Source organism: Azospirillum sp. VT-I1 (genome assembly GCF_055698305.1).
Map to the genome: position 1 here is coordinate 115343 of NZ_CP168804.1, position 57671 is coordinate 173013.

Below are 57671 nucleotides of genomic sequence, written 5' to 3' on the forward strand. Positions count from 1 at the left end.
TTTCCCCATGAAACCCCGCGCTCCTACCGGGGCGTGATACATCCCGGTGCGGCGCAATATTTATAAGAAAAACAATGAAGATACTAATAATTGAAGATGAATACCTGATTGCCGAGGGCGTGTCCCTGACGCTCCAGTCAGCCGGGCACGAGGTGACGGGGATCGCCGAGGATCTGGCCTCTGCCGTGACCTTGGCCCGCCGGCAGCCGCCCGACATGGCCTTCGTCGACATCAAGCTCGCCAACGGATCGAACGGGCTCGACGTCGCCCGCGAACTGAAGGCGCTGGGCATCGCCTGCGTCTTCGCCACCGGCAATCCGCCCAACAAGGCGCAGGCGGGCGGGGTCGGCCTCGGCTATATCGCCAAGCCCTTCTCCCCGCGCGTCCTGGTCCAGACCGCGGCCTTCGTCGCCGGCCTGCTCGGCGGCGGCGCCGCCGTGACGGCCGCTTCCGCTCCCAACGGCTTCATCGCCTTATGAGGCTCAGAAGCCGGTGAAGCGGGTGAAGCCCTCCGCCGGCTCGCGGTCCGTCGGGAAGTTGTTTTCCGGTGCCGACCAGTCGGCGTAGCCCAACGCCATGCCGCTGGCGATGATCTCGGTGTCGGGCAGCCCCAGATGGCGGGCGGTGATGGCGTGGCGGTAGCAGAAGGCCGCCTGCGGGCAGCTCTCCAGCCCGAAGCCGCGGGCGACGATCATCACGTTCTGCATGAACATGCCGAGGTCGAGCCAGCCGCCCTTGCCCATGTCGCGGTCGATGGCGAAGAACAGCCCGACCGGCGCCCCGAAGAACAGCCAGTTGCGGCCATGCTGGCGCGCCATCCGCTCGCGGTCGCCCTTGCCGATGCCGATCGAGCCGTAGAGCGCCCAGCCCACCGCCCGCCGCCGGCCCAGATAGGGCTCCCGCCAGTTTTCCGGGTAATAGGGATATTCCGGCACCTCCGGCTCGCCGGCCTCATGGGCGGCCAGCAGCTCGGCCGACAGGGCGGCGCGCGCCTCCCCGGCGATGGCGTGGACCTTCCAGGGCTGGATGTTGGACCCGCTCGGCGCCCGCGCGGCGAGGTCGAGGATGCGCAGCACCGTCTCGCGCTCCACCGGCGTCGGCAGAAAGGCGCGGACGCTGCGCCGGCCGGCGACGGCGTCCAGGACGGAAAGGGGAGGGGCGCCGCTCAACCCGCCACCTCCGCCGCCACATCCACCGCCACGTCCACTGCCGGCTCGTGGCGGACCGGGAAATTGACCGAGCGGGCGATGAAGCATTTCTCCGCCGCCTCGTGATGCAGGGCCAGCGCCTTCGCGGCGTCAGAACCCGGCGCCAGCGTCACCCGCGGCCGCAGCACCACGCCGGTGAACTGCCCGCCGCCGTCCGGCCCCTCCTCCATCACCCCTTCGGCCTCGTCGGCATAGGCGGTGACGGCGATCCCGGCGCTGGCGCAGAGATGCAGGTACCAGAGCTGGTGGCAGGCCGACAGCGAGGCGACCAGCATGTCCTCCGGGTTCCAGCGCGCCGGATCGCCGCGGAAGGCCGGGTCGGAGGAACCGGGGATCGCCGGCTTGGTCCCTGCGCCGATCGTATGGTCGCGGCTGTAGGCCCGGTAGCCCGAGGTGCCGGTGCCGAGATTGCCGGTCCACTCGACCCGCACGCCATAACGGTGTTCCCTGTGCGCCATCCTTCCCTCCCTCTCTATTGCATCACCACCATCAGAAGCGCCGGCAGCGCGACGAAGGCCATGGCGGTGGAGCCCAGCACCATGCCCGCCACATCCTCCGGCGCATTGCCGTAACGCAGGGCCCAAAGATAGTTGAAGACCGCCACCGGCATGGAGCTTTGCACCAGCACCACGCCGCGCGCCGTCCCGGTCAGCCCCATCGCCCACGCCACCAGCATCCCCATGGCGAAGCCGACGGCCAGCCGGAAGGCCGACATCGACAGCGCCCGCACCGCGCCGGACAGCCGCAGCTTCGACAGTGCCACCCCCAGCGAGAACAGCATCAGCGGCACCGCGCAGTTGCCCAGCAGCGTGGTGGTGTTGGCGATCCAGGCGGGCAGGGGCAGCCCGGCGAGCTGGACCGCCACGGCGAGCGCCACCGCGTAGATGGTGGGCGTGCGCACCATCTGCCCCAGGTCGAAGCGCCCCGCCGCCAGCGCCGGCCCCAGCGTGAACTGCCCCACCGACATCACCGCATAGAACAGCACGGCAAGGCTGAGCCCGGCCTCCCCGAAGGCGAACAGGCAGAGCGGCAGCCCCAGGTTGCCGGCATTGGGAAAGGCCATCGCCGGCACATAGACCCGGAGCGGCAGCCGCGCCGCCAGCAGCACCGGCACCGCCGCCAGCGCGGTCAGCGCCATGCAGGCGGTCGCCGCGGCCGCCATCTCCGCCATCGCGTCGGCAGACAGGTGCAGCCGGGTCAGCGCCGAGAAGACGAGGCAGGGCGACGACACGTTGATCGCGAAGGTGGTGATGAAGGCGCTGTCGTAGGGAAGCTGCGCGCGCGTCCAGCCATAGCCCAGTGCGGCCACCAGGAACACCGGGGCCAGCACGGCGAAGGCGTCGGACAGAAGGGCGAGGGTGGGCATGCAACTGCTGGCTACGTGAACGGTCCGCCACGATGACGGCATTCCGATCCTGCGTCATCCCCCCAGGCCCAAGCTTCGGCGCAGACCAGCCGCGCGCCGGTGGCAATCGCTTATGTCTCCCTCTCCCGCCCCGGGAGAGGGAAGGGGCCCATGGCATCGCCATGGGAAGGGTGAGGGGCGGTGCGAGAATCCCGGACCGCATGGTTCCTTGGATAACCCCTCACCCTCCCCACCGCTTCGCGGCGGGTCCCCTCCCTCTCCCGGGGCAGGAGAGGGAACCCGTCGCCCACCCGATTCGCGGTGCCCGCCCGGCGGCGCACCGCGCGGCCCCACCGTCCTACGCCTGTAGCGTGACTGCAACGCCCTTGTATGAACTGCATTTTCGCAATGTTTATCAAGAGTCAGTAACGATTTGTAACGAAGCTTGAGCGATAAGGGGGCACCCACTAAGGTGGAATGGCACCAATCCGCGGACCAGTATGACGAATTTGTCCGGCGCCAAGACCGTTGTTCGTCCTCTGAACAATAAGGCGCAGCAATCCAAACGACAGCCGAACCTGAACAGCCGCCGCTTTTCCCTGCGCTCGGTCCTGCTTTGGATTCTTTTGTTGCTGTCGGCGGGTTTGTTTCTTGCGCTCGCGGCCCTGCCCGTCGGAAGATTTGCCAGCGCCGCGATTTCGGTGGGCGTCGTGGCGGCGGCCTTCGTGCTGGGGCGCTTCGCCCAGCGCTTCTGGCATGCCCGCACGCTGACCGTCCTGCTGCTGGCCTTCGTCACCTTCCGCTATTTCTTCTGGCGGCTGACCGGCACCCTGCCGCCGGTGGACGATCTGGTGAACTTCATTCCCGGCGTCACGCTGTTTGCGGCCGAAGCGCTGTCCTTCGTGCTGTTCCTGACCTCGCTGTTCGTCATCATCGACCCCGTCGCCCGCGAGCCGTCGGAGCCGACGGGCGATCCCGCCTTCTGGCCCAGCGTCGACGTCTACATCCCCTCCTACAACGAGGAGCCGGAGCTGCTGGAGACGACGCTGGCCGCCGCGGTCTGCATCGACTACCCGCGCGACAAGCTGCGCGTCTATCTGCTGGACGACGGCGGCACCGACCAGAAGCTGGCCCACAGCAACCCGGAGCAGGCCGCCGCCGCCAAGCAGCGGCGCGAGACGCTGACCGCGCTCTGCGAACGGCTGCAGGTCACCTACATGACCCGGCCGCGCAACGAGCATGCGAAGGCCGGCAACATCAACCACGCCTTCCAGAAGACCTCGGGCGACCTCGTGCTGATCCTGGACGCCGACCATGTGCCCACGGTCGGAATCCTCAAGGCGACGGTGGGATTCTTCCAGCAGGACCCCGGCCTGTTCCTGGTCCAGACCCCGCATTTCTTCGTCAATCCCGACCCGGTGGAATACAACCTCGGCACCTTCGAGCGGATGCCGAGCGAGAACGAGATGTTCTACTACTCGATCCAGCCCGGGCTGGACCGCTGGAACGGCTCCTTCTTCTGCGGGTCCGCCGCCATCCTGCGCCGCGCGGCGCTGGAGGAGGTCGGCGGCTTCAGCGGCGACACGGTGACGGAGGATTGCGAGACCGCGCTGGAGCTGCATTCTCGCGGCTGGCGCAGCGTCTATCTGCCGCGCCCGCTGATCGCCGGGCTGCAGCCGGAGACCTTCGACAGCTTCATCGCCCAGCGGTCGCGCTGGACCCAGGGCATGATCCAGCTGTTCCTGCTGAAGAATCCGCTGTTCAAGCGCGGCCTGACCATCGCGCAGCGGCTCTGCTACACCAGCACCATGCTGTACTGGTTCTTCTGGTTCTGGCGGCCGATCTTCCTGCTGTCGCCGCTGTGCTACGCCCTGTTCGGGCTGGAGATCTACCGCATCAACCTGCCGGACTTCGCCTGCTTCGTCATCCCGCACGTCTTCGCCGCCGCCTTCCTGTCGCAGTTCCTGCACGGGCGGATGCGCTGGCCGCTATTCTCGGAGCTGTACGAGTATCTGCAGTCCTTCCACGTCTCCCGCGCGGCACTCGCCACCCTGATCCGGCCGCGCGACCCGGTGTTCAAGGTCACCGCCAAGGGCCAGTCGGTGGACGAGGACGGCTTCTCGCCGCTGGCAACGCCCTTCATCGTCACCACGCTGCTGCTGGCGGCCGGGCTGGCGGCCTGCGCGTGGCGCTACTCCATCTTCCCCGAACACCGGGCCGCCATCGTCCCGGTGGCGGTGTGGTGTTCGCTGAGCCTGCTGCTGGCGCTCGGCGGCCTCGCCGTCGTCTATGAGCGCAAGCGCGTCCGCCGGCAGGAGCGCTTCACCGTCGACCGCCCCGCGGTGCTGAAGCTCGACGACGGGACCAGCATCGACTTGACCGTCGCCGACGTCTCGGCCGGCGGCGTCGGCCTGCTGGTCGATCCGAAATGGCGGGAGGACCTCTCCCGGCCGGACCAGACGCCGGTCCTCACCATCACCGCGACGGAGACGGAGGCGGCGACCACCACCGGCGTGCGCATTTCCCGCATCGAGATGCGCAACGGCGAACTGGCGGTCGGTGCCGGCTTCGCCCCGCGCGACCGCCAGGACATCGTGGAGATGGCGCGCTTCGTCTTCGGCAACAGCGTCGGCTGGGACGACTTCCTCGACCGCAAGCGCGTGGCCGCCCCGACCTTCTTCGGCGGGCTGCTGTTCTTCGCCACGCGGGTGGTGCCGCGGCTGGGTCATGTCCTGCTGGCATTGCCGCGCGCCCTGCGGCGCATCCTGAGCTTCCAGGCTCCCTGACGCCATGGCGCACGCACGCACCCATACCGGCGGCCGGCGGACGGCCCGCAACCGTGTCGGCGGCGGGCTTCTGGCCCTGCTGTCCTTGTGCCTCGCCCTGTGGACCGGCTGGGCGGCGCCCGCCCAGGCCGCGGACCGGCGGGTCATCCCGCTGTCGAACCTGCGCGACGGCCAGCCGGAGGTCACCCTGCATGGCGAGACGGAGACGGTGGCCCTGCGCGCCGTCCTGCCGCCGGTGGTGGGCCTGACCTCCGTCGTGCTGGCGCTGACCTACGAGAACGGCATCGACATCCTGCCCGAAAAGGGGTCGATGTCGGTCTACATCAACGGGTCCCCGGTGGCCGACCTGCCGCTGTCCGCCTTCAAGGGGCCGGTCAACGCCTCGATCACCCTGCCGGCCAGCCTGATGCGGCCGGGCGAGAACCAGATCGTCTTCCAGACCAACGCCCAGCACCGCGCCATCTGCACCGTCCGGGGCACCTACGATTTGTGGGCGCGGGTGAACCTCGCCGCCTCGTCGCTGACCCTGGTGTCGGAGGGCGGCGTTCCTGCGCCCGACCTCGCCATGCTGCGCCAGCTTCTGGTCGCCGCCGACCGGGCGCGCGAGCCGCTGGCCATCATCCATCCCGGCAGTGAGATCGACGCCGACCATCTCGGCTGGGGCGCCATGGTGGCGCAGTCCTATGGCCTGCTGCTGGGCGACCAGACCCCGCGGGTGGCGGCGGTGCCGGTTCAATCCGCGGCCCAATCGGCAGCCCAGCCCAGCGTCCCGACCGGCACCCCGACCAGTTCCCAGCCTCCGAAACCCGCCGGCACCAGTGCGCCGTCGCTGGAGACCCTTGCCCTGCCGGGCGGCAAGAACGTGCTGATCGGCACCCGCGACCGCATCGCCCCGCTGCTGGGGGAGGCGCGGGCCGCCGCCATCGCCGGTCCCTTCCTGGCCGTCTATCCGCTCCCGAGCCCCGGCGGTGGCGCCTTCGTCGCCGTCGCGTCCGGCCGCACGCAGCAGGAGGTGGACCAGGCGGTGATGCGGCTGGCCGATGTCTCCCGGCCGCTGCCGACCCAGAGCGCGATGATCGTGACCGACGCGGCCCCGCCGGCACCCCTGCCGCACCCGCCGGTGCAGGCCGAAGGGCGCTACCGCCTGTCGGAGCTGGGCTTCCAGACCGTCCAGCACAGCGGCTACCGCTATGCCGGCCGCTTCACCCTGATCCTGCCCACCGGCTTCGCCCCGGTCAGCGACCGTTCGATCCTGTTCCACGTCAATGCCGCGTTCGAGGGCAATCTCGGCCCCGGCGCCGTGCTGAACGTCCGGGTGAACGGCAAGTCGGCCGGCGCCATCGAGATCGACAAGCGGTCCAGCGGCGTGATCGACAACGGCGAGATGCCGCTGCCGATGGCGATGTTCCGCCCCGGCCCCAACGTGATCGAGGTGGAGGCGGAGCTGCCGCCGGCCGGCGGCACCGACTGCGTCTTCGCGGTGCGGCGCCCGACCTTCACCCTGCACGACAGTTCCAGCATCGAAATCCCCGGCTTCGCCCGCCTCGTCACGCTGCCCAGCCTGGGCGGCTTCGCCAACACCGCCTATCCCTATGGCGGCATCGCCGGCGGGGAGCCGGCGGCCCCCTTCGATCTCGTGGTCGTCGGGCGCGAACCCGCCTGGTTCGGCGCGGCCTGGAGCCTGACGGCCCGGCTGGCGCAGCGGGCGGGCGACCTGATGGCGGTGGTGCCCTACACCGGCTGGGACGGCGCGCCGGACGACAATGCCCTGATCGTCGGTCCGGTCGCGGCCCTGCCGCAAGCCGTCTTCGCCTCCTCCCCCTCCCGGCCGACCGACTCGCCGGCCTGCTGGAAGCCGGCGCCCTGATCGCCCAGGCCAGCGCGCGGGGAGAGCCGATGGCGGCGGCCGACCGCCGTGCCCTGGTGGACCGGCTGCGGCTGGGCTGGTCGGGCAGTGCCGCCCGTCCGGGCGTGGCGCGGCCCGGTGCCGTGCCCTCGCCGTTCGGCATCGCCGGGACGGCCCAGGCGGCCGAGGGCGGCGCCCAGAACCGCTGGCAGCGGATGGCCGGAGACGCCAAGGACGCTTCATCCACTGGCGGCTGGGTTCCCGACTGGGCGCGGCGCGTCATGGCCGCGGCCGCCCGCTACGTCAACCATTGGACGGTGGAGGATGCGCCGGTCGATGTCGTCGCGCTGACCGAGAACGCCGACCAGTTGCCGGAGGCGGCCCTGCTGCAATACCGGGCGCCCGGCAACGATCCGCTGACCTGGACGCTGCTGACCGCGTCGGATCCCCGCTCCATCGACCGGGCCATGCGCAGCCTGGGCGAGGCCGGCCTGTGGGACAAGCTGCGTGGCGGCGGAGCGCTGTGGAGCAGTGCGGCGCCGGCAGTCACCACGCTGGAGGCGTCGCACCCCTACCAGATCATTCTCAATCCCTTTGACATCGGTAACCTGATCCTGATCCTGGCTCGCAACCTGTCGCAGCGGATCGAGCTTCTGTTCGGCCTGCTGCTGGGAACGGCCGTGGTGCTGACGGTCAGCATGCGCCTTCTGCTGAAGCATGGACATCGGGAACGGAGCGGGCCATGACCACCCCATCGCGGCGTGACGTGCTGATCGGAACGGCAACCCTGGGCCTGACGGCGGGTCTGGCGGTCGGCCTGTCGACGGCCTTCCCGGCCGGTGCCCTCGCCGCCCCCTTCGACGCGGCGGCGTGGCGGCGCTATGCCGACCGCTTCCTGCAGCCGGACGGGCGGATCGTCGACACCGGCAACAAGGGTGTCAGCCATTCCGAAGGGCAGGGCTACGGCATGCTGCTGGCCGTTGCCGGGGGCGACCGCGCCGCCTTCGACCGGATGTGGGGCTGGACCCAGCGTACGCTGATGGTGCGCGGCGACGGGCTGGTGGCGTGGCGCTGGACGCCCGAGGGCGGCGTCACCGACCGCAACAACGCATCCGACGGCGACATGCTGATCGCCTGGGCGCTGCTGCGCGCCGCCGAGCTTTGGAAGACCGAGGCCTACCGCACCGCCGCCGTCGCCATCGTCAAGGCGCTGGAAGCCGGGCTGCTGGTGGAGCATGCCGGGCTGACCGTCCTGCTGCCGGGGCGCGACGGCTTCCGCAAGGGCGACACGCTGGTCCTCAACCCCAGCTATTGGATTTTCCCGGCCATCCGCGCCTTCGCCGCCCTGCCCGGGGGAGCGCTGGGGCCGGCTGACCGACGCCGGTCTGGTCCTGCTGTCGAAGGCGCGCTTCGGCACCTTCCAGTTGCCGCCGGACTGGATGGCGCTGGACGCCGCCGGCACCGTCACCGTCGCCGAGGGCTTCAGGAAGCAATATGGCTACGATGCCGTGCGCGTGCCGCTCTATATGGCCTGGGACGGCTACCGCGATCCCTATTATTTCCGTCCCTATGCCGATCTGGTGGCGAAGTTCGGCGGATCGACGGTCCCCGCCACCGTCTCGCTACCGGGGGGCACCACCACGCAGGTGGCGGCCTCCGTCGGCATGCTGGCGGTCTACCGGCTGGCCTGCCGCCTTGCCGGAGCCGCGGGCGACATGGTGACCGTGCCGCCGTTGGCGCCCGACGAGGATTACTACTCCACCACCCTGTTCCACCTCTCCGCGCTGGCGGCCCAGAGCCTGGGGATCGAGCCGTGACCCGTCCCGTCCTTCTTCCGACCCTTCTTCTTGCCGGCATCGCCGCGCTCGGCGGCGGGAGCGATGCCTGGGCGCAGTCGCACGGCGGCGGCCGCGCGCTCGCCCCCGGCGTGAAGGTGGAGGTGGCGCCGGCCCCCGGCAGCGGCTCCGCCCCCGCCGCCGGCAAAGTGGACGAGACGGCGCTGCGCTATTACGCCCGCATCGGCGACGGCGAACGGCTGGAGGCGGAGATCGCCCGCCTGCGCGCCCTCGATCCGACCTGGGAACCGCCCAAGGACCTGTTCGCGCCGCAGCCGACCACCCCCGGCGTCGACGAAACCCCGTTCTGGAACCTGCTGTCCGCCGGCAAGGTGGCGGAGGCGCGCGCCGCCATCGCCGAGCAGCGGCGCAAGTCGCCCTCCTGGCAGCCGTCGGACAAGCTGCTGCAGGAACTCGACCTTGCCGAGAGCGCCGGGCGCATCCGCTCGGCCAGCGACACCAAGCGCTGGCAGGAGGTGGTCGATGCCGCAGCCGCCAACCCGGAGGCGGTGGCCTGCAACCGGCTGGACAATGCCTGGCGCCTTGCCGAGGCTTATGCCGAGCTGAAGCAGACCGACCGCGCCTTCGACACCTACAAGACCATCGTCACCAGCTGCCCCAAGGCCAAGGAGCGGCGCGACACCATCTTCAAGGCGTCGCGGTACCTCAGCCCCGACCGGCTGCGCGAGCTGACGGCGCTGGGCGCCACCGCCAACCCGGCGACGGGGGAGGATTACTCCACCGTCCGCGCCGCCGAAGCGGAGCTTGAGACCGGCCGCCTGCTGGAACGTCTCGGCAATGCGAAGGCCGGCGCCCTGTCGGCCGCCGACCTGTCGCGCGTCCAGGGCATCGTGCGCGACAAGCAGGACGCCGACGGCGCCATCGCGCTCGGCTGGTACTTCCAGAAGCAGAAGAACTTCGCGGAGGCGCAGAGCTGGTTCTCCCAGGCCAACGGCTGGGCGCCGTCCGACCGCGCGGCGGAAGGTCTGGTGCTGGCCTACAACGGCCTGGGCGAGAAGGCGCAGGCCCGCGCCGCAGCATCCCCCTGGAAGGGCAAGTCGAACCGCGTCGATCAGGCGCTGAAGGCGGTGGACCCGCCGCGCGGGCCTTCCGGCGGTGGGCGGAGCGGTCCGCAGGGGCCGAGCGAGCTGGACCGGGCGCTGGCCCGCCAGGACTATGCCGCCTGCATCGCCATCATCCGCGCCTCCATCGCCAGGAGCGGCCCGACCGCCGCCCTGCTGCAGCAGCGCGGCTGGTGCCTGCTGGAGCTGAAGCGCCCGTCGGAGGCCGAGGCCGCCTTCGCCGAGGCGCAGGTGCTGGCCGCGCGCGAGCCCGCCAAGGGCGGCGCGTCCGCCGGTGGCGCATCGGCCGGGGCCGCGGCACCGCGCACCCCGTCTGCCGGCGGCCTGCCGCAGACGGCGACCCTGGCGCAGGAGAACGCCTATGGGCAGGCCATCGCCCGTCTGGCGACCGGCGACGTGGCCGGGCTGACCCGCGACCTGCCGCGCGCCAACATGACGGCGGCGCAGAAGGCGGAAATCCGCGCCTCGCTGATGGCGACGGAGGCGAACCGGGCGCTGGAGGACAAGCGCTACAACGACGTGCTGCGCCTGCTCGACGCCCGCAAGGAGCTGGAGCCGGAACCGCGCAACCTCGGCATCCTGCGCGGCTGGGCGCTCTACAACCTGATGCGCTACGACGAGGCGTACGCCCAGTTCAAGGCCATCGACGACCGGCTGAGCACCGAGGAATCGCGCGAAGGCGTCACCATCACCTGGAAGACGATCTATCATGACTGGTAAGGCCATGACTGGTAAGGGAGCCCCGATGCGCGAGACTCCGATGCCCGGGACCGGCCTGCGGCGCACCGTTGCGCTGGTGGCGCTGGCCGCGGCCACCCTGCTGACCTCGGGCTGCGCCGGCTGGGTGCGCGACAACCTAACCCAGGCGCCCACCCCCTGGCGCCGCATCCAGCCGACGGCGCTGCCGGTGACGCTGCCGGACAGCCGCGACTTCCCCATCGTCGCCGCCCGCATGCGCGACACCGGCGCCGTCTACAAGAGCTACGTCGTGGCGCTGGGCAACCCCACGGTGCTGCCGGGCGAGAACCGCCTGACGGTGGACGTGCAGACCCTGCCCGACAGCCTGTTCGGCGCCCTGGTCCAGCCGCCGCGCGTCTTCCCGGTCCCGCTCTACACCATGGAGACGCTGACCGAGACGACGAGGCGCGAGTTCCCGGACATGCGCATCAAGGTCGCCGACGGCGCCCGCCGCAACCGCTACGGCGACTACGACTACGTCACCGCCCAGGACGGCGAGAACAGCTGCGTCCTGGCCTGGCAGCTGATCAGCGACCGCAAGCGCATTCTGCCGGAGCGGATCGAGGCGGTGCGGCTGGAATACCGGGTCTGCGGTGTCGGCTCCAACATCCGCGCCCTGCTGGCCCCGTTCGAGGCGATGACGCTGACCCTGCCGGAAACGGTGCTGGAAGCCCACGACCTCGGCGGCCTGTAGCAGAGGATCACGCCGCCCGCGCCTGGTCCCGCCGCAGCCGCTCCTCCAGCGCCCGCCAGCGCGGCTCCACGGCCTCCCACGCCCGGTGCTTGACCGGCCCGAAGCCGCGGATCTCCTGCGGCAAGGCGGCCAACTCCACCGCGGTGGACAGCCGGTCTGCCGACAGCCGCTCCGCGATCTCCGCCACCGTCGCCTCATAGCGGGCGATCAGCGCGCGCTCCATCTTCCGCTCCGCCGTGTAGCCGAACGGGTCGAGCGCCGTGCCGCGCAGCCGTTTCATCGCCGCCAGCCCGCGGAACACCGGCAGGATCCAGGCGCCGAGCGCCATCTTGCGTGGCTCCCCGTACCCGTTGGTCTCGCGCGACAGCAGGGAGGGGCGAGGTGGAAGACCGGCTTCCAATCGCCCTCGAACCGCTCGTCCAGGCTTTTGCGGAAAGCCGGATCGCTGTGCAGCCGGGCGACCTCATACTCGTCCTTGAAGGCCATCAGCTTGAAGGCGCTGCGCGCCACCGCCTCGGCCAGAGCGGTGGACCCCGGCGCCACGCGGTCCTCCGCCTGCCGCGCCCGCTCCACCAGCGCGTGGTAGCGCCCGGCATAGGCGCGGTCCTGATACTCCGCCAGGAACGCCGCCCGCCGCTCCACGATGGTGGCAAGGTCGGTTGCCGGCGCCTGTTCCTCCGCTCCCAGACCCGCCAGAACCTCCGGCCGGTGCGCGGCGAGGCGGCCGAAGGCGAAGGCGCGCAGGTTGGCGGCGACGCCGGTGCCATTCAGCTCGATGGCGCGGGTCAGCGCCTCCAGCCCGACCGGCAGCAACCCCTTCTGGAAGGCGACGCCCATCAGGAAGACGTTGGCGAGGATGCTGTCGCCGAACAGCGCGGTGACCACCCGGTTGGCGTCCACCACCTCGACCTGCTCGGCCCCCGCCGCCCGGCGCAGGCTCCGCAGCAGCGCCCCCGCATCCGGCAGCTTGGCGCCGTCGCGGGTGAAGGCCCCGGTCGGCGCCACATGGGCGTTGGCCACCACCCGCGTCCGCCCCAGCCGCACCGTCTTCAGCGCATCGGGCGAGGCCGCGACCACCGTGTCGCAGGCCAGCACCAGCTGCGCCCGCTTCGGGTCGATCCGCGCCTGATGGAGCAGCCCCGCATCCCCCGCCACCCGCAGATAGCTGTAGACGGCACCGCCCTTCTGCGCGAAGCCCATGAAGTCCAGCACCGAGGACGCCTTGCCCTCCAGATGCGCCGCCATCGCCAGCACCGCGCCGATGGTGATGACACCGGTGCCGCCGACCCCGACGATCAGGATCTCCGCCAAATCCCCTGCCACGCCATAGCGCGGCAGCGGCAGCGCCGCCAGATCGTCGGCGAAGCGCGCGGCGACCCTGTCCGGCTCCGGCTTGCGCAAATTGCCGCCCACCACCGAGACGAAGCTGGGGCAGAAGCCGTCGGCGCAGGAGTAATCCTTGTTGCAGCTGGACTGGTCGATCTGCCGCTTCACTCCGAATTCGGTCTGTTTCGGCTGCACCGACAGGCAGTTCGACTTCTTGCCGCAATCGCCGCAGCCTTCGCAGACCAGATCGTTGATGACCATCCGCCGCGCCGGGTCGGCCATGGTGCCGCGCTTGCGCCGCCGCCGCTTCTCCGCCGCGCAGGTCTGCTCATAGACGATTGCCGTGACGCCGGGAATCTCGCGCATCTCGCGCTGCACGGCGTCCAACTCCTCGCGGTGATGCACCGTGGTGAAGGGGGCGAGACCGCTGCGGCTGTCGTATTTCTCCGGCGCGTCGCTGACCACGGCGATGCGGGTGATGCCCTCCGCCGCCAGCTGGCGGGTGATGGCGTCGACGGAGATCGGGCCGTCCACCGGCTGGCCGCCGGTCATGGCGACGGCGTCGTTGAACAGGATCTTGTAGGTGATGTTGATCTTGGCGGCCACCGCCTGCCGGATCGCCAGCAGGCCGGAATGGAAATAGGTGCCCTCGCCCAGATTCTGGAAGATGTGCGGCCGCTTGCTGAACGGTGCCTGCCCGATCCAGCTGACGCCCTCGCCGCCCATCTGGCTCAGCCCCACCGTGTCGCGGTCCATCCACGACGCCATGAAGTGGCAGCCGATGCCGGCCATCGCCTTGCTGCCGTCGGGCACCTTGGTCGAGCTGTTGTGCGGACAGCCGGAGCAGAAATAGGGCGTCCGAGGCAGGGCAGGGGCGGCCGGCGCCTCCCCCGGCAGCAGCTCCGCCAGCCGCGCCGAAAAGTCCCGCTCCGGAAAGCGGTGGCGGATGCGCTCCACCAGCGCCTTGGCGACGATCCACGGCCGCAGCTCCCCGGTGGCGGGCAGCAGCGGGGCGCCGAACTCGTCGGTCTTGCCGACCACGGCGCGCGGCCGCTCCCCGGCCGGCAGGTGGAACAGCAGATCCTTCAGCTGCCCCTCGACGACCGGCGCCTTTTCCTCCACCACCAGCACCTCGTCGGCCCCGCGGGCGGCGGCGAGCGCGAAGTCCGGCTCCAGCGGCCAGGACAGCCCGATCTTGTGGACCGACAGCCCGATCCGCTCCGCCTCCGCCGGCCCGATGCCGAGCAGCCGCAGCGCCTCCATCAGGTCGAGATGCGCCTTGCCGGTGGTGACGATGCGCAGCCAGCCGCCCCTTCCCAGCACCGTCCGGTCGATGCGGTTGACGCGGGCGAAGGCCTTCACCGCCGCGACCTTGGCGGCCAACCTTTCCTCGATGGCGAGGCTGGGCAGGTCGGGCCAGCGGTAATGCAGCCCCCCGGCGGCGGATCGAACTCCACCGTCAGGAAGCCGCCCTCCAGCGCCGGAATCCGCACGGTGCCCGAGCTTTCCACCGATTCCGAGATCGCCTTGAACCCGACCCAGGCGCCGGAGAAGCGCGACAGGGCATAGCCGTACAGCCCGAAGTCCAGATAGTCGCGGATGCCCGCCGGGTTCAGCACCGGCATCGACCATGCGATCATGGCGAGGTCGCTCTGGTGCGGCATGCTGGACGACACGCAGCCATGGTCGTCGCCGGCCACCGCCAGCACCCCGCCGCGCGGCGAGCTGCCATAGGCGTTGGCATGTTTCAGCACGTCGCCGGAGCGGTCCACCCCCGGCCCCTTGCCGTACCACATGCCGAACACGCCATCGACGGTGCCCTCGCCCGAGGATTCGACCTGCTGGGTCCCCATGACGGCGGTGGCGCCCAGATCCTCGTTCACGCCGGGGACGAAGCGGATGGCATGGGCGTCCAGATGCGTGCGCGCCTGCCACAGCGCCTGATCCAGCCCGCCCAGCGGCGACCCGCGATAGCCGCTGACGAAGCCCGCCGTGTTCAGCCCGGCCCCCCGGTCGCTCTCCGCCTGGAGCAGCAGCAGCCGGACCAGCGCCTGCGTCCCCGACAGATAGACCTGCCCCCCGGCGCGGCTGTAGCGGTCGTCCAGGCGATAGCTGCGGTCGATCCGGCCAGGGGTTTGGCCGGGATCGCGCTCCGCCCGCAGGCCCGTCGGCATGCCGTCCATGTCTCGTTCCCTCGATTATCCTTCGTTGGAACGAGTGTGCGCCCTTTGCAGGCAAATGATTTTGCGGGTTGGGCGCGGAACGGGGGTGTTCGGAAAATCCTGTTGCGGATTGTCGGGGTGTGGAGCGAAATTTTTGCGGTGGTGGGGTGGGGTGGGGTTGGCTGGTCGGCAAGAAGGCGCTTTTATTGGTACCAACCGGCACTCTTATCATTTTATCATTCAATCGAAAGCATTTTGTCTGAAGAAAATCACTCTTGATGACCATGCGATGCTAGGACCAGATCTCAGCAATCAGTTTTTAGAATTCGAGATAGACTTGCATTTTCAGACCCTACGCATCCACCCACATTCTCGACCAGATGTTAACTGCTCCTTGCCATTGACCGCGCTCTCACATCTTGGGATACTCCAATAGTTAGCGATAGCGCTGCATCGGGGTTCCTAAAGGAAGTCCAATAACTTAGATAAGATAAGTTAAAGACATGACAGAAAAGAGAAATAAGTCCCACTTTGGAATCGATGGCGCTGCAACAAAGAAATTCGATTGGGAGTTGTCCCAGAAGCGCATTATAAATGATATGAAATCAGACTTCATATTTGCGCCGCACCTTCGTCGGGTGTTTGACGGAGCATTCGACATACTAAAGAAAGAGGTTGCTGGTGAGTTGAAGAATGGGCTCTATTCTCCTTCCCTTCCTCTAACTATCGACGTGCCAAAAAGCATGCGTATGCGAACGGTGCAGGTTAAGAGGCACGGGGGCCCAAGCTTCTCTCGTCCTGGAAGCATCCTTTTGCCTAAAGACCGGCTCTTGTATCAGCTTCTTGCCGATGCTGCAGCGCCTATTATTGATAAAAATACGGATAAGGATCGATCATATAGTCATTGGATTGCAAAGAAGGACACTGATGGGAAGTTTTTTCTTCCTAGCAGAGTGTGCTGGGGAAAAATGCAGGAGAAGCTGAGATTGTTATCTGAGAAAAAAGAGTTTAAGTATGTAGTTAAATTAGATGTTGCGAATTGTTTTTCGTCCATTAATTAGCATACCCTGATTAACTTCCTGAAAGAAGTTGGTTACCCGGAATCTCTTTGTAATCCGCTTGAAAATCTTCTTGTCCGCTTTACCGGAAGCAGGAACTCGAGAGGAATAATACAGGGTGTTTTCCCATCTGATTTGTTGGGAAATTTTTATCTAACTCCTATCGATCAGGTTTTAGGTGATCTGGGCTTGGCTTCCGTACGGTACGTTGATGATATCTATGTATTTGTAAGAACATTTGATCAAGCAGAACGAGTTATGCGAGATATCAGTAAGGCATTGCGTGGATATGATCTTTATTTGAATGAATACAAGTCTGCTTTAGTATCAAAGAACTCTCTTGCAACTGAAGAGCCTGACCTTGAGCTTCTGTTTGATGAAGCAATCAGAGAGGTTGAAGAGCAGTTTAGCGACGAAGACTTCGCAAGTGATTATGGATTTCAGGCTGATTTTGAGTCAGAGCCAGAAAACGCCGATGATGGACTGGATTTCAATTTGATTGCAACACAAAGACTTTTTCGGAGTGCCAGTCAATATGAAGGCAGTGAGGAAAAAATTGAAAGATTCTGTCTGCCATTATTTGCAAAGGCAGAGTCTGACTTTGCAGTTGATCACGTGATAGAAAACTTAGCATATAAGCCGTCCATGGCGCAATTTTATAGTATATACATAGCAAAATTCCTCAAAGATGAATTTGTAAGAGATTACATTAAAGATGTGTTGATCGGTGATAGTCTATTCTATGATTGGCAAAAAATGTGGTTTCTTTCTGCGCTCCTTGTTGGAGGAAAAGAAAACGACCAAATTACTAAGTGGTGTCTGGATATCGTGAGGGATCGTCAATGCCACGATGCGCTGAGAGCTATTGCTGCAATATTTGTATGCCGATTCGGCAGTTTTACTAGAAGAAAGGCGCTTAGTGAAGAATACCAAAACATTGGATCTCCTTATGTTCAAACGGCTCTATTGTATGGAACTCGCTACATTCCGTTAATTGAGCGTAAAAATGCCATTTCTAGCTGGTCTGGTCATGGATCAATTCACAAGATGATTGCTGATACTCTCGAATAAGCCATATAGAAATCTGTGGTAATCTAAATATAAGTGGCGAGAAACTGTAGGCAGTGATCTCACATGAGCACTTGTGCTGTGGATTTTCCTTTTTTGCTTACATTTTGGCTCAAGGAAGCAGACAAAGTAAGTTTGCTTAGAGTTCGGCGCATATAAAACGCATTTGGTATGCTATTGTTTGTCATTATAAAATAACTTTATTCATCTCTTACTATACAGGATCTCCCAAAGCCACCGGTTGCGCAAAAGAACCCCCCATCCAGAAAAAATTCCTATATTCTCCCCCGCTGGTCCCATCCACCAGCGGAGCCCCGCCATGCCGCTCGACAGCCGCACCCTCGCCGACGACCATTTCCCCTGCTGGGCGGAGGAGCCGCCGGTCCCCGTCGACGGCTCGCTGGTTCCCGGCTCGCAGTTCCACGAGGAACAATGGATCATGGCCGCCGGCATGCTGGCGCGCGGCTGTTCCTTCCTCTACGTCGCCCGCGCCATGGGATGCAGCCGCACCACCCTGTGGCGGGCCTATTACGGATCGCGGGATTTCCGCCATCGCGTCTGGTGGGAACGGCAGGCGTTGAACCGGGAGGCGGACCTGCGCCTGTCCTCGATCCGGACCCTGGTGGCGGAACAGATCGAGCGGCTGGTGTCGATGGGCGATCCGAAGACGGTGCGCTGGTTGGCCGAACGGCTCGGCCTGTTCGCCGGGCTCGACGCCCCGGCCAGACCGGTGGCGCGTGCCTACCAGCCCGACCGGCCCGCCCCGTCCCCGGAACCGGCGGCAACGCCGGCCCCGCAATCGCTGCCACAGCCGCCCTCTCAGCCGCCCCCGCAGCCCTCATCGCCGCCGCAGCCCGAGCCGGCCGCTCCGCCCCCGACGCCCGCCGGCCCCGGCGGCGACCGTCCCCGTCCGCGGCCGGTGGAGCCGGTCGCCGCTGCGCTCCCCGATCCCGCACCGGCGCCGGTGGACGGATGGAACAGCGCGCGAAATCCGTTCCACACTGTTCCATCCGCCGCCGCCCCGCCGGCGAAGGCGGGCGGCCGGCGCCGCGTCAGCCGCCTCGGATCAGCTCCGAATACCAGCGCGCCGACTCCTTCGGGGTCCGCGCTTGCGTCGTGAAATCGACATGGACGATGCCGAACCGCGTGCCGTAGCCGCCGCCCCATTCGAAATTGTCCAGCAGCGACCAGACGAAATAACCCCGCACGTCGGCCCCCCGTGCCTTCGCCGCCGCCATCGCGGCGATGTAGGCCTGCAGGTAGGCCAGCCGCTCGGCATCCACCACGCGCCCCTCGGCATCGGGCGCCTCCGCCGCCTTGGTGCCATAGCCGTTCTCCGTCACATAGATCGGCAGGCGGTAGCGGCGGGTCAGGTCGATCAGCGTGTCGCGGAAACAGCCGGGGTCATAGGGCCAGTCGATGGCCGTCCGCTTCATCCCCGCCGGCGGCGAGCCGAATCCGAAGCCCCAGATCAGGCTGTCGTCCCTGCGGCCATAGACCGGGGCGTAATGGTTCAGCCCGAACCAGTCCAGCGGCCGGGCGATGCGCGCCATGTCGCCGGGCTGCACATAGGGCTCGATGGCCTCGGCGATGCGGCGCGGGTAGTGGGCGCGCAGTTGGGCGTCGGGGAAGGCGCGGTTCCAATGCTCGTCGAACAGGGCGGCGGCCTCGACATCCTCCGGCCGGTCGGTCTCGGGCCGCATCGGCTGGACGCTGTGCACCGCACCGATGGAGGCGCCCGGCACCAGGGCGCGCAGCACGTCCACCCCGGCGCCATGGGCGAGGTTGACGTGGTGGATCGTCTTCAGGTGGCTGGCGCGGTCGGCGATGCTCGGCGCCCCCCAGCCGAAAGCCCAGCCGAACAGGGTGAAGACGGAGAACTCGTTGAAGGTGGCCCAGCGCTTCACCCGGTCACCATAGCGCCGGGCGCACAGCGCCGCGTAATCGGCGAACCAGCCGGCGCCGTCGCGGCTGGTCCAGCCGCCCATGTCCTGCAACGCCTGCGGCAGGTCCCAGTGATACAGGCACAGCCAGGGCTCGATGTTCTTTTCCAGCAGCCGGTCGATCAGCCGGTCGTAGAAATCCAGCCCCTTCCCGTTCGGCGCGCCGCGCCCGCGCGGCAGCACCCGCGGCCAGGAGACGGAGAAGCGGTAGGCCTGCAGCCCCAGCCCGGCCATCAGCTCCACATCCTCCGGCATCCGGTGGTAATGGTCGCAGGCGACGTCGCCGCTCTCGCCGTTGTCGACCCGGCCCTTCAGCTTGCAGAAGCTGTCCCAGATGCTGGGCGCCCGCCCGTCGGCCTCGGCCCCGCCCTCGATCTGGTAGGCGGAGGTGGAGGCTCCCCACAGGAAGTCTTTGGGAAAAACCGGACGTTCGGCCATGGCGGATCACCCGAAAGATGGATGATCGGATCCTACCCCTTTCCCGTCCGGGTGGAAGGGGCCAATCGTCGCTGCACCGGCCGTCGGGCGGCACCACCTTCCGGCGGATGGTCCGTCACCATATCGCGGTCGACAGGATGGCGCGCCGCTCCTATGGTCTCGCCGACCGGACGAGCGATTCAGAAAGGAACGGGCGCATCATGGCGAAAAAGGACGGGGTCAACGGCAAGGGCGGTCAGTTCAGCGGGACCCCGGCCGACCGGCTGGTCCGGCTGTGGCGCAACAACGACGAGCGCTTCGGCGCCCTGCTGGACGAGGTGCTGGACGGCAACCGCCAGGGCGTGATCGAAGCGGCCCTGGGCAAGCTGCGCGAAGAGGAAGGCTACGACTTCATGGACGAGGTCGAGGCGTTCTCCGAGACCGCGCAGGGCACCGACGAGCATGGCGACCCGACGCTTTCCACCCTGTTCTGGCTGGCGCTGGAGGTGGACGGCCGGCTCGACGCGCCGCCGCCGGTGGGCGTGATCGAGGAGGCGCTCGATTCGGCCGGGCTGCTGGAAAAGGCCGCCGACATGCGGCTGCTGCCGCTGTGGCTGGATCCGGAGCCGCTGTCCTACCTGGAGGCCGCCGACCGCCGCACCCTGCTGCGCCGCCTGATCTCCTCGCCGGAGGAGGCGGAGAGCTTCGCCCGCGAACAGGACCTGCTGGCCCCCGCCGACGACACCGGCACCCGGCTGGTCTCCGTCGTCGGTCTGGTGATCGAGGAGGATGTGGAGCCGGAAGGGGAGGGGATGCCCGACCCGCTGAAGCTCGGCTTCGCCGACGACGCGCAGGAACCGGAGATCGACCCCATCGAGCAGGAGCGCATCCGCCAGTCGATGGTTGCCTTCGCCGAGGCGGTGGGCGCCGCCGACCCGCGGGTGAAGCGCTGCGAGCCGGTCGGCGGGCTGAACGACCTGCTGGACTTCACCGCCGAGGGCGTCTGGCCGGACGACGTCGACACCAACTTCGACGAGGTCAACGACTTCCTCGACATCGCCGGCAACGAGACCGGCGACGGCGTCCTCGACCTGTCGGTAGGCCAGACGCCGGAGGGGCTGCTGGTGCGCGCCTACAACTCCGACGGCGTGCTGCTCGACGAACGGACCTTCGACCTCTCCGGCACCCGCGCCGACGAGGCGCTGGCGATGATGAAGCGGCGCTGCCGCCGCCTCACCGAGGAGTAAGGCAGGGCAGGGCAGGGTCAGGTCAGCGCCGGACGGGCCTGACCGCCAGCACGCAGGCGACGGCGGCGAGGATCAGCATCAGCGCCGCCACCAGCCGCAGCGTTACCGGCTCGCCCAGCAGCAGCACGGCGCCGCCGACCCCGACCACCGGGATCAGCAGGGTGCTGACCGCCGCCTCTCCCACCGTCAGGCGGCGGACGGTGACGTACCACAGCGCCTGCGCCGCGCAGATCGAGCAGACGATGTGCCAGGCGAAGCCGACCCACACCTCGGGGTGGATATCGGCCAGGGCCGGCCTCGACTCGGTCATCGCCAGCAGGATCATCGGCGGGGCGCACAGCACATACTGCCAGCCGGTGATGACCATCGGGTTGCTGCGCCAGACCCGCCGCTTCATCACGATGGTGCCCATCGCCCAGGCCAGCGCCGACACCAGCATCACCGCCGGGCCGGCCAACTGCGACGGCGGCGCCGACAGCGCCTCCGGCCCGAGCAGGACCATCAGCCCGGCCAGCCCGCAGGCCAGCCCGACGATCTGGCGCAGGCCCGGCCGCTCGCCCAGCAGCGGGATCGCCAGCAGCGTCGCCCACACCGGCATGGTGAAGGCGATGATCGCCGCCTGGGAGGTCGCCATCAGGCTCTGGCCCAGCGCCGTGCACAGGTTGAAGACCAGCACGTTGCACAGCCCCGCCGCCGCCAGCGCCGGCCATTCCGCCCGCTCCACCCGCAGCCGGTGCCCGGCCAGCCGCGCCGCCCCCAGCAGCAGCACGGCCCCGGCGGTGAAGCCGATGGCGCGCAGGCTGAAGATCGGCATCTGCGTCAGGATCGTCTTCACCGCCGGCCAGTTCAGGCCCCAGAACAGGCTGATGGTGGCGATCAGCAGATACTTGACCGGATCGCGGCCGGCCCCGCTGGCGGCGATGGCGGTCATGCCGCTGTCTTGCCTTCGAAACCGTCCAGGAAGCTGGACAGGTTGGCCGACAGCGCGTCGATGGCGTATCCGCCCTCCTGCACCAGCACGGTCGGCATGTCCGCGGCGGCGAGCAGGGCGCCCATGCGGGCGAAGCCCGGCGTGGTGACGCCGAAGGCGGCCAGCGGGTCGTCGATGAAGGTGTCGAAGCCCAGCGAGACGAACAGCATGTCCGGTCCGAAGCGGCGGATCGCCTCCAGCCCCTTGCCGATGGTCGCCAGCACCGTCGCCTCGTCGCTGCCGATGGGCAGCGGCAGGTTCAGGTTGTAGCCCTCGCCGCGGCCGCTCCCGCGCTCCTGCGCGAAGCCGGCCATGTGCGGATAGAACTCCGCCGGGTCGGCATGGACCGAGACGAAGAACACGTCCTCGCGCTCGTAGAAGATGTCCTGCGTGCCGTTGCCGTGATGGACGTCCACGTCGATGATCGCCACCCGCGCCGCCCGGCCCTGGGCGCGCAGGATCGGCAGCACCGATTCCGCCGCGACCGCGACATGGTTGAGGTAGCAGAAGCCGCCGGCCATATCGCGGGTGGCATGGTGCCCCGGCGGCCGGCACAGCGCGTAGGCCGACCGGTCCGCCCCGGTGGCGACCAGCTTGGCCGCATGGATGGCGGCGTTGGTCGCGGCGCAGGTGGCGGCCCAGGTGCCCTCGCCGATCGGGCAGGCGGTGTCGAACATGTGCCAGCCGGCCTGCCCGACGATGCAGGTGGGATAGCCGGGGGCGGCCTGCATCCGGTGGACGTTGGGCAGCACCACGTCGCCCATGTCGCCCTTCGCCACCCAGCGGGCATGGGCGGTCTCCAGGAAGGCGAGATAGGCCGGGGTGTGGACCGCGGCGCGCGGGGCGGAGCCGTAATCGTCGGGGCGGATCAACTGTTCCCCGCGCTTCTCGACCAGCGAGGCCAGCGCGCCGAGTCGCTCCGGCTTCTCCGGCAGGGCGCGCAGCAGGCCCTTGTTGAAGTAGGTGGCGGGGCGGTGCAGGGCGGCGTCGGGGTGATGGACGAACTTCATGGGGGAACTCCGGGGGGCTTATGCGCTCAGGGCCGTCCGGCCGTGGCGACCAGCGTTTCGAACAGCACGGCGGCACCGCGGGCGCCGTCGGCGGGGGAGATGTTCTCGACCTCGTTGTGGCTGATGCCGTCCTCGCAGGGGATGAAGATCATCGCCGTCGGCACTTTGCCCGCCACATACACCGCGTCATGGCCGGCGCCCGACACGATGTCGCGGTGGCTGAAGCCGAAACCGGCGGCGGCGTCGCGCACGCGGTCGACCAGCGGCTTGGCGAAAGGCGTCGGCGGGAAGTGCCAGAAATCGGCGATCTCCGCGCTCACGCCCTGCTGCTCGGCGATCTCGGCGACGGCGGCGCGGAACCGGCGGTCCATATCGGCCAGCGTGTCCGCATTCGGATGGCGCAGGTCGACGGTGAAGAAGACCCGGCCGGGGATGACATTGCGCGAATGCGGGTGGACGTCGAGGATGCCGACGGTGGCGCACGGGTCGCCCGCCGTCTCCAGCCCGACCCGCTGCACCGCCTGCACCATGGCCGAGGCGGCCACCAGTGCGTCGCGTCGCAGGCGCATCGGCGTCGGGCCGGCATGTGCCTCCACCCCGGTCACCGTCACCTCGTACCAGCGTTGGCCTTGCGCGCCGGTGACGACGCCGATCTCCTTGCCCTCGACCTCCAGCACCGGGCCCTGCTCGATGTGGGCCTCCAGATAGGCGTGCATCGGGTGATCGACCGGGGCGTCGCCGGCATAGCCGGTGCGGACCAACTCGTCGCCCAGCCGGGCTCCGTCCTGCGCCACCTTGTCCAGGATCTCCTCCAGCGTGAAGATTCCGGTGACGACGCCCGATCCCATCATCGGCGGGGAGAAGCGCGAGCCCTCCTCGTTGGTCCACACCGCGACCTCGACCGGGTGCAGGGTCTCCACCCCGCGGTCGTTCAGCGAGCGCACGACCTCCAGCGCCGCCAGCACGCCGAACACGCCGTCGAAGCGTCCGCCGGTCGGCTGGGTGTCGAGATGGCTGCCCATCACCACCGGGGGCAGGCTGTCGTCGCGGCCCTTGCGGCGGGCGAAGATGTTGCCGATGCGGTCGACGCTGACGGTGCAGCCGGCGGCCTCGCACCAGGAGACGAACAGGTCGCGTCCGGCCTTGTCCTCGTCCGACAAGGCAAGGCGGCAGCTGCCGCCCTTCGCGGTGGCGCCGATCTTCGCCATGTCGGCGAGGCTGTCCCACAGGCGGTCGGCGTCGATCGGCAGGTTGGAGGGGAGGGGCATGGTGGCTCCGGGGGTGTTTGTTGGTTGATTGTTTGGATGGGAGAGGTGTCGGCTGACGATGCCCCCACCTAACCTCCCCGCTCTCAGCGGACCTTTGGTCCGCCTGCCGCGTCAGCACAAAGCGAAGCTTTGTGCAAGAGCTGGGCGGGGGAGGGACTGCCGCCGCTTTTCCGAACAAGCGCTTGTCCCCTCCCCGCCCAGCGGGGGAGGGTTAGGGTGGGGGCAAGAGTCCGCTTAAGCCGCCACCTCCCGCCGCTCTCGCGCCCGCAGATCGACCATCGCCGACACTGCGCGCAGCATCGGCACCTCGACGCCGGCGCGCTCGGCCAGTTCGATCACCGATCCCAGGATCGCCTCCAGCTCCAGCCGGCGGCCGGCCTCATAGTCCTGCAGCATCGAGGTCTTGAAGTCGCCGACGCCGGCGGCCATGGCGATGCGTTCATCCACGCTGGTTGCGAAGACCACGCCCAGCTTTTCCGCGACCGCCTTGGCCTCCAGCATCATGGCGCGGCCGGTCTCCCGCGTGCCGGGATCGTTGCACAGCCGGCCGAGCGTCGATCCGGTCAGCACGCTCAGCGGGTTGAAGGCGAGGTTGCCCCACAGCTTCACCCAGATCGCCTGCCGGATGTCGGTGGTCTTCGCCGGCTGGAAGCCTGCCTGCCCGAACAGCGCCACGATGCGGTCCACCGCCGGGTTGTCGCGGCCGCCCTTGATATCGCTCCCGGCGTCGCCGAAGACGAAACGCTGGTCGCTGACATGGCGCAGGCGGCAGGGACCGTCGCCCTCCACCGCGACGAAGGTCGTCGCGCCCACCACCCGGTCGGGATCGATGGAGCGCCAGAGCAGCCCGTCCGGATCGACGCTGGAAAGCGGCCGGTCGGCCAGCGGTTCCGGCTGGCGGTGCGGATACCACCAGGGGATGCCGTTGATCATCGGCACGATGGCGGTCTCCGGCCCCAGCAGCGGGGTCAGCGTGTCGATGGTGCCACGCAGGGCATGGGCCTTGACGCAGAGGAACACCACATCCTGCGGCCCCAGCGACAGGCTGTCGTCGGTGACGCGCGGGCTGAGCCGGGCGACGCGGTTCAGCGGCGTCACCATGGTCAGGCCGTTGCGGCGGATGGCGGTTGCCGCGTTCGGCCGGGCGACCAGCGTCACCTCTGCCTCGGTGGCGCCCAGCCGGGCGGCCAGCAGCCCGCCGACCGCGCCGGCCCCGATGATGGCGACCTTCATTCAGTGCGCTCCCGCCGGGACTTGCTGAAGGTCGTCCGGGATGTGCCAGGACTTGCCGGGAATGGCGTCGAGCAGGCTGCGGGTGTAGGCGTCGCGGGGATTGGTGAACACGTCGCGCGCGGTGCCCAGTTCGACGATCCGGCCGCGGCGCATCACCGCGATGGTGTCGCAGACCTGGGCCGCCACCCGCAGGTCGTGGGTGATGAACAGCATGGCGAGGTTCAGCCGCTTGCGGATGTCGTCCAGCAACTCCAGCACCTGCCCCTGCACCGACACGTCGAGCGCCGATACCGGCTCGTCCGCCACCAGCAGCTTCGGTTCCATGGCGAGCGCGCGGGCGATGCCGATGCGCTGGCGCTGGCCGCCGGAGAATTCGTGCGGGAAGCGGTCGGCGGCCGAGCCGTCGAGTCCGACCATCGCCAGCAGTTCCCGCGCGCGGGCCAGCGCCTTGCCGCGGTCCTCGCCGAAGGCGACCGGCCCCTGGGCCACGATGTCGCCGACGCGGTGGCGCGGGTTCAGCGAGGCGTAGGGATCCTGGAACACCATCTGCACCGCCCGGCGATAGGGCCGGAAGCCCTTGCGGTCGAGCGCCAGCAGGTCGGTGCCCTCGAACAGGATGTGTCCCGAGTCCGGCTTGATGAGGCCGACGATGGAGCGCCCGAGCGTCGATTTGCCCGAACCGGATTCGCCGACCAGCCCCACCGTCTCGCCGGGGTGGATGGTCAGCGACAGGTCGTCGCCGGCCACTACCTCCTTGGACTTCTTGAACAGGCCGCCGCCGACATGGAAGACCTTGCGCACCTTGTCGGCGACCAGCAGCGGGGCGCCCTCCTTGGCATGGTCATCGCGGTGCTCGATGTAGTGCGGGACCGAGGCGATCAGCTGGCGGGTATAGGGATGCTGCGGCCGGTTCAGCACGTCCGACGCCGGGCCGTACTCCACCAGCTTGCCGTGGCGCATCACCGCCACCCGGTGGGCGATCTCCGCCACCACGCCGAAATCATGGGTGATGAACATCATGCCCATGTGGCGCTCGGCCTGAATCGAGCGGATCAGGTCGAGGATCTGCTTCTGGGTGGTGACGTCCAGCGCCGTGGTCGGTTCGTCGGCGATCAGGATGTCGGGCTGGCAGGCGAGCGCCATGGCGATCATCACGCGCTGGCGCTGGCCGCCCGACAGGCGGAACGGATAGGCCTCGGCCAGTTCGGCGGGGTTGGGCAGCCCGACCTGGGCCAGCAGCTCCACCACGCGGGCGCGGCGGGCGGGGGCGGGCAGGTCGGTGTGCTCGCGCAAGGACTCGCCGATCTGGCGGCCGACCCGCATCAGCGGGTTCAGCGCGGTCATCGGCTCCTGGAACACCATGGCTATGCGGCCGCCGCGCAAGCTCCGCTGCTCCGCCTCCGGCATGGTCAGCACGTCCTTGCCCTTGAACAGCAGGCTGCCGCCGGATACCCGGACATGGGGGGCGGGCAGCAGGCCCATCATGGCGTGCGCGGTCATCGACTTGCCGGAGCCGGACTCGCCGACCACGCACAGGATCTCGTCCGGGTTCAGGGTGAAGGTCAGGTTGTCGACCGCCAGCGGGCGGTCGGCGCCCGGCGGCAGCGCGATGCTGAGGCCGCGCACATCGAGAAGAGGCGTGGTCGTCATGGCGGCGGTCTCCGTCGGGATGCGGGTCAGTTCGGACAGGCTCATCGGATCACCCGCGCGACCGGGCGAGCTTCGGGTTCAGGGCGTCGTTCAGCCCCTCGCCGACGAGGTTCAGCGCCAGCACGGTCAGCACGATGGCCAGCCCGGGGAAGAAGCTCATCCACCAGGCCTGCCGGATCACCGTGCGGGCGGCGCCGATCATGTAGCCCCAGCTCATGGCGTTCGGATCGCCCAGGCCCAGGAAGCTCAGCGAGCTTTCCAGCAGGATGGCCGTCGCCACCATCAGCGAGGCCGACACGATGATCGGCGACAGGCTGTTGGGCAGGATCTGGCGCAGGATAATGGTGGTGTTGCTCTGGCCCGTGGTGATGGCGGCCTGCACGAACTCGCGGGTGCGCAGGCTGAGGAACTCGGCGCGGGCGAGGCGCGCCAGCGGCGGCCAGCTGACGATGGCGATTGCCAGCACGATGGTGGTCAGGCTGGGTGTGAAGATAGCGACCAGCACCACGGCCAGCACGAAGTTGGGGATGGTCTGGAACAGCTCGGTGAAGCGCATGATGGCGTCGTCCACCCGCCCGCCATGGAAGCCGGCCAGCGCCCCCAGCGTGACGCCGATGGCGAGTGCTGCGGCGGTGGAGGTCAGGCCGATCAGCAGCGACACCCGCGCCCCGTGGGCGATGCCGGCGGCGATGTCGCGGCCCAGCATGTCGGATCCCAGCAGCGCGTCCTCGGACAGCGGCGGCTGGAACGGGGCGGTCGCCATGTCCCACGGGTCGTTGGGGAACAGGAGGGAGGCGAAGACCGCCAGCACGACGATGGCCGCCAGGATGACGAGGCCCAGGACCGCGCCCTTGTTGCGGGCGAAGGCCCGCCAGAATTCGGACTTCATCATTGGGACACCTGGATGCGCGGATCGACGAGGCCGTAGAGGATGTCGGTCAGGATGTTGAAGAGGATCACCATGATCGACGTGACCAGGAAGATGCCCAGCAGCACCTGATAATCGCGCTGCAGCACCGCCTCGAAGGCCAGCCGGCCGATGCCGGGCCAGGCGAACACCGTCTCGATCAGGATGGAGCCGCCGACCAGCTGCCCGGCCTGGATGCCCGCAACCGTGATGACCGGCAGGATGGCGTTGCGCAGCACATGGCGGGTGACGATCCGCCCCTGCGACAGCCCCTTGGCCTTGGCGGTCTTGACAAAATCGAGGCCGCGCACCTCCAGCATCGAGGCGCGGGTGAGGCGCGCATAGCTCGCCATGTAGAACAGCGCCAGCGTGATGACCGGCAGGATCAGGTGCTTGGCCACGTCGGCGACATGCGCCAGTCCGGTATGGCCGGCCCCGACCGTCTCGTAGCCGAAGGCCGGCAGCCAGCCCAGCTGGATGGAGAACAGCAGGCTCAGCATCAGCCCGATCCAGTAGATCGGCGTGGCGTAGGCCAGCAGGGCGACGATGGTGATGGCGCTGTCGGCCCAGGTGCCGACCGTCACGGCTGCCAGCGTGCCGAGCGCAACGCCCAGCGCCAGGGCCAGCAGGAAGGCGGTCAGCGTCAGCACCAGCGTTGCCGGCAGCCGTTCCGCCAGGATGTCCCAGACGGGCCGCTGCTGCCGGTAGGAGAAGCCGAGATCGCCCTGCACGACCTTGCCGACATAGGTGCCGAGCTGTTCGAGGATCGGGCGGTCGAGCCCGAACTGCTCGCGCAGCTGCGCCACGAACTTCTCGTCCGCGGCTCCGGCCTCGCCCGCCATCACCATGGCCGGGTCGCCGGGGGCGGCATGGACGAGGAAGAAGTTCATCACCACGATGGCGATCAGGATCGCGGCGGCCTTGACGAGGCGGCTCGCGAAGAGATGGGCGAATCCCAGCATGGGCGTGGTCCTATTTCAATTGCCGCGCTCTCGCTTTTCCCCCTCTCCCCCCGGGGAGAGGGGCGGGGTGAGGGGGATGCATAGCGCGGCTTCTCGGGGAGGGGCCGCCGCGCGTCCCCTCACCCTAACCCTCTCCCCGGGGGGAGAGGGGATAGTGGGGAGATTGGACGACTACTTCGCCAGCCAGACGTCTTCGTACGTCTCGTTCACGCCGATGGCGGTCTTGTTGGCGTTCTTGACCCGCTTGTCGAGGAAGGTCGGGAACTCCATCTCCAGCAGCCACACGACCGGCAGCTCGTCGGCCAGGATGCGCTGCACTTCGCTGTACTGCTCCTGCCGCTTGGCCGGGTCGATCTCGCGCGAGGCAGCGTCGAACAGCTCGTCCACCCGCGGGTTCGAGTAGCCCATGGTGTTGGAGAACATCACGCCCTTGCGGATGTTGGACGAGATGTAGGTGCGGGCCACGCCCAGTGCCGGGTCGCCGTACTGGTAGACGAAGTTCGTGGTGATCTCGTAGTCCCAGTTGGCGACGCGCTGGTTCCAGCCGGCGGCGTCGGTGCTTTCCAGCACGACGGCGATGCCGACCTTGGACAGCGACTGCTTCAGGTACTCGCCCAGCCGGGTCCAGGTCTCGCCATAGGGCATCGGCATCAGCTTGACGGTGGCGCGCACGCCCTTGCCGTCGGGCTTCAGCCCCATCTCGTCCAGCAGGGCCTTGGCCTTGGCGAGGTCGGGTTCGTAGGTGGTGACCTTCGGGTCATAGAACTTGACCACCGAGTTGACCGGACCGGTCGGCACGCGCCCCAGCCCGAACCAGATCTTGTCGCGGATGAACTTGCGGTCGATGGCATAGGCGATGGCCTTGCGGAAGCGCTTGTCGTCCAGCGGCTTGACGCGGTGGTTGATCTCCAGCCAGGACAGCGGCGCCACGAACTCGTAGCCGGCGGTGGTCATGGTCAGGTTGGGCAGCGCCTTCATGCGCGGAACCTCGAAGGGCTCGAGGTCGCTGTACTGGGTCTGCTGCACCTGTCCGCTCTCCAGCGCCAGCGAGCGGCTGGCGGCGTCCGGGATCACGCGGAAGGTGATGCCGTCGAGATAGGGCAGGTCCTTCTTGTAATAGTCCTCGTTGCGGACGAGCTGGATGTAGCTGCCCTTGACCCATTCCTTCAGCTTGAAGGGACCGGTGCCGATCGGCGTGGCGTTGGCCGGGTTGGCGCGGAAATCCGTCCCCTCATAGATGTGGGCCGGCACGATCGGGGCGGAGGACACTTCGAACGCCTGGATGAAGGCCGGGAACGCCTCCTTCAGCTTGAACTCGACGGTGTAATCGTCCGGCGCGGTGACGGATTCGCAGCGGGCGAAGACCGCGCGGGCACGCGGGTGGACCTCCATCAGGAACTTGGAGGTGGAGAAGACGACGTCCTTCGCGGTGAAGGGCTTGCCGTCATGCCACTTGGCGTTCTCCTGCAGCTTGAAGGTGTAGGTCAGCCCGTCCGGCGACACCGTCCAGCTCTTGGCCAGCGACGGCATCGGGTTCAGCTTCTGGTCGTAGGTCAGCAGGCCCTGGTAGATCTTGCCGGCGACCGTCTGGGTCGGGCCCTGCTGGTTCAGGCCCAGCATCAGGGTCGGCGGCTCCGGCTGCACGATGGAGTTGAGGACACCGCCGCGGACCGGCGTCTCCTGCGCCATGGCCGGGGCGGCGACCAGCGCCGCGGTGCCGGGAACGGCGAGCACGGCGGCCAGCAGGCCGGCGGCGGCGGCGCGGTGGAACCCGCGGGTGAAACCGCCCTGAAAACTGCGGCGGAAGCTGGCGGGGATACCGGAAAGGCGTCTGGTCATCGGGTGTCCTCGTCTCCAGAAGTTGTCGGTGGTGTCAGCGACCCTGTCGTGTCGGTGTTTTTTGTTGGGAGGGTGTGGGCTGGCGATTGCCCCCACCCCAACCCTCCCCGCCCTCGGCCGGCCAAAGGCCGGTCCGATCGCGGGGGAGGGGGTAAGTGCTTAGGCGGGAGAGCGGCGGCAGTCCCTCCCCGCCCAGCGGGGAGGTTAGGTGGGGGTCTAACCCTGCCACTCACCGCGGCCCCACCGGCCCGGACGTGCCGTCCAGCCAGCGCAGCAGCGCGTCCCATTCCAGGACGCCGGCCTTCGGATAGGCGCGCTCGTACTGCTGCGCCGTGTGCTCGCAGACCTCGGGCGAGGGGTAGACCAGCGGACGGCCGCCGGACAGCGCCATGATCTGCTGCTTGCAGGCCTGCTCCAGGTAGTACATCAGCACCGCCGCCTCGGCGACGTCCTGGCCGGCGGTCAGCAGGCCGTGGTTGCGCAGGATCATGCTGTGGTGGTTGCCGAGGTCGGCGACCAGCCGCTCCCGCTCCGCCAGATCGAGCGCGATGCCTTCGTAGGTGTGGTAGGCGATGCGGTTGTACCAGCGCAGCGAATGCTGGGTGATCGGCAGCAGCCCGTCGGCCTGGGCGCTGACCGCCATGCCGGCGTCGGTGTGCAGGTGGATGACGGCGCCGACGTCGGGGCGGGCATGGTGGACGGCGCTGTGGATGGTGAAACCGGCGGGGTTGATGGCGTCACCCTCGCGCCCGTCCACCAGATTGCCGTCGATGTCGACCTTCACGAGGTTGGCGGGAGTCACCTCGTGGAACATCAGGCCATAGGGGTTGATGAGGAAATGGTCGGGCGTGCCGGGAATCCGCGCCGACATGTGGGTGTAGATCAGGTCGGTCATGCCCAGCCGGTCGAACAGCTTGTAGGCGGCGGCCAGATCGGTGCGCACCTTCCACTCCACCTCGGAGCAGTCGCGGGTGGCGCGTTGGGCGGTGGCGGCGGTGGCGGTCAGCGTCTCGGCGATCATCGGGCGGGTCTCGTCGGGAAAGGGATCAGAGGGGTTCCAGGCCGCACCAGCCGGCGATGAACAGCGCCAGCACGCGGGTCACGTCGCGCAGGCTGTCCAGCGACACCGATTCGTCGATGCCGTGGATGCGCGTCGCCTCGGGGCCGTAGCAGGTGGCGGGCGTGTCGCCGTACAGCTGGAAGAAGCGCGCGTCGGTGGTGCAGGTCAGCGCCTCCAGTTCCGGGTCGCCGCCGCGCACGGCGCGGTGGCTGTCGGCCAGCATGGTCACCAGCGGGTGGGCCGGGTCGATCTCGCAGCCGGCGGCCTGGAAGCCGTTCCACTGCAACTCGACGCCGACGCCAGACAAGGCCGGGTCGGTGGAGCGGGCCTGCTCCACCGCCCGGGTCACCTCGGCGCGGACCGCCTCCGGCTCCTGCCCGGGGAAGAAGCCGAGCCGGAGGTCGAGCGCGCAGCGCGTCGGGACTGACGACGGCCACTCACCGCCCTCGATCCGGCCGAGATTGACGTTGACGGGATGGGCATGGCCGCAGAAGGCGGGATGGCGGCAGGCCGGCTCGTTCCAGCGCACCTCCAGCGCCTTCAGATGCGCCGCCAGCGCATAGGCCGCCTCGATGGCGTTCACGCCCGCCGAGGTGTCGAGCACATGGGCCGGCGTGCCGGTCAGCACCAGCCGCAGCCACATCACGCCGACCTGGGCGACGGAGATGGAATGGTTGAACGGCTCCGGGATCACCGCGGCGTCGGCGCGGTAGCCGCGATGCAGGCAGGCGAGCGCGCCGTTGCCGGTGCACTCCTCCTCGATCACCGACTGCAGATAGACGGGGGCGGCCGGCCGGTAGCCCAGCTTGCGCAGAGCGTCAAATGCAGAGGTGTAGGCGGCGATGCCCGCCTTCATGTCGCCGGCGCCGCGGCCGTAGAGCCGGCCGTCGGCGATGCGCGGCTCGAAGGGCGGGGTGGTCCACAGCTCCGCCGGGCCGGCCGGCACCACATCGATGTGGCCGTTCAGGATCAGCGAGCGGCCCTTCGCCTCGCGCGGGCGATGGACGCCGACGACATTCTCGCGCCCGGCATAGGCGCCGGGACGGACCGGCGGCGAGAAGCCCGGCATGCGGGAGATCGCCTCCTCATCCACGTCGAAGCGGTCGACCTCCAGACCGAGCGCGGCGAAGCGCTCGGCCATCAGCGCCTGCGCCCCCGCTTCCTCCCCCAGCAGCGACGGCTGGCGCACGAGGTCGGACAGCAGGGCCACGCAATCGTCCTGTGCTGCGTCGGCGGCATCCAGGATCGCGGCGCGCAGGCCGGGGTCCGGCAACGCATGGTCGAGACGGTCTGCCGTTTCTCGTGTCATTCCGAATCCTCTTCGCCGCTGCGGCAGGATTGCGCGGTCGGCTGGAAAAAGACAAAGCGGTTGCCGCATGGCCTATCCCAAATGGATATGGCCGCTATAATGCGACGCTATGCTTGTCCGGCTTGGCGATGTTTGAGGACCGCCATGTGTCGATTAGGCGATGACGAATGCGACGTGGCAAATAAGCATTTTTCATTTCGCCCATGAGTTTGATTTATGCCGCAGTTGCTCACTGGGCATTCATGTGCGTAGAATTTGGGCGATCGAACGAAAGCACCGGAATCGGGCAGAGTGGATAAGGGCAAAGCGGACAAGGGGCAGGCGGTGAACGAAACCGAGGCGGAACGGCAGGCTTTGGCCCGGCTGGGCCAGCAGATGGACTGGAACCTGCTGCGCACCTTCATGGTGATCGTGCAGGAGGGGAGCATCACCAAGGCGTCCGTCCGCCTGTTTTTGACGCAGCCCGCAGTCAGCCTGGCCCTGAAGCGGCTGGAGGAGCAGCTCGGCCGCACGCTGATCGACCGCGGCCCCGGCCGCTTCGCCGTCACCGCCGCCGGCGAGCAGGTCTATGACGAGGCGGTGGCGATCCACGCCACCGTGTCGCGCCTGGGCGCCCTGGTGCGCGACGCCAAGGACGAGATCAGCGGCCATGTCCACATCCTGATGACCAGTCGCATCCAGACGCCGCTGCTCGACCGGTCGCTGCGGGAATTCCACCGGATGTACCCGCAGGTGACCTTCCGCATCGACGTCATGGCGTCGGCCGACGCGCATATCGCGCTGCAGCAGCGGGTCGGCGCCATGGCGATCTGCCTGCTGCGCGAACCGATCCCCGGCCTGTCCGCCCAGGTGTTCCTGCGCCAGACCTACCGGCTCTATTGCGGCCCCGATTTCCGCCTGTTCGGCCAGCGCGACATCGACATCGCCGAACTGCGGCACGAGAATTTCGTCTCCTTCACCTCCGACCAGATCGACGGCGCGCTGTCGCCGCTGACCCTGTTCCGCGCGCGGGAGGGCTTCGCCGGCCGGGTCGTGGCGTCCTCGGCCAACCTGGAGGAGGTGCGGCGCATGATCCTCTGCGGGCTCGGCATCGGTCCCCTGCCGGAACACATTGCCGCCCGCGACGTGGATGACGGCATGCTGTGGGAACTGCCGCCCTATGAGGGGATCGCGCCGGTCAACGTCCACCTGATCTGGAACGAGCAGGCCAAGCTGAACCGCGCCGAGCGCGCCTTCCTGGACTATCTGCAGACGGCGCTCGCCGCCGCCCCGGCACGGGAACTGGCCGGGATAGCCGCCCCGGCGGAACAGGGGTAGGGGCGAACGGCGTGGGGCCGGTCAGGCCCCAGGCGCCACCACGAAGCAGGCCATGCCGATGTTGACCAGCCCGTTGCAGGCGCTGGCCGCGTCCTGCTGCGACAGGCCGGACAGGCGGGCGCGGTAGAGCGGCCCGGTCTGGGTGTCCACCGCCTGCACGATCCGTTGCGAGCGCGACAGCACCGGCATGGAGTTGCGGGCGCGGTCGATCACGCGCTGGCTGTCGTCGGGCGACCGGAAGGCGCCGAGCTGCACCGTCCACACCCCGCCGCCGGCCGTCGCCGGCCCGGCCATCGTCGCCACCGGCCGCGGCGCCGGCGCGTCGGGCGTCGAGGTGTCGGGCGCCACCACCCTGACTGCCGGGGCCGGCGCCGGCAGTGCCGCGACGGCGATGGGCGGCCTGCTCGGCTGTGGCCGGCTGGCCGCGGGCGGCGTGGCCGGCGGAGTGTAGGAGGGGGCCGAATAGGACGGCGAGGGCCGCGGCGACGAGTAGGACGACCCGAAGTCCGGCGGCGAATCGGACGATGGCGCGCTGACCAGCACGATATCGGCGCCGTTGGGGGCGGGGGTGCGGTTCAGCCGCGGGCCGACCGACGCGATGTAGCGCCGCGTCTCGCCCGGCAGGCTGCGCTTGCCGGCCAGATAGTCGCCGTAGCAACCCGGACCGCAATTGTAGGCGCCGAGGAATCCCGGTGCGCCGAACAGGTTGTACATCTCGCGCAGGTATGCGGTGCCGGCGATGATATTGTCGCGCGGGTCGAACGGGTCGGAGCCCAGATCGTGCTTGCGCCGCATCTCCTCATAGGTGCCGGGCATCACCTGCATCAGGCCCATGGCGCCGGCCTTGCTGACGATGGGCTTGCCGTTGACGGTGGTGCGCCCGCCGCTTTCCTGGCGGATGACCTCGCGGATCCACAGTTCCGGCATGTCGAACCGCTTGGATGCCTCGGCAATGTGGGCATCGATCTCCGCCGGCGTGGCGGTGCGGTGCGATCCGCCGCCGCTGGCGCAGGCGCTCAGCAGGGCGGTCAGGGCGGCGCAGGTCAGCAACGGCTTCAGGCGACGCACGGAACCCCCGGTCATCGTTTGATTCTAACTTTAGGATAAGCCCGATTTGGAGGTAGCGACCTTTGCACATTCCGGCCCCGCCGTAAACCGTCCCGGCTGTGACCTTCGACGCGGCCGGGGAACGCGGAGGGGGAGGGGGCCGGTCTCCATCGGACGGACAAGCGGCCGGACGGGCATCTGCCGTCCGGATCGTCCTCTACCGGGATTTCCGTTGCCTGTCCCGTTGCCCGGGTCCTGCGGAGTACCGGTTCCGCGGCGATCAGATCTCCCGGTCGTCGTCCGGGTCACGGCAGGTCGTCAGCTCGCGCATCAGACGTTCCTTGGCGGTCTTCCGGCTGGGCCGCCCGCCGCCGCGTCCGAACAGCCCGCCCAGCAGCCCGCCGGATTTGGGTTCGTCCTCCGGCTCGGCGGTCACCTGCGCACGCTCCGCCTCGCGCCGGGCCAGCATGGCGGCCCGGTCGACCAGCGGGTTGCGCAGCCGGTGCGGCAGCGCCCTGAAGGCGAGGTTGGCGCGTTCCAGATCCGCCACCGACTCGGTGGACCGCGCGATGCGCAGCGCCACCCGGAACAGGTCGAGCCGCCACGCATCCTCCGGCGCATGCGGCAGCGTCTCCGCCGCCGCCAGCAGGGTATCCAGCCCCTTGCCGGTCAAGGCGCTGGTGGATCGTCCGCCGCCTGATCCGTCCGTATCGTGGTCCCGTCCCATTCCGTCATCGAAGCTGTCGCGCTGAAGGCGCGACTTTAGGACGCCGGCCGCCGCTTTGTCTGCCCCCAAGCGGTGACCACACCGTTTGGGTGGGGACGGGGAGGGATCGCGACAAAAAATGCCCCCTTCCCGAGACGGGGAAGGGGGCAGCAAGTCAGTCGGGGAAATGCGCGGCTGGATGCCGGCACTCATGCCAGCGCCCAGGGGGATGGGCGCGGCATCTCGAAGCCGGCCCCTCCGCAAAGCCGCGGAAGGGCCGGAAACCTCACCTCACTCCGCGGCCTGCGCCACGGTCAGGCCCAGCCGCTTGGCCATGCCCTCGCCATAGGCCGGGTCGGCGGCCAGGAAATGCTTCAGCTGGCGCTGCTGGATGAACAGCGGGACCTTGCCCAGGCTGCCGGCGATGTTGTCCATCAGGCGGGCCTGGGCCTGGGCGCCGATCAGGCGGAACAGCGCGCCGGCCTGGGCGTAGTCGTCGTTGCCCTCGCGGTGGTCATAGTGGGCGGCGTCGCCGCGGATGCGCAGCGGCGGCTCGCTGGCGACACCGGTCTGGGTCGGGCCGCCGAAGCTGTTCGGCTCGTAGTTCGGCCGGCCGCCGCCGTTGCCGTCGGTGCGCATGGCGCCGTCGCGCTGGTAGTTGTGGACCGGGCAGCCCTGCGGCTTGTTCACGGGGATCTGGGCATAGTTGCCGCCCAGCCGGTAGCGGTGGGCGTCGGCATAGGCGAACAGCCGGCCCTGCAGCATCTTGTCGGGGCTGAAGGAGATGCCGGGCACCACGCTGGCCGGGCTGAAGGCGGACTGTTCGGTCTCCGCGAAGAAGTTCTCCGGGTTGCGGTTCAGCACCAGCTCGCCGATCTCGATCAGCGGATAGTCGGCGTGCGGCCACACCTTGGTCAGGTCGAACGGGTTGATGCGGTAATCGTCGGCCTCCGCCTCCGGCATGATCTGCACCGAGACGGTCCAGGCCGGGAAGTCGCCGTCCTCGATCGAGGCGAACAGGTCGCGGGTGGCGTGGTCGGGGTCGATGCCGCCCATCGTCACTGCCTGCTCGGCGGTGAAGTTCTGGATGCCCTGGCGGGTCTTGAAGTGATACTTGACCCAGAAGCGCTCGTTCGCCGCGTTGATCCAAGAGAAGGTGTGGCTGCTGAAGCCGTCCATGTGGCGGTAGCTGCGCGGCGTGCCGCGGTCGCTGAACAGGATGGTCAGCTGGTGCATCGTCTCCGGCGACAGCGAGAAGAAGTCCCACATGGCGGTGGGGTCCTTCAGGTTGGTGGCCGGATTGCGCTTCTGGGTGTGGATGAAGTCCGGGAACTTCAGCGGGTCGCGCAGAAAGAAGACCGGCGTGTTGTTGCCGACCAGATCGTAGTTGCCCTCTTCCGTATAGAACTTCACGGCGAAGCCGCGCGGGTCGCGCTCGGCATCGGCGGAGCCCTTCTCGCCGCCGACGGTGGAGAAGCGCAGGAAGACCGGCGTCTCCTTGCCCACCGACGACAGGAAAGCGGCCTTGGTCCAGCCGGTCACGTCGCGGGTGACGCGAAAGCTGCCATAGGCGCCGGCCCCCTTGGCGTGGACCACGCGCTCCGGAATGCGTTCGCGGTTGAAGTGGGCCAGCTTCTCGATCAGGTGGAAGTCCTGCAGCAGCAGCGGACCGCGCGGCCCGGCGCTCAGCGAATTCTGGTTGTCGGGAACGGGCTGGCCGAAGCTGGTGGTCAGGGTGCTCATCCGGGTCATCCTCGTTAAGGCGGGTGTCGCTCGATGCGGCGTCATTGTCTCGCCTCTGGTTATCCGGCGTCTTGAACGATATATCCAAGACATTGAAGGAAATGCTCCCATAGGCACCGTCTATGAATCTCTCCGCCCTGTCGCTGCGTGACCTGGAATATGTCGTCGCCGTCGCCGAGCTGCGCCATTTCGGCCGTGCCGCCGAACGCTGCGCCGTCAGCCAGCCGTCGCTGAGCGCCCAGATCCGCAAGCTGGAGGAGTCGCTCGGCCTCTCCCTGTTCGAGCGGACCAGCCGCAAGGTGCTGCTGACCCCGCGCGGCGAGGCCATCGTCGCCCAGGCCCGCATGGTGCTGGAGGAGGCACGGCGGCTGCTTGCCCTCGCCGACGGGTCGGGCGGGGCGTTGACCGGGCGGCTGCGGCTGGCGGCGATCCACACGCTGGGGCCCTACCTGTTCCCCCACATCCTGCCGGCGATGCGCGATGCCTGGCCCGACCTGTCGCTGACCCTGTCGGAGGGGCGCACCGACAGCCTGCTGGAAGAGCTGCGCGACGGCCGGCTCGACGCCGTGCTGCTGGCCCTGCCGGTGGAGAGCGACGGGCTGGTGGCCGAATCGCTGTTCTTCGAGCCCTTCCTGCTCGCCCATCCCGCCGGCCACCGGCTCTGTTCGTCGCCCACCCTGTCGCTGAACGACCTCGACCCGTCCGAACTCCTGCTGCTGGAGGAGGGGCATTGCCTGCGCGATCAGGCGCTGGCCGCCTGCGGTCTGAGCGCGCGCGGCGGCGGCGTCCACGCCACCGGGCTGGAGACGCTGCGCCACATGGTGGCCGCCGGTGCGGGCTGCACGCTGATGCCGCTGCTGGCGACGCAAGGGGAGGCCGGCCAGTCGGCCAGCGTCGGTGGGCTGGTGGAATACCGCCCCTTCGACGGTGCTGCCGGCGGTCCCACCGATGGCCCTTCCAGCGGCTCCGATCTGCCCGGCCGCGTCATCGGCCTGGTCTGGCGGGCCAGCGACCCGCGCGACCGCGGCTTGCGCGATCTGGCGGCCTTGCTGCGCTGCGGGATGCCGGCCGGCACCGGCCCGGTCCTATCCTGAAGGTCGGAGGAATTTCGGGAAGGAACAAGCGCCCATCGGCCGGGTTGAAGGCTCGGCCCGCGCTTCTCACTGTCCAGGAGCGAGGGCACGACTTTCGATCCAGGCGGAGAAACGGGCGATCATGGCAAACATCCTGAAACAGGCAACGCGGCTCGGTGAAGGATTGCCCTTTCCCCTGGGCGCGACGTGGGACGGTCTCGGCGTCAACTTCGCCTTGTTTTCCGCCAACGCGACCAAGGTCGAACTGTGTCTGTTCGATGAAAGCACCGAAGAGGAACTCGAACGGATCGAGCTTCCCGAATTCACCAACGAGATCTGGCACGGCTATCTGCCCGACGCCCGTCCCGGCCTGCTCTACGGCTACCGCGTGTACGGCCCGTACGAGCCGGAGAACGGCCACCGCTTCAACCCCAACAAGCTTCTGCTCGACCCCTACGCAAAGGAACTGGTCGGCGAGATCCGCTGGAACCCGGCCCATTTCGGCTATGTGATGGAATCGGGCGACGACCTGACCTATGACGAGCGCGACAGCGCGCCCTTCATGCCCAAGTGCAAGGTGATCGACCCGGCCTTCACCTGGGGCCGCGACCACAAGCCCGGCACCGCCTGGGACCGCACCATCTTCTATGAAACCCATGTGAAGGGCTTTACCAAGCTGCATCCGGCGGTGCCCGACAGCCTGCGCGGCACCTATGGCGGCATGGCGGTGAAGGAGGTGGTGGACTACATCAAGTCGCTCGGCGTCACCTCGGTGGAGCTGCTGCCGGTCCATGCCTTCGTCCAGGACCAGCATCTGGTCGACAAGGGGCTTGCCAACTACTGGGGCTACAACTCCATCGGCTTCTTCGCGCCGGAGCCGCGCTATGCCGCGTCGGGCAACGCCATCAAGGAATTCAAGGAGATGGTCGCCCATCTCCACAATGCCGGGCTCGAGGTGATCCTTGACGTCGTCTACAACCACACCGCCGAGGGCAACGAGCGCGGGCCGACCCTGTCCTTCAAGGGCATCGACAACGCCTCCTACTACCGCCTGATCCCGGACCAGAAGCGCTACTACATCAACGAGACGGGGACCGGGAACACCGTCAACCTCAGCCATCCGCGCGTGCTGCAGATGGTCACCGACAGCCTCCGCTACTGGGCGACGGAGATGCATGTCGACGGTTTCCGTTTCGACCTCGCCACCATCCTCGGCCGCGAGCCCTATGGCTTCGACGAGGGCGGCGGCTTCCTCGACAGCTGCCTGCAGGACCCGATCCTCAACAGCGTCAAGCTGATCGCCGAGCCGTGGGACTGCGGTCCCGGCGGCTATCAGGTCGGCAACTTCCCGCCGGGCTGGGCGGAGTGGAACGATCGCTACCGCGACACCGTCCGCGCCTTCTGGAAGGGCGACGAGGGCAAGCTGCCGGAGGTGGCGCCGCGGCTGTGCGGCTCGGCCGATCTCTTCAACAAGCGCGGGCGCAAGCCCTGGGCCAGCGTGAACTTCATCACCGCCCATGACGGCTACACGCTGAACGACCTCGTCTCCTACAACGATAAGCACAACGAGGCGAACGGGGAGGGCAACAACGACGGCCACTCGCACAATCTGTCCTGGAACCATGGGGTGGAAGGGCCGACCGACGACCCCGAGATCAGGTCGCTCCGCGAACGCCAGAAGCGCAACATGCTGGCGACGCTGCTGCTGTCGCAGGGCTCGCCGATGCTGCTGGCCGGCGACGAGTTCGGCAACACCCAGCACGGCAACAACAACGCCTATTGCCAGGACAACGAGACGGCGTGGCTGAACTGGGACGACATCGACGAGGACGGGCAGGCCCTGATCGAGTTCGTCCGCCGCGTGGTGGCGGTGCGCCAGTCCTTCCCCATGCTGCGCCGCGGCCGTTTCCTGTCGGGCGAATACAATGCCGAGTTCGACGTGAAGGACGTCACCTGGCTGACCCCCGCCGGCGACGAGATGGAGGAGGGCAACTGGCACGACGGCAACGCCCGCTGCCTGGGCATGCTGCTGGACGGCCGCGCGCAGGCCAGCGGCATAAAGCGCCCGGCGATGGACGCCACCCTGCTGCTGGTCATCAACGCGCATCATGACGTGGTGGAGTTCACCCTGCCGGAGGTGACCGGCGGCAGCGTCTGGCGCTGTCTGGTCGACACCAACCTGCCCGACCCCGACGAGGTGCCGCGCGTCAACACCGGCGAGGGGTACATGGTGACCGGCCGCTCGCTGCTGCTGCTGGCGCTGGAGCCGGATGGCAAGACCTCCTTCGCGCTCCGCCGCGCCGCCCGCGCGCTGCGCAGCGTCGCCGAAAGCCCGACCCTGTCCTTCGGCGAGGAAACCGCCGAGGCCGAGGAAAAGCCGGCGGAGCCGATGGAGGCGAAGGAACCGGTGGCGAAGGAACCGGAAAAGGTGGAAGCGGCTGCCGAGGCCAAGCCCGAAGCGAAGAAACCCAGCTGAACCGATGCGCAATTCCCCCTCTCCCCCGGGGAGAGGGTCGGGGTGAGGGGGATGCACCGCAGGATTTTTACGAAGGTCCCGCCGCGCTTCCCCCTCACCCTAACCCTCTCCCCGGGGGGAGAGGGGATCTCCTGGCCCCCGGATCCCCCGCCATGAAACTCTTCGAATGCCAGAACTGCCATCAGCCGCTCTACTTCGAGAACACGCTGTGCGAGCGCTGCGGCTACCGGCTGGGCTATCTGCCGGACGTGGGCACCCTGTCGGCCATCGACCCGACCGACCATGACGGGGTGTGGAGCGCGCTCGCCACCAGCGAATCGCTCTACAAATTCTGTGCGAACGCCGAGCTGGACGCCTGCAACTGGATGCTTCCGGCCGATTCGCCGGATACCCACTGCGCCGCCTGCCGGCACAACCGCACCATCCCCGACCTGTCGGACACCGCCAACCTTACGCTCTGGCGCAAGCTGGAGATGGCGAAGCATCACCTGTTCTACACGCTGACCAACCTGAAGCTGCCGTTGCAGACCCGGATCGAGAATCCGGACGAAGGGCTGGCCTTCGATTTCCTGTCCGACACCGTCGCCCCCGACGGCACGGTGACCCCGGTGCTGACCGGCCACGCCAACGGCCTCATCACCATCAACGTCGCCGAGGCCGATGACGCCGAGCGCGAGAAGCGCCGCACCGACATGGGCGAGCCCTACCGCACGCTGCTCGGTCATTTCCGGCACGAGATCGGCCATTATGTCTGGGACCGCCTGGTGCGCGACGACCCCGCCCTGCTGGAACGCTTCCGCGCCCTGTTCGGCGACGAGCGGCAGGATTACGGCGAGGCGCTGAAACGCCATTACGCCAACGGCGCGCCGGCCGACTGGCAGGCGAATTTCGTCAGCTCCTACGCCACCGCCCACCCGTGGGAGGATTTCGCCGAAACCTGGGCACACTATCTCCACATCGTCGACACGCTGGAGACCGCCCGTGCCTTCGGCCTGAAGATCCGCCCTCGCATCACCGAAGGGGCGGAACTGGAAGCCGAAGTCGATTTCAATCCTCACCGGGCAAGGCGCATCGAGGATCTGATCGAACCCTGGCTGCCCCTGACCTATGCGGTGAACAGCCTGAACCGCAGCATGGGCCAGCCGGACCTCTACCCCTTCATCCTGTCGGCCGCGGTGATCGAGAAGCTGGGGTTCATGAACGGAATGGTGCGGGGGTTGGAGGGGCGCTAGACCCCCACCTCGACCCTTGTCCAGCGCACGGCGCGGTTGCGGCCGTCGCGCTTGGCCTTGTAGAGCGCGGCGTCGGCATGGCGCATCACCGTCGCCATGTCGCTGTCGTCCTCCGGCCAGGAGGCGATGCCGATGGAGCAGCCGACACGCACCTTCTCGCCGTTGATCGACACCGGCTCGTTCACCGCGGCGATGATGCGCGCGGCCAGTTCCTCGGTATTGGGGGCGGGGCGGCCGGCGCGGCGCGGCAGGACGGCGGCGAATTCGTCGCCGCCCAGCCGGGCGACCACGTCGTCGTCGCGGAATATGGTGGCGAGCCGGCCGCCGACCTGCCGCAGCACGGCGTCGCCGGCATCGTGGCCGAGCCGGTCGTTCACCGGCTTGAAGCCGTCGAGGTCGATGTACATCATCGTCGCCGATCCGCCGCCGCCACCGGTCGACGCCTCGACATACTGTTCGAAATAGCGGCGGTTCGGCAGCGCGGTCAGCCGGTCCTCGTAGGCGATGTCCTCCAGCCGCATCAGGGCGGCATCCTTGTTGGTCAGGCTGTCCACCATGTCCCGCAGCGAAACGGACAGCCGGCGGATCTCCGCCGCACCGCCGACATCGGGAATGGCGACGCCGCGCTCGCCATGGCCGATGCGTTCGGCGGCGTCGGCGATGGCGCCCAGCGGACGGGCGATGCGCCCGGCGGCGAACCAGCCGATCACGCTGAACAGCAGGGCCAGCAGGATGCCGGTCCCGATGATCGTCAGTCGGAGCCGGTTGGTCTCGCCGAACACGATATTGGCGGGCTGGCGGGCGATTACCGTCCAGCCCAGCCCGGCATAATCATGCAGCCCCCGGCCGTGCGCCACGCCGGTCACATAGGTGACGCCGTCCGGCCAGACATCGGCGCTCCAGCCGTCGCGCAGCTTCGCGTTCAGCGCCGGCACCGGCAGCGGCTTTCCCACCGCCTGGTCCGGACCGATCAGGACGGTGCCGTCGGCCGACAGGATGTAGAGCGTCAGGTCCCGGCGGTCGGCGAGCGGTTCCGTCAGCTGCCTGATCGAGGCATAGGCCCATTCCCAGCTGTAATGGGCGGCCAGCACGCCGACAGGGCTGCCGTCGGCCCTCTGCAGCGGGGCGGAGACATCGACGAATTTCGGGGTCTCTCCTTCCAGGTACGGCACCTTGCCGCGCAGGGCCACCGCCTCGTGCACGTCGCCGACGAACAGCCCCTTCATGCCTTCCTGGTGGACCGGGCGCCTGGAGATGTCCGCCCCCAGCAGCAGCCCGCCGGACGCAGCCATCACACGCCCGTCGGCGTTGGTCATGCCGATCCAGGCGATGGTCGGGTCGCGCAGCTTCAACTCGTCGATGGTCGATTGCGCCACCGCCGGGTCCTTCAGCGCCTCGATCCGCGACAGCGCGGCGATCTGGTTGGCGCGTGCCCACATGGTCGAATCGAGCTGCCGCGCCAGCGATTGCGCCAGTCCGGTCATCGAATCGCCGATCTCCTGCCCCAGCGCATCGGCGGCGCCGTTGCCGACGACCAGCCCCTTCACCATCGTCGATCCCAGCACCAGGATCGCCACGGTAACGGCGACCGTCGCGCGCAGGCCCAGCGCCCGGCGGCGGCCTTCGGTCCTGCCGCCCTGCTGTCCAAGAGGCGTCATTGGCGGCATGGTCCTTTCGGGAATCGCAAGGGGTGGGCAGGGATCTACCAGTGAAGACACTGTATCATCCCAGCCCTTTATAAAGGGTCAAGCAAAACAGTTGCGGATATCTGCAATGTAAGAGAGCAATGTTACTCGCGTTTGGCACGCGCCGGTCGTGCGTCCGCCAAAAAAGTTTGCGAAGCTGACTTTCAGCGTATTGCGAAAAAAGGAAAAGGCCGCTAGCTATTGAGCCGCGGCCCGAGTTTAGGGAGGAAACGCCTGAAAGGCGATCGAAACAACAAATAATGCTGCGTCGCCGAAAATCCAGCCCGTTGCGGCTGGATTTTTCGTTTGCGCCGCAAGAATCTTCCGCTCTTTCCGTGTTGCCCCGGCGGAAGGGGGATTCCCCGAACGGTTGGTTGCGCTATCATACTAGCCCAACGAACCATAACATCGGGAAGAGTCGTCATCATGAAACGGCGTGCGTTCCTCTCCAGCGCCGGCGTCGGGCTTGCCGCCGCCGGGACCATCGCGGCCCCGGCCATCGCGCAGACCTCCCAGCCGGAGATCAAGTGGCGCATGGCGTCGAGCTATCCCAAGAGCCTCGACACCATCTATGGCGCGGCCGAGTTCATCGCCCGGCGCGTATCCGACGCGACCGACGGCAAGTTCCAGATCCGCACCTTCGCGGCGGGCGAGATCGTGCCGGCGCTGCAGGTCTTGGACGCGGTGCAGAACGGCACTGTCGAGTGCGGGCAGTCGGCCGCCTATTTCTATGTCGGCAAGGATCCGACCTTCTGCTTCGATACCGCCATGCCCTTCGGCCTGAACACGCGCCAGCACATCGCCTGGATGATGCATGGCGGCGGGCTGGAGCTGATGCGGGAGGTGTTCAAGGATTACAACATCCACCACATCCCCGCCGGCAACACCAGCGCCCAGATGGGCGGCTGGTTCCGCAAGGAGATCAAGAGCCTTGAGGATCTGAAGGGCCTGAAGATGCGCATCGGCGGTCTGGTCGGCCAGATCCTGACGCCCTTCGGTCTGGTCCCGCAGCAGCTCGGCGGCGGCGACATCTATCCGGCGCTGGAACGCGGCACCATCGACGCGGCGGAGTTCGTCGGTCCCTACGACGACGAGAAGCTGGGCTTCCACAAGGTCGCCAAATACTACTACTACCCCGGCTGGTGGGAGGGGTCGGCCCAGATCCCGCTGATGTTCAACATGCAGGCTTGGGAATCGCTGCCGAAATCCTACCAGACCATCCTGGAGCAGGCCTGCTGGGAGGCCAACACCTGGATGATCGCCAAGTACGACACGCTGAACGCCGCCGCGCTGAAGCGGCTGGTCGCCGGCGGCGCCGTGCTGCGTCCCTTCCCGCGCGACATGATGCAGGCCTGCGAGAAGGCGGCGTTCGAATTCTACGACAAGCTCGCGGCCGGCAACCCGCGCTTCAAGAAGGTCTATGACGGCTGGAAGCCCTTCCTGGAACAGGAGCGGCTGTGGTTCCGCGTGGCCGAGAACGGCTTCGACAGCTTCGTCTACTCCCAGGCGGCCCAGCAGCGCTGATCGGGAGGGGATCGGGGCGGGTCGCCTGCGGCGATTCGCCCCCTCTTTCGGTGGCGACCGCTGATTTTCATACTTCCGTCTGTCCGCGTTCTCGATCATTGGTCTTCTCAATCGCACGCGGATGAAGCACACTGCCGGTCGAAGCGTGGGCATGGCCTTCGCAATTGCACAAAAAATCGGCAGACTGTTGAATTGATCAAGTCATAGTCATTCCTCTTGTCTATTTTCTTAAACGCGTGTTACCGTCAGGGCCAGAAAGACGGACCGGGCCGGGGTGGCGTTCCCGGAGCCGGGCGCCTGTGACGGGAGCGGACGGATGGACGGCGGGATGATCGCGACGACAGAGACCCTGGTGCGCTTCACCGGGGTGCAGAAGACCTACGATGGCGAGCATCTGGTGGTGAAAAGCCTCGATCTCGACATCCGCAAGGGCGAATTCCTGACGCTTCTCGGGCCGTCGGGGTCGGGCAAGACCACCACGCTGATGATGCTGGCCGGGTTCGAGGTGCCGACCCGTGGCGAGATCTTCATCGGCGACCGGCCGATCAAGAACGTGCCGCCGCACAAGCGCGACATCGGCATGGTCTTCCAGAATTACGCCTTGTTTCCCCATCTGACGATCGAGGAAAACGTCGCCTTTCCGCTGTCGGTCCGCGGCGTTTCCAAGGCGGAAACCAAGGAGCGCGTGGCCGCCGCGCTCGACATGATCAAGCTCGGCAACCTGGCGTCGCGCCGTCCCGGCCAGCTGTCCGGCGGCCAGCAGCAGCGCGTGGCGCTGGCCCGCGCCCTGGTGTTCAACCCCGCCCTGGTGCTGATGGACGAACCGCTGGGCGCGCTCGACAAGCGCCTGCGCGAGCACATGCAGCTGGAGATCAAGCGCCTGCACGAGACGATGGGCCTGACCGTAGTCTACGTCACCCACGACCAGGGGGAGGCGCTGACCATGTCCGACCGCATCGCGGTGTTCAACGACGGCATCGTCCAGCAGATCGACCGCCCGGATGCGCTGTACGAGCGGCCGGTGAACAGCTTCGTCGCCAACTTCATCGGCGAGAACAATGTTCTGAACGGGGTTGTTGAAAATATCGAACAGGGCTGGGCCCGGGTGACGCTGGATGCCGGCGGCTCGGTGGTGGCGCAGGCGGTCAATGTCGGCGGCCCCGGCAGCCGCAGCTCGCTGTCCATCCGGCCGGAACGCGTGGCGATCGAGACCGGCGACAGCGGCGATACGGCCATCAACCGCCTGCCGGCGACGCTGACCGACCTGATCTATGTCGGCGACCATACGCTGGCGATCCTGTCCACGCCCGCCAATCCGGAATTCATGGTCAAGCTGCCGGCCGGCTCCTATGCCGGTCTGGCGCCGGGCCAGGACGTCTACATCGCTTTCCGCCCGGAGGACTGCCGGGCGCTCGATCCGGTCTGAGGACGTGGTTCCTCGGGCGCCAGGGTGCCTTCCAGCAACAACAACCACGACGAATAAGGACGGGGATCATGTCGAAGATTAAGGTGGCTCTCGGTTTCGCTGCGACCTTCACCGCCCTCACCGCCTTGGCGTCCGCCGCCAGCGCCCGCGACCTGACCGTCGTGTCGTGGGGCGGCGCCTATCAGGACGTCCAGAAGAAGGTCTATTTCGAGCCGTTCAAGGCCACCGGCACGCCGATGAACGACGAATCCTGGGACGGCGGCGTCGGCGTCCTGCGCGCCAAGGTCCAGGGCGGCGCCTCCACCTGGGACGTCGTGCAGGTCGAGAGCGAGGAGCTGGCGCTCGGCTGCGACGAAGGCCTGTACGAGAAGCTGAACTACTCCAAGATCGGCGGCGAGGACGCCTATCTGCCGGCCACCGTCAACGCCTGCGGCGTCGGCGCCATCGTCTATGACTTCGTGCTGGGCTACGACAAGGACAAGCTGAAGGACGCGCCGAAGAGCTGGGCCGATTTCTTCGATACCAAGAAGTATCCGGGCAAGCGCGGCCTGCGCCAGGGCGCCAAGACCACGCTGGAGATCGCGCTGATGGCCGACGGCGTGGCCCCGGCCGACGTCTACAAGGTGCTGGGCACCGAGGCCGGCATCGAGCGCGCCTTCAAGAAGCTGGACACCATCAAGAACGACATCGTGTGGTGGAAGGCCGGCGCCCAGCCGCCGCAGCTGCTGGCGTCGGGCGAAGTGGTGATGACCTCGGTCTACAACGGCCGCATCGACGCCGCCAACAAGAACGAGAAGAAGAACTTCGGCATGGTGTGGAACGGTGCGCTCTACACCATCGACAGCTGGGTGATCCTGAAGGGCAGCCCGAACGTTGATGCCGCCTACAAGTTCCTGAACTTCGTCGGCAAGGCGGAGAACCAGGCCAAGCTGTCCGAAGGCATCGCCTACGGCACGTCCAACAAGAAGGCCCCGTCCCTGCTGTCGAAGGCGGTCCTGACCGACCTGCCGACCGCGCCGGACAACATGAAGAACGCGATCGAGATCAACACCGACTTCTGGCTGGAGAACATCGACCGCCTGACCGAACGCTTCAACAAGTGGGCGGCGAAGTAAGCACGTTGTTGTGATGTCTCCCTCTCCCGTCCCGGGAGAGGGCACGAAGCCGACGGCCGCAAGGCCGGGCGAGCGCCGGAAGGCGCTCGCAGGCGGAGTGCAGTCGCGAGGCTTGCGAGCGACTTCGGGGCCCGTGCGGAGCACGGGAAGGGTGAGGGGCTGCGCTAGAATCCCGAACCGCATGGTTCCTTGGATCACCCCTCACCCGGCGCCTTCGGCGCCACCCTCTCCCGGGGCGGGAGAGGGAAGGGACTTTCCAACAGGACAATGCCGATGACAGCCGCCTTCGTTGCCGGCGCCGACGTGCCGTTGAAGCGTCGATTGAAACGGGCCGAGCGGGCCCGGCAGTTCCGTGCGCTGGGTCTGGTGCTGCCGCTGCTGGCCTTCCTGCTGTTCACCTTCGTCGTGCCGCTCGCCGGCATGATCTGGAAGTCGGTGGACGACTGGGAGGTGCCGCAGGTGATGCCGCAGACCGTGGCGGCGCTGGAGCGGTGGAACGGCCAGGGCCTGCCCGACGAGGCCGCCTTCGCCGCACTCGCCGCCGACATCCGCACCGCGCGCGAGGCCGGGACGCTGGCCGTCGCCGCCAAGCGGCTGAACTACGTCGTCAACGGCTTCCGCACCACGCTGCTGTCGACCGGCCGCAAGCTGAAGGAGCAGCCCGCTCCCGGCACCGCCAAGGCGACGATGATCGAGATCGCCCCCGCCTGGGGCGAGCGCGAGAGCTGGGCGGCGATCAAGAGCGCCAGCGGTCCGGTCACCAGCTATTACCTGCTGGCCGCGGTCGACCTGACCCGCAACCCGGACGGCGACATCGTCCATGCCCCGGCGGACCAGTCGATCTACCGCGACGTCTTCCTGCGCACCTTCGAGATCGGCTTCGGCGTCACCGCGCTCTGCCTGATCCTGGGCTTTCCGGTCGCCTATCTGCTGGCGAACCTGCCGACCGGCCGGTCGAATCTGCTGATGATCTTCGTGCTGCTGCCCTTCTGGACCTCGCTACTGGTGCGCACCTGCGCCTGGATCGTGATCCTGCAGAGCGAGGGCATCGTCAACGGCTCCCTGCAATGGCTGGGCATCATCGACGAGCCGGTGCGGCTGATCTACAACCGCTTCGGCGTCTACATGGCGATGACCCATGTGCTGCTGCCCTTCATGATCCTGCCGCTGTACAGCGTCATGCGCGGCATCTCGCCGGCCTACATGCGGGCCGCCGCCTCGCTGGGCGCGCCGCCGACGACCGCCTTCCTGCGCATCTACCTGCCGCAGACCATTCCCGGCATCGGCGCCGGCTGCCTGCTCGTCTTCATCCTGGCCATCGGCTACTACATCACGCCGGCGCTGGTGGGCGGTGCCGCCGACCAGATGATTTCGTCCTTCATCGCCTTCTACACCACGGAAACGGTCAACTGGGGCCTCGCCTCGGCGCTGGGCGCGGTGCTGCTGCTGTCCACGGTGGTGCTGGCGGTGCTCTACGGCAAGCTGGCGCTCGGCCGCCAGACGACGGGAGGTCTGAAGAATTGAGCGCGAACCATTCCCCCGGACCGCCAGCCAGCGCATCGCCTGGATCGCGACGGTCGTCTCCGCCACGCTGGTGCTGTTCTTCCTGATGGCGCCGATCCTGGCGATCGTGCCGCTGTCCTTCAGCTCCAGCACCTACCTGACCTATCCGCTGCCGGGCCTGTCGCTGCGCTGGTACGAGGATTTCCTGGGGTCCGCCCGCTGGATGAACGCGCTGAAGAACAGCGTCATCATCGGCGTGGCCTCCGCCATGCTGTCGATGGTGCTGGGCACGCTGGCCTCGCTGGGATTGGCCCAGTGGAAGAGCAGGTGGAAGCCGCTGGTGCTGGCCGTCGTGCTGTCGCCGATGGTGGTCCCGGTCGTCATCACCGCCGTCGGCGTCTATTTCTTCTTCGCGCCGCTCGGCCTGACCGGCAACTATCTGGGCCTGATCCTGGTCCACACCGCGCTGGCGACCCCCTTCGTCGTCATCACAGTCTCGGCCACCCTGCAGAGCTTCGACATGACGCTGGCCCGCGCCGCCGCCTCGCTCGGCGCGCCGCCGCTGCTGACCTTCCGCAAGGTGATCCTGCCGCTGATCCTGCCGGGTCTGGCGTCGGGCGCGCTGTTCGCCTTCGCCACCAGCTTCGACGAGGTGGTGACGGTCCTGTTCCTTGCCGGTCCCGAGCAGCGCACGCTTCCGCGTGAGATGTTCAGCGGCATCCGCGAGAACATCAGCCCCACCATCACCGCGGTGGCGGTGGTGCTGACGGTGATCTCGGTCTGCATGCTGTCGACGCTGGAATACCTGCGCCGGCGCAACGAGCGGCTGAAGGGGAATGCGGGGTAGGGGGAGTGGGAGGTGCAATTGCCCCTCCCTAACCCTCCCCCTCTACGAGGGAGAGGGAACTGCCGCCGCTCCGCCAGTCCACCCTCTCCCGCGAAGCGGGGAGGGAAGGGGCCCGCGGCGTAGCCGTGGGAAGGGAGGGGGCACCGCACTCCACCGCATCACAAATAAGGCGGCGTGCAGGCGCTGATCAGCTCGCACTCCACGTCGCCGACGTTGCGGAAGCGGTGGGGGACGCGGCTGTCGAAGAAATAGGCGTCGCCGGGGCCGAGCAGCTGCTTGCGGTCGCCCACCGTCAGCTCTATCTGCCCCTTGATGACGATGCCGCCCTCTTCGGATTCATGCTGAAGCATGGTGCGGCCGGTGTCGGCGCCGGGGGCGTAGCGTTCGTGGAGGATCTGCAGGTTGCGGCTGCGCAGGTCGCCCACCTGCCGGAAGGAAACCTGGCCGACCGTGCCCTTCAGCTCGCCGGCCAACTCGATCAGCTCGTCGCCCTTGAAGAAGATCTGCTCGGGCGGCGGCAAATCGTCGGAGGAGAAGAATTCGGCCAACGTCATCGGGATGCCCTGAAGCACCTTGCGCAGCGACGAAACGGACGGGCTGCTGCGGTTCTGCTCGATCAAAGAGATCGTGCCGTTGGTCACTCCGGCTCGCTGGGCGAGCGCCCGCTGAGACAGCCCATGCTGCTCGCGGATCTGCTTCAACCTGGCGCCGACATCGAATTCCATCATCGGACTCCTGCTCCACACCACTCTAGGCAATAGCCCATTCGCGCAACCCCGTCATTAGAATATGAACAGCTAAACAGGGGTTGTTTAATTTATTAAACATGGTACGCTTCTTTCCATTATCCAGGCCCCCGCGCAGAAGCCCTTGACAAACAAGGGAAATTTCGCCGGGTGCGGCCTAACGGTTCCACAATCCTTCATCCAGGGCGGATAGAACATGCTGTCGCTGAACGACCAGGGCCTTCTCCGAACCAAGGGCTACGTGAACGGTGCGTGGCGCGCGGCCGATTCCGGGAAGAGCTTCCCGGTCACCAACCCCGCCACCGGCGCGGTCATCGCCGAAGTGTCCGACATGGGCGCCGCCGAGACGCGCGAGGCTATCGACGCCGCCAACGCCGCCCTGCCGGGCTGGAAGGCCAAGACCGCCAAGGAGCGCGCGGCCATCCTGCGCCGCTGGTACGACCTGATCCTGGCGGCGCAGGAGGATCTGGCCCAGCTGATGACCGCCGAGCAGGGCAAGCCCCTGACCGAATCGCGCGGCGAGGTTGTCTACGGCGCCTCCTTCATCGAGTGGTTCGCGGAGGAGGGCAAGCGCGCCTATGGCGACGTCATCCCCAGCTTCGCCGCCAACAAGCGCATCGTCGTGCTGAAGGAGGCCATCGGCGTCGTCGCGGCGATCACGCCGTGGAACTTCCCGAACGCCATGATCACCCGCAAGGTCGCCCCGGCGCTGGCCGCCGGCTGCACCGTGGTGGTCAAGCCGGCCGAGGACACCCCGTTGTCGGCGCTGGCGCTGGCCGAGCTGGCGGAGCGTGCCGGTTTCCCGGCCGGCGTCTTCAACATCGTCATGGGCCGCGACCCGGTCGCCATCGGCCATGAGCTGACCCACAGCCCGATCGTCCGCAAGGTCAGCTTCACCGGCTCGACCGAGGTCGGCAAGCTGCTGATGCGGCAGGCCGCCAGCACGGTCAAGAAGGTGTCGCTGGAGCTGGGCGGCAACGCCCCCTTCATCGTCTTCGACGACGCCGACCTCGACGAGGCAGTCAAGGGCGCCATGGCGTCGAAGTACCGCAATGCCGGCCAGACCTGCGTCTGCGCCAACCGCCTGCTGGTCCAGGCCGGCGTCTACGACGCCTTCGCCGCCAAGCTGGCCGAGGCCGTCAAGGCGCTGAAGGTCGGCAACGGTGCGGAGCCCGGCGTTACCCAGGGTCCGCTCATCAACGCCGACGCCGTCGCCAAGGTGGAAGAGCTGATGGGCGACGCGCTGGAGAAGGGGGCCAAGGTGGCACTCGGCGGCAAGCGCCACGCGCTGGGCGGCACCTTCTTCGAGCCGACCATCCTGACCGACATCACCACCGAGATGCGCGTCGCCCGCGAGGAGATCTTCGGCCCGGTCGCCCCGCTCTTCCGCTTCGAGACGGAAGAGGACGCCATCCGCATGGCGAACGACACCGAATTCGGCCTCGCCGCCTATTTCTACAGCCGCGACATCGGCCGTGTCTGGCGCGTGGCGGAAAAGCTGGAATACGGCATCGTCGGCATCAACGAGGGCATCATCTCGACCGAAGTCGCCCCCTTCGGCGGCGTCAAGGAGTCCGGCATCGGCCGCGAAGGCTCCAAGTACGGCCTCGATGATTTCATGGAAGTCAAATATCTCTGCGTCGGCCTCGGCGCCTGACCGTCGTCAAAGGGAACATGAAAATGAGCACCAACCAGTCCTTCGTCGCCCGTCGCGAGGCCGCCGTCTCCCGTGGCATTTCCGCCGGCATGCCCTTCTACATCGACCGTGCTGAAAACGCCGAGATGTGGGACATCGAGGGCAAGCGCTTCATCGACTTCGCCGGCGGCATCGCCGTGCTGAACACCGGCCACCGCCACCCGAAGGTGATGGAGGCGGTCAAGGGTCAGCTCGACCGCTTCACCCACACCTGCGCGATGGTCACGCCCTATGACAGCTTCGTCGAACTGGCGGAGAAGCTGAACGCGCTGGTCCCCGGCCCGACCCCGAAGAAGACCGCCTTCTTCACCACCGGCGCCGAGGCGGTGGAGAACGCCGTCAAGATCGCCCGCGCCTCCACCGGCCGTCCCGGCGTCGTCGCCTTCTCCGGCGGCTTCCACGGCCGCACGCTGCTGACCATGGGCCTGACCGGCAAGGTCGTGCCCTACAAGGTCGGCTTTGGTCCCTTCCCGGCCGAGATCTTCCATGTGCCCTTCCCCAACGCCTATCGCGGCATCAGCGAGGCGGAGAGCCTGAAGGCGCTCGACACCCTGTTCAAGGCCGACGTCGACGCCAGCCGCGTCGCCGCCATCATCATCGAGCCGGTGCAGGGCGAGGGTGGCTTCAACATCGCTTCGCCGTCCTTCCTGCAGGCGATCCGCGCGGTCTGCGACAAGCACGGCATCGTCATGATCGTCGACGAGATCCAGACCGGCTTCGCCCGCACCGGCAAGATGTTCGCCGTCGAGCATGCCGGGATCGAGCCGGACCTCGTCACCATGGCGAAGAGCCTCGCCGGCGGCTTCCCGCTGTCGGCGGTGACCGGCAAGGCCGCCCTGATGGACGCCCCGATCCCCGGCGGCCTCGGCGGCACCTATGCCGGCAGCCCGCTGGCGACCACCGCCGCGCTCGCCGTCATCAACGTCATCGAGGAAGAGAAGCTGGTCGAGCGCGCCGAGAAGCTCGGTGAGCGCATCGCCGGCCGCTTCCGCGCCATGGCCCAGCGCAACAGCCTGTCGGTGATCGGCGACGTCCGCAACCTGGGCGCCATGGTCGCCATGGAGCTGGTGACCGACCGCGAGACCAAGGAGCCGGCGGCCGACCTGACCAAGGCGCTGGTCGCCAAGGCGGCGGAAAAGGGCCTGATCCTGCTGTCCTGCGGCACCTACGCCAACGTCATCCGCGTCCTGGTCCCGCTGACCGCGTCCGACGCCCTGGTCGACGAAGGGCTGGACATCATCGAGCGTTCCCTGGAAGAACTGGTGTCGGCGTAACCTCTTCCATCCCCCATATCCCCTCTCCCCCCGGGGAGAGGGTTAGGGTGAGGGGGACGCATGGGGTGGATTTTCAAGAAACGTGACGTTCCGGCTCTTCAATCGGCGTCACGCAACGCATCCCCCTCACCCTGACCCTCTCCCCGGGGGAGAGGGGACTCAAGGGCGGGGGAGTGCCAATAAATCAGGAGGAAGAGACCTTGGCCGGACCCTTGTCGCACATCCGGGTGCTGGAACTGTCGCGCGTTCTCGCCGGGCCGTGGTCGGCGCAGACGCTGGCCGATCTTGGCGCCGACGTGATCAAGGTGGAACGGCCGGGCGCCGGCGACGACACCCGCGCCTGGGGTCCGCCCTGGGCCGGCGACCAGTCGGCCTATTTCCTGTCGACCAACCGCGGCAAGCGGTCCATCACCATCGACTTCGAACGGCCGGAGGGTCAGGAGCTTGTGCGCAAGCTCGCCGCCCAGGCCGACGTGGTCATCGAGAATTTCAAGGTCGGCGGGCTGGTCAAGTACGGCCTCGACTATGACAGCCTGAAGGCGGTCAACCCGCGGCTGGTCTATTGCTCGATCACCGGCTTCGGCCAGACCGGGCCGTACCGCAACCGCGCCGGCTACGACTTCATGATCCAGGGCATGGGCGGGCTGATGAGCATCACCGGCCAGCCCGACGGCGAGCCGGGCGGCGGCCCGGTCAAGGTCGGCGTCGCGGTGACCGACATCTTCACCGGCCTCTACGCCACCATCGGCATCATGGGCGCGCTGGCCCACCGCGACCGCACCGGCGAGGGGCAGCAGGTCGATCTGGCTTTGCTGGACGTCCAGGTGGCGGTTCTGGCCAACCAGGCGATGAACTGCCTGGTCGGCGGCAAGGCGCCGCAGCGGCTCGGCAACGCCCACCCGAACATCGTGCCCTATCAGGCATTCGCCACCCGCGACGGCCACATCATCCTGGCGGTCGGCAACGACGGCCAGTTCGCCAAGTTCTGCACGGTCGCCGGCCGTCCCGAACTGGCGAAGGACGAACGCTACGCCACCAACCCGGCCCGCGTCGCCAACCGCAAGGAACTGGTGCCGCTGCTGGAGGAGGTCATCCGCACCCGCGACAGCCATGATTGGCTGAGTGCGCTGGAGGAGGTCGGCGTGCCCTGCGGCCCGATCAACGACCTGACCGCGGTCTTCGAGGACCCGCAGGTGAAGGCCCGCAACATCCACCAGGATCTGCCGCACCCGACCCAGGGCAGCGTGCCGACGGTGGCGAGCCCGATCCGCTACAGCGGCACGCCGCTGGTCCACGACACCGCCCCGCCGACGCTGGGCCAGCACACCGATGCGGTGCTGGCGGAATCGCTCGGCTTGAGCGAGGCCGATATCGCGTCCTTGCGGGGTACGGGTGTGATCTGAGGGTGTGAAAAGTGACGCCGGCGGGGGAGTGGTGAAGCGGTAGCGTTCACACCCCCTCCGGATCGCAAGCTTGTCGTCAGCCAGCGCGAACGCCCCGCAGGAACTCGTCGACCGCGGAGCTGAGCGTTTTTGCTTCCCGCGAGAGTTCGCCCGCCGCGTCGAGCACCTGACCCGCCATGCTGCCGCTCAGGTTGGCCGCCCTCTGCACGTCGATGACGTTTGTGGAAACCTCCCTGGTTCCCGAAGCAGCCTGCGTCACGTTGCGCGAGATCTCGCTGGTTGCCGCGTTCTGTTCCTCCACCGCGGAGGCGATCGCCGTGGCGATGCCGCTCATCTGCGTGATGGTGGAACCGATCCCCTTGATCGCTTCGACGGCATCCGTGGTTACCGCCTGCATCGTGGCGATCTGGGCGGCGATCTCGTCGGTGGCCCTGGCGGTCTGGGTTGCCAGGTTCTTCACTTCCGACGCGACGACGGCGAAGCCCTTGCCGGCATCTCCCGCACGCGCCGCCTCGATGGTTGCGTTCAGCGCCAGCAGGTTCGTCTGTCCGGCGATGCTCTGGATCAGCGTCACCACCTCGCCGATCTTCTGGGCGGCGCTCGCCAGCCCGGCGACGGTGTCGTTGGTTCGCGTCGCATCCTGGACCGCCTGGGCGGAGATCTGCGAGGAGGTGCTGACCTGTTTGGAGATCTCGAGCAGCGATGCCGACATTTCCTCGGTGGCCGCGGCGACGGTCTGCACATTGGCCGAGGTCTGTTCGGCCGCCGCCGCGGAGGCCCCGGCCTGATGGCTGGTCTGTTCCGCCGTTTCGACCATCGAGGTCGCCGCCGACTGCATTTGGGCGGACGCCGTCGCGACACTTTCCACGACGGCTTTGACGCTGGCTTCGAAGCTCTGGGCCATTGCCGCCATTGCCGCCTTGCGATCCGCGTCCGCCTTCGCCTTCAGCCCTTCCTGCTCAGCCGCCAGACGGGCATTCTCGACAGCATTGTGTTTGAAAACCTCGACGGCCTTCGCCATGGCGCCGATCTCGTCGCGGCGGTCCTGCCCCTCGATCAGCACGCCGTTGTCGCCGGCGGCCAACCGTTCCATCATGGCGGTCATGTTGCGGATCGGTGCGGCGATGCCGCGCGACAGCAGCATGCCGGCGCCGGCCGCGACCGCGACCATGGCGATGCCGCCGGCCAACGTCACGGTGTACGAGGTGGAGAATGCCTCCGCCTGGGCGGCGGCCCGCTTGGTGAGAAGATCGCGCTCGACCTTGTCGATTTCCGCGATCTTGGCGCGCAGACCGTCCATCGACGCCTTTCCTGCGCCGGACGCTTCCAGGGTACGTGCCTGCTCGCGGGTTTCCGCCTTGGCCATGAGTGCGATTTCCTGTTCGGCGACCGTCGTCCGCCAAGTCTGCGCGAGCCGGTCCACCTCCACGAAGCGTGCCTGTTGCGCCGCGTTGTCCGCGGTCAACTGCTTCGCTTTCGCGAAGGCCTCCGCATAGGCGCGCTGTCCCGTCCGGTATGGTTCCAGGAACCTTTCGTCTCCCGCCACCAGATAGCCGCGGACGCCGGTTTCCTGGTCCACCATCGATGCCTGGATTCTCGAGACCTCCTCGAGAACCTCATATGTGTGGACGGTCCAGTCATTCGACGTCTCGATGAACGAGAGCTTCGAATAGCTGAAGAAGGCGACGATCATGGAGATGGCGACCAGTGCGGCGAAAGCGCCGGTCAATTTCTTGGAGATGGACAGATCTGAAAGGCCAGGCATGGTCTCTTTTTGCTCCCGCTTTTGCAAGGTATGGATTTTTGTTGTAGTAGGATCAGACTTTTGTGCGGTCCATGGTGATTAAATTGAATTAACCATCCACGAATCATTTCGAATTATGTTTTCATTTATT

45 protein-coding genes and 2 pseudogenes (1 of these 47 cut by a window edge) are annotated in these 57671 nt (G+C 67.6%); 25 read left to right on the forward strand and 22 right to left on the reverse strand.

Annotated features, from left to right (window positions below):
- A protein-coding gene (locus AB8P05_RS22965) for a sensor histidine kinase (RefSeq protein ID WP_472761025.1) crosses the window boundary here: on the forward strand, nt 1–37 show its final stretch. It extends 1289 nt beyond the left edge of the window; only the last 37 of its 1326 coding nucleotides appear in the window; the start codon falls outside the window, past its left edge; the stop codon is at nt 35–37.
- Between the two features lie 82 nt (nt 38–119).
- On the forward strand, nt 120–479 hold the full coding sequence (locus AB8P05_RS22970) for a response regulator (protein WP_472761026.1): 360 nt from the start codon (nt 120–122) through the stop codon (nt 477–479).
- Between the two features lie 3 nt (nt 480–482).
- On the opposite strand, the gene AB8P05_RS22975 is transcribed toward AB8P05_RS22970, so the two are convergent.
- The 3 genes from AB8P05_RS22975 to AB8P05_RS22985 are packed head-to-tail and all read right to left on the reverse strand — an operon-like array spanning nt 483 to nt 2574.
- Nucleotides 483–1169 (reverse strand): nitroreductase, encoded by a 687-nt coding sequence (locus tag AB8P05_RS22975; protein WP_472761027.1) that lies wholly within the window; start codon nt 1167–1169, stop codon nt 483–485.
- Nucleotides 1166–1666: an OsmC family protein gene (locus tag AB8P05_RS22980; protein ID WP_472761028.1), complete on the reverse strand. Its 501-nt coding sequence runs from the start codon at nt 1664–1666 to the stop codon at nt 1166–1168. The genes AB8P05_RS22975 and AB8P05_RS22980 overlap by 4 nt, the downstream gene beginning before the upstream one ends.
- Before the next feature lie 14 nt (nt 1667–1680).
- A complete protein-coding gene (locus tag AB8P05_RS22985) occupies nt 1681–2574 on the reverse strand; it encodes an AEC family transporter (protein ID WP_472761029.1) in 894 nt (297 codons plus the stop codon).
- Between the two features lie 479 nt (nt 2575–3053).
- Here AB8P05_RS22985 and bcsA point away from each other — a divergent pair, with 479 nt between their 5' ends.
- The 7 genes and pseudogenes from bcsA (at nt 3054) to bcsN (ending at nt 11534) form a co-directional block, all read left to right on the forward strand.
- On the forward strand, nt 3054–5339 hold the full coding sequence (gene bcsA, locus AB8P05_RS22990) for a UDP-forming cellulose synthase catalytic subunit (protein WP_472761030.1): 2286 nt from the start codon (nt 3054–3056) through the stop codon (nt 5337–5339).
- 4 nt (nt 5340–5343) lie between these two features.
- A complete protein-coding gene (locus AB8P05_RS22995) occupies nt 5344–7206 on the forward strand; it encodes a cellulose biosynthesis cyclic di-GMP-binding regulatory protein BcsB (protein ID WP_472761031.1) in 1863 nt (620 codons plus the stop codon).
- Nucleotides 7207–7235: 29 nt separating this feature from the next.
- On the forward strand, nt 7236–7931 hold the full coding sequence (locus AB8P05_RS23000; RefSeq protein ID WP_472761032.1) for a hypothetical protein: 696 nt from the start codon (nt 7236–7238) through the stop codon (nt 7929–7931).
- Nucleotides 7928–8473 (forward strand): annotated as a pseudogene (locus AB8P05_RS23005) (glycosyl hydrolase family 8); the annotation flags it as partial. The gene AB8P05_RS23000 and the pseudogene AB8P05_RS23005, both read left to right, overlap by 4 nt.
- 106 nt (nt 8474–8579) lie before the next feature.
- Nucleotides 8580–9002 carry a glycosyl hydrolase family 8 gene (locus tag AB8P05_RS23010; RefSeq protein WP_472761194.1) on the forward strand — a complete coding sequence of 141 codons (423 nt, stop codon included), beginning with the start codon at nt 8580–8582 and terminating at the stop codon, nt 9000–9002.
- Nucleotides 8999–10822: a hypothetical protein gene (locus tag AB8P05_RS23015; protein WP_472761195.1), complete on the forward strand. Its 1824-nt coding sequence runs from the start codon at nt 8999–9001 to the stop codon at nt 10820–10822. Before AB8P05_RS23010 ends, AB8P05_RS23015 begins: the two co-directional genes overlap by 4 nt.
- Nucleotides 10823–10847: 25 nt before the next feature.
- Nucleotides 10848–11534, forward strand: a complete 687-nt coding sequence (gene bcsN / locus AB8P05_RS23020) for a cellulose biosynthesis protein BcsN (protein ID WP_472761033.1) — start codon at nt 10848–10850, stop codon at nt 11532–11534.
- A gap of 7 nt (nt 11535–11541) precedes the next feature.
- Here the strand turns inward: bcsN and AB8P05_RS23025 are convergent.
- A pseudogene (locus AB8P05_RS23025) lies at nt 11542–14291 on the reverse strand (indolepyruvate ferredoxin oxidoreductase family protein).
- On the reverse strand, nt 14219–15043 hold the full coding sequence (locus AB8P05_RS23030; RefSeq protein WP_472761034.1) for a hypothetical protein: 825 nt from the start codon (nt 15041–15043) through the stop codon (nt 14219–14221). The pseudogene AB8P05_RS23025 and the gene AB8P05_RS23030 overlap by 73 nt, the downstream one beginning before the upstream one ends.
- A gap of 482 nt (nt 15044–15525) precedes the next feature.
- On the opposite strand from AB8P05_RS23030, the gene AB8P05_RS23035 reads away from it, so the two are divergent.
- The 3 genes from AB8P05_RS23035 (at nt 15526) to AB8P05_RS23045 (ending at nt 18268) form a co-directional block, all read left to right on the forward strand.
- The gene (locus AB8P05_RS23035; protein WP_472761035.1) at nt 15526–16083 is read left to right on the forward strand and encodes a hypothetical protein; all 558 of its coding nucleotides are present in this window, start codon (nt 15526–15528) and stop codon (nt 16081–16083) included.
- 135 nt (nt 16084–16218) lie between these two features.
- Complete coding sequence (locus AB8P05_RS23040) at nt 16219–17151, forward strand: hypothetical protein (protein WP_472761036.1); 933 nt, start codon at nt 16219–16221, stop codon at nt 17149–17151.
- Between the two features lie 316 nt (nt 17152–17467).
- Nucleotides 17468–18268 (forward strand): hypothetical protein, encoded by an 801-nt coding sequence (locus AB8P05_RS23045; protein ID WP_472761037.1) that lies wholly within the window; start codon nt 17468–17470, stop codon nt 18266–18268.
- Here the strand turns inward: AB8P05_RS23045 and AB8P05_RS23050 are convergent.
- Nucleotides 18201–19529, reverse strand: coding sequence for a GH1 family beta-glucosidase (locus AB8P05_RS23050; RefSeq protein WP_472761038.1), 1329 nt, complete (start codon nt 19527–19529; stop codon nt 18201–18203). The two genes, AB8P05_RS23045 and AB8P05_RS23050, sit on opposite strands and share 68 nt — an antisense overlap.
- A gap of 200 nt (nt 19530–19729) precedes the next feature.
- Here AB8P05_RS23050 and AB8P05_RS23055 point away from each other — a divergent pair, with 200 nt between their 5' ends.
- Complete coding sequence (locus tag AB8P05_RS23055; RefSeq protein WP_472761039.1) at nt 19730–20755, forward strand: hypothetical protein; 1026 nt, start codon at nt 19730–19732, stop codon at nt 20753–20755.
- A gap of 22 nt (nt 20756–20777) precedes the next feature.
- On the opposite strand, the gene AB8P05_RS23060 is transcribed toward AB8P05_RS23055, so the two are convergent.
- The 10 genes from AB8P05_RS23060 to AB8P05_RS23105 all read right to left on the reverse strand — a co-directional run bounded on the left by AB8P05_RS23060 (nt 20778) and on the right by AB8P05_RS23105 (nt 32963).
- Nucleotides 20778–21686, reverse strand: a complete 909-nt coding sequence (locus AB8P05_RS23060; protein ID WP_472761040.1) for a DMT family transporter — start codon at nt 21684–21686, stop codon at nt 20778–20780.
- Nucleotides 21683–22735, reverse strand: coding sequence for a histone deacetylase family protein (locus AB8P05_RS23065; protein WP_472761041.1), 1053 nt, complete (start codon nt 22733–22735; stop codon nt 21683–21685). Before AB8P05_RS23065 ends, AB8P05_RS23060 begins: the two co-directional genes overlap by 4 nt.
- A gap of 26 nt (nt 22736–22761) precedes the next feature.
- Nucleotides 22762–24003, reverse strand: coding sequence for a Zn-dependent hydrolase (locus AB8P05_RS23070; RefSeq protein WP_472761042.1), 1242 nt, complete (start codon nt 24001–24003; stop codon nt 22762–22764).
- 234 nt (nt 24004–24237) lie between these two features.
- Nucleotides 24238–25236, reverse strand: coding sequence for a ketopantoate reductase family protein (locus AB8P05_RS23075; protein WP_472761043.1), 999 nt, complete (start codon nt 25234–25236; stop codon nt 24238–24240).
- Nucleotides 25237–26931, reverse strand: a complete 1695-nt coding sequence (locus AB8P05_RS23080; RefSeq protein WP_472761044.1) for an ABC transporter ATP-binding protein — start codon at nt 26929–26931, stop codon at nt 25237–25239.
- Nucleotides 26932–26935: 4 nt separating this feature from the next.
- Entirely contained in the window at nt 26936–27778 is an 843-nt protein-coding gene (locus tag AB8P05_RS23085; RefSeq protein WP_472761045.1) for an ABC transporter permease, read from the reverse strand.
- Nucleotides 27775–28755, reverse strand: coding sequence for an ABC transporter permease (locus AB8P05_RS23090; RefSeq protein WP_472761046.1), 981 nt, complete (start codon nt 28753–28755; stop codon nt 27775–27777). Before AB8P05_RS23090 ends, AB8P05_RS23085 begins: the two co-directional genes overlap by 4 nt.
- A gap of 171 nt (nt 28756–28926) precedes the next feature.
- Nucleotides 28927–30594: an ABC transporter substrate-binding protein gene (locus AB8P05_RS23095; RefSeq protein ID WP_472761047.1), complete on the reverse strand. Its 1668-nt coding sequence runs from the start codon at nt 30592–30594 to the stop codon at nt 28927–28929.
- Between the two features lie 229 nt (nt 30595–30823).
- Entirely contained in the window at nt 30824–31615 is a 792-nt protein-coding gene (locus tag AB8P05_RS23100; RefSeq protein ID WP_472761048.1) for a class II aldolase/adducin family protein, read from the reverse strand.
- Nucleotides 31616–31640: 25 nt separating this feature from the next.
- Entirely contained in the window at nt 31641–32963 is a 1323-nt protein-coding gene (locus AB8P05_RS23105) for a M20 family metallopeptidase (RefSeq protein WP_472761049.1), read from the reverse strand.
- Nucleotides 32964–33338: 375 nt separating this feature from the next.
- Here AB8P05_RS23105 and AB8P05_RS23110 point away from each other — a divergent pair, with 375 nt between their 5' ends.
- Nucleotides 33339–34280 (forward strand): LysR family transcriptional regulator, encoded by a 942-nt coding sequence (locus AB8P05_RS23110; protein ID WP_472761196.1) that lies wholly within the window; start codon nt 33339–33341, stop codon nt 34278–34280.
- 21 nt (nt 34281–34301) lie between these two features.
- On the opposite strand, the gene AB8P05_RS23115 is transcribed toward AB8P05_RS23110, so the two are convergent.
- The 3 genes from AB8P05_RS23115 to AB8P05_RS23125 form a co-directional block, all read right to left on the reverse strand.
- Complete coding sequence (locus tag AB8P05_RS23115) at nt 34302–35363, reverse strand: transglycosylase SLT domain-containing protein (protein WP_472761050.1); 1062 nt, start codon at nt 35361–35363, stop codon at nt 34302–34304.
- 244 nt (nt 35364–35607) lie between these two features.
- The gene (locus AB8P05_RS23120; RefSeq protein ID WP_472761051.1) at nt 35608–36054 is read right to left on the reverse strand and encodes a hypothetical protein; all 447 of its coding nucleotides are present in this window, start codon (nt 36052–36054) and stop codon (nt 35608–35610) included.
- 270 nt (nt 36055–36324) lie between these two features.
- Nucleotides 36325–37785, reverse strand: coding sequence for a catalase (locus tag AB8P05_RS23125; protein ID WP_472761052.1), 1461 nt, complete (start codon nt 37783–37785; stop codon nt 36325–36327).
- A 113-nt stretch (nt 37786–37898) separates the two neighbouring features.
- On the opposite strand from AB8P05_RS23125, the gene AB8P05_RS23130 reads away from it, so the two are divergent.
- The 3 genes from AB8P05_RS23130 to AB8P05_RS23140 all read left to right on the forward strand — a co-directional run bounded on the left by AB8P05_RS23130 (nt 37899) and on the right by AB8P05_RS23140 (nt 42557).
- Nucleotides 37899–38870, forward strand: a complete 972-nt coding sequence (locus tag AB8P05_RS23130) for a LysR substrate-binding domain-containing protein (protein ID WP_472761053.1) — start codon at nt 37899–37901, stop codon at nt 38868–38870.
- A gap of 121 nt (nt 38871–38991) precedes the next feature.
- Nucleotides 38992–41325 carry a glycogen debranching protein GlgX gene (glgX, locus tag AB8P05_RS23135; protein ID WP_472761054.1) on the forward strand — a complete coding sequence of 778 codons (2334 nt, stop codon included), beginning with the start codon at nt 38992–38994 and terminating at the stop codon, nt 41323–41325.
- Between the two features lie 152 nt (nt 41326–41477).
- Nucleotides 41478–42557, forward strand: coding sequence for a zinc-binding metallopeptidase family protein (locus AB8P05_RS23140; RefSeq protein WP_472761055.1), 1080 nt, complete (start codon nt 41478–41480; stop codon nt 42555–42557).
- Here AB8P05_RS23140 and AB8P05_RS23145 read toward each other — a convergent pair.
- Nucleotides 42554–44215: a diguanylate cyclase domain-containing protein gene (locus AB8P05_RS23145; protein WP_472761056.1), complete on the reverse strand. Its 1662-nt coding sequence runs from the start codon at nt 44213–44215 to the stop codon at nt 42554–42556. The genes AB8P05_RS23140 and AB8P05_RS23145 overlap by 4 nt on opposite strands.
- 453 nt (nt 44216–44668) lie before the next feature.
- Here AB8P05_RS23145 and AB8P05_RS23150 point away from each other — a divergent pair, with 453 nt between their 5' ends.
- The 5 genes from AB8P05_RS23150 (at nt 44669) to AB8P05_RS23170 (ending at nt 50657) form a co-directional block, all read left to right on the forward strand.
- Nucleotides 44669–45766, forward strand: a complete 1098-nt coding sequence (locus AB8P05_RS23150; protein WP_472761057.1) for a TRAP transporter substrate-binding protein — start codon at nt 44669–44671, stop codon at nt 45764–45766.
- Between the two features lie 316 nt (nt 45767–46082).
- On the forward strand, nt 46083–47192 hold the full coding sequence (locus AB8P05_RS23155) for an ABC transporter ATP-binding protein (protein ID WP_472761058.1): 1110 nt from the start codon (nt 46083–46085) through the stop codon (nt 47190–47192).
- A 68-nt stretch (nt 47193–47260) separates the two neighbouring features.
- Entirely contained in the window at nt 47261–48307 is a 1047-nt protein-coding gene (locus tag AB8P05_RS23160; protein WP_472761059.1) for an ABC transporter substrate-binding protein, read from the forward strand.
- Nucleotides 48308–48580: 273 nt separating this feature from the next.
- The gene (locus tag AB8P05_RS23165) at nt 48581–49831 is read left to right on the forward strand and encodes an ABC transporter permease (protein WP_455175122.1); all 1251 of its coding nucleotides are present in this window, start codon (nt 48581–48583) and stop codon (nt 49829–49831) included.
- A 70-nt stretch (nt 49832–49901) separates the two neighbouring features.
- Nucleotides 49902–50657 (forward strand): ABC transporter permease, encoded by a 756-nt coding sequence (locus AB8P05_RS23170; RefSeq protein ID WP_472761060.1) that lies wholly within the window; start codon nt 49902–49904, stop codon nt 50655–50657.
- Nucleotides 50658–50815: 158 nt separating this feature from the next.
- On the opposite strand, the gene AB8P05_RS23175 is transcribed toward AB8P05_RS23170, so the two are convergent.
- Entirely contained in the window at nt 50816–51382 is a 567-nt protein-coding gene (locus AB8P05_RS23175; RefSeq protein ID WP_455175201.1) for a cupin domain-containing protein, read from the reverse strand.
- Nucleotides 51383–51599: 217 nt separating this feature from the next.
- Here AB8P05_RS23175 and AB8P05_RS23180 point away from each other — a divergent pair, with 217 nt between their 5' ends.
- From AB8P05_RS23180 to AB8P05_RS23190, 3 genes are all read left to right on the forward strand, one after another.
- On the forward strand, nt 51600–53060 hold the full coding sequence (locus AB8P05_RS23180) for a succinate-semialdehyde dehydrogenase (RefSeq protein ID WP_472761061.1): 1461 nt from the start codon (nt 51600–51602) through the stop codon (nt 53058–53060).
- A 23-nt stretch (nt 53061–53083) separates the two neighbouring features.
- Entirely contained in the window at nt 53084–54373 is a 1290-nt protein-coding gene (gene gabT / locus AB8P05_RS23185; protein WP_472761062.1) for a 4-aminobutyrate--2-oxoglutarate transaminase, read from the forward strand.
- 200 nt (nt 54374–54573) lie between these two features.
- A complete protein-coding gene (locus AB8P05_RS23190) occupies nt 54574–55776 on the forward strand; it encodes a CaiB/BaiF CoA transferase family protein (protein WP_472761063.1) in 1203 nt (400 codons plus the stop codon).
- A gap of 76 nt (nt 55777–55852) precedes the next feature.
- Here the strand turns inward: AB8P05_RS23190 and AB8P05_RS23195 are convergent, their stop codons facing one another.
- Nucleotides 55853–57541, reverse strand: a complete 1689-nt coding sequence (locus AB8P05_RS23195) for a methyl-accepting chemotaxis protein (RefSeq protein WP_472761064.1) — start codon at nt 57539–57541, stop codon at nt 55853–55855.
- Nucleotides 57542–57671: the final 130 nt, after the last annotated feature.

Excerpts from the sequence above, each read along its gene's own strand:
- AB8P05_RS22980 (WP_472761028.1), bottom strand. The coding sequence starts at position 1,666 with ATGGCGCACAGGGAACACCGTTATGGCGTGCGGGTCGAGTGGACCGGC.
- AB8P05_RS22985 (WP_472761029.1), bottom strand. The coding sequence starts at position 2,574 with ATGCCCACCCTCGCCCTTCTGTCCGACGCCTTCGCCGTGCTGGCCCCG.
- bcsA (WP_472761030.1), top strand. The coding sequence starts at position 3,054 with ATGACGAATTTGTCCGGCGCCAAGACCGTTGTTCGTCCTCTGAACAAT.
- AB8P05_RS22995 (WP_472761031.1), top strand. The coding sequence starts at position 5,344 with ATGGCGCACGCACGCACCCATACCGGCGGCCGGCGGACGGCCCGCAAC.
- AB8P05_RS23000 (WP_472761032.1), top strand. The coding sequence starts at position 7,236 with ATGGCGGCGGCCGACCGCCGTGCCCTGGTGGACCGGCTGCGGCTGGGC.
- bcsN (WP_472761033.1), top strand. The coding sequence starts at position 10,848 with ATGCGCGAGACTCCGATGCCCGGGACCGGCCTGCGGCGCACCGTTGCG.
- AB8P05_RS23030 (WP_472761034.1), bottom strand. The coding sequence starts at position 15,043 with ATGGACGGCATGCCGACGGGCCTGCGGGCGGAGCGCGATCCCGGCCAA.
- AB8P05_RS23035 (WP_472761035.1), top strand. The coding sequence starts at position 15,526 with ATGACAGAAAAGAGAAATAAGTCCCACTTTGGAATCGATGGCGCTGCA.
- AB8P05_RS23045 (WP_472761037.1), top strand. The coding sequence starts at position 17,468 with ATGCCGCTCGACAGCCGCACCCTCGCCGACGACCATTTCCCCTGCTGG.
- AB8P05_RS23050 (WP_472761038.1), bottom strand. The coding sequence starts at position 19,529 with ATGGCCGAACGTCCGGTTTTTCCCAAAGACTTCCTGTGGGGAGCCTCC.
- AB8P05_RS23055 (WP_472761039.1), top strand. The coding sequence starts at position 19,730 with ATGGCGAAAAAGGACGGGGTCAACGGCAAGGGCGGTCAGTTCAGCGGG.
- AB8P05_RS23060 (WP_472761040.1), bottom strand. The coding sequence starts at position 21,686 with ATGACCGCCATCGCCGCCAGCGGGGCCGGCCGCGATCCGGTCAAGTAT.
- AB8P05_RS23065 (WP_472761041.1), bottom strand. The coding sequence starts at position 22,735 with ATGAAGTTCGTCCATCACCCCGACGCCGCCCTGCACCGCCCCGCCACC.
- AB8P05_RS23070 (WP_472761042.1), bottom strand. The coding sequence starts at position 24,003 with ATGCCCCTCCCCTCCAACCTGCCGATCGACGCCGACCGCCTGTGGGAC.
- AB8P05_RS23075 (WP_472761043.1), bottom strand. The coding sequence starts at position 25,236 with ATGAAGGTCGCCATCATCGGGGCCGGCGCGGTCGGCGGGCTGCTGGCC.
- AB8P05_RS23080 (WP_472761044.1), bottom strand. The coding sequence starts at position 26,931 with ATGAGCCTGTCCGAACTGACCCGCATCCCGACGGAGACCGCCGCCATG.
- AB8P05_RS23085 (WP_472761045.1), bottom strand. The coding sequence starts at position 27,778 with ATGATGAAGTCCGAATTCTGGCGGGCCTTCGCCCGCAACAAGGGCGCG.
- AB8P05_RS23090 (WP_472761046.1), bottom strand. The coding sequence starts at position 28,755 with ATGCTGGGATTCGCCCATCTCTTCGCGAGCCGCCTCGTCAAGGCCGCC.
- AB8P05_RS23095 (WP_472761047.1), bottom strand. The coding sequence starts at position 30,594 with ATGACCAGACGCCTTTCCGGTATCCCCGCCAGCTTCCGCCGCAGTTTT.
- AB8P05_RS23100 (WP_472761048.1), bottom strand. The coding sequence starts at position 31,615 with ATGATCGCCGAGACGCTGACCGCCACCGCCGCCACCGCCCAACGCGCC.
- AB8P05_RS23105 (WP_472761049.1), bottom strand. The coding sequence starts at position 32,963 with ATGACACGAGAAACGGCAGACCGTCTCGACCATGCGTTGCCGGACCCC.
- AB8P05_RS23110 (WP_472761196.1), top strand. The coding sequence starts at position 33,339 with ATGGACTGGAACCTGCTGCGCACCTTCATGGTGATCGTGCAGGAGGGG.
- AB8P05_RS23115 (WP_472761050.1), bottom strand. The coding sequence starts at position 35,363 with ATGACCGGGGGTTCCGTGCGTCGCCTGAAGCCGTTGCTGACCTGCGCC.
- AB8P05_RS23120 (WP_472761051.1), bottom strand. The coding sequence starts at position 36,054 with ATGGGACGGGACCACGATACGGACGGATCAGGCGGCGGACGATCCACC.
- AB8P05_RS23125 (WP_472761052.1), bottom strand. The coding sequence starts at position 37,785 with ATGACCCGGATGAGCACCCTGACCACCAGCTTCGGCCAGCCCGTTCCC.
- AB8P05_RS23130 (WP_472761053.1), top strand. The coding sequence starts at position 37,899 with ATGAATCTCTCCGCCCTGTCGCTGCGTGACCTGGAATATGTCGTCGCC.
- glgX (WP_472761054.1), top strand. The coding sequence starts at position 38,992 with ATGGCAAACATCCTGAAACAGGCAACGCGGCTCGGTGAAGGATTGCCC.
- AB8P05_RS23140 (WP_472761055.1), top strand. The coding sequence starts at position 41,478 with ATGAAACTCTTCGAATGCCAGAACTGCCATCAGCCGCTCTACTTCGAG.
- AB8P05_RS23145 (WP_472761056.1), bottom strand. The coding sequence starts at position 44,215 with ATGACGCCTCTTGGACAGCAGGGCGGCAGGACCGAAGGCCGCCGCCGG.
- AB8P05_RS23150 (WP_472761057.1), top strand. The coding sequence starts at position 44,669 with ATGAAACGGCGTGCGTTCCTCTCCAGCGCCGGCGTCGGGCTTGCCGCC.
- AB8P05_RS23155 (WP_472761058.1), top strand. The coding sequence starts at position 46,083 with ATGGACGGCGGGATGATCGCGACGACAGAGACCCTGGTGCGCTTCACC.
- AB8P05_RS23160 (WP_472761059.1), top strand. The coding sequence starts at position 47,261 with ATGTCGAAGATTAAGGTGGCTCTCGGTTTCGCTGCGACCTTCACCGCC.
- AB8P05_RS23165 (WP_455175122.1), top strand. The coding sequence starts at position 48,581 with ATGACAGCCGCCTTCGTTGCCGGCGCCGACGTGCCGTTGAAGCGTCGA.
- AB8P05_RS23175 (WP_455175201.1), bottom strand. The coding sequence starts at position 51,382 with ATGGAATTCGATGTCGGCGCCAGGTTGAAGCAGATCCGCGAGCAGCAT.
- AB8P05_RS23180 (WP_472761061.1), top strand. The coding sequence starts at position 51,600 with ATGCTGTCGCTGAACGACCAGGGCCTTCTCCGAACCAAGGGCTACGTG.
- gabT (WP_472761062.1), top strand. The coding sequence starts at position 53,084 with ATGAGCACCAACCAGTCCTTCGTCGCCCGTCGCGAGGCCGCCGTCTCC.
- AB8P05_RS23195 (WP_472761064.1), bottom strand. The coding sequence starts at position 57,541 with ATGCCTGGCCTTTCAGATCTGTCCATCTCCAAGAAATTGACCGGCGCT.